Origin of the sequence: Actinomadura rupiterrae (assembly GCF_024172125.1) — a bacterium.
In the GTDB taxonomy this organism is placed as follows: Bacteria; Actinomycetota; Actinomycetes; order Streptosporangiales; family Streptosporangiaceae; genus Spirillospora; species Spirillospora rupiterrae.
In genome coordinates this window covers 286,930-343,506 of the sequence record NZ_JAMZEA010000004.1, presented here as the reverse complement: position 1 = coordinate 343,506, position 56,577 = coordinate 286,930, and the positions used below count along the sequence as shown (strand labels likewise).

Genomic DNA, 56,577 nt, shown 5'->3' with positions numbered 1-56,577 from the left:
CCAAGGTCGGCTCCACCTGCCTGCTCGGCGCGATCACCACGTGCACGCTGGTCTACCTGCTGTCGGAGCGGCTGCTGCGGCCCGCCGCCGCGCTCGTGCTGAAGAGCCGTCCGCGCCGCGACATCCGGCTGCCGGGCGTGACGACGCGGGTCATGCTCGCCTGGGCGCTCGGCACCGCCGTGCCGGTGTTCGGGCTGGTCTGCGTGGCGGTCGCGGCGCTGGTCACCCCCGGCATCCGGACGACGCAGCTCGCGCTGACGATCCTGGCGCTCGGCGCGACCGCGATCGGCGTCGGGACGGGCGTGACGTACATGGCCGTCCGCGCGATCGCCGACCCGATCAAGGCGGTCCGCGGCGGGATGACCCGGATCGCGCTCGGCGACCTGTCCGCCGAGGTGCAGGTGTACGACGCGAGCGAGGTCGGGCAGCTCCAGGCCGGGTTCAACGACATGGTCGCCGGGCTGCGCGAGCACGAGCGGCTGCGCGACCTGTTCGGACGGCACGTCGGCGAGGAGGTCGCGGGCCTGGCGTTCGAGCACGACATCGAGCTCGGCGGCGAGACCCGGGACGTCGCGGTGCTGTTCGTGGACCTCGCCGGCTCCACCCGGCTCGCCGAGACCCGCGCCCCGGACCAGGTCGTCGAGCTGCTCAACGCGTTCTTCGACGTGGTGGTGCGGGTGGTCGCCGCGCACGCGGGCTGGATCAACAAGTTCGAGGGGGACGCCGCGCTGGCGATCTTCGGCGCGCCGTCCGGGCTGGACGACGCCGCCGGGGCCGCCCTCGGCGCCGCCCGCGAGCTGGGCCGGCGGCTCCGCGACGAGGTGCCGGACGTCGTGGCGGGGATCGGTGTCTCGGCCGGTCCGGTCGTCGCCGGGTACATCGGCGCCGAGCAGCGCTTCGAGTACACCGTGATCGGCGACCCGGTGAACGAGGCCGCGCGGCTCAGCGACCTCGCCAAGACCCGGGAGGAGCGCGTCCTGGCGTCCGGGACGGTCGTCGAGCGCGCCGCCGAGACCGAGGCCGCGCAGTGGCGCTACGGCCGGACGGTCACCCTCCGCGGACGCAGCCGGACGACCCGGCTCGCGGTCCCGTGCCCGCCCGTCCAGGCGGCCGAGGCCATCGAGGTCGAGGCCGCCGACGCCGACGAGCGCGACTCGCGCCGGTTCCCGAGGCTGCCGCGGCCGCGCGTCCCGATCCGCCGCCGCCCGGTCGAAGGCGAGCCCGACGCCGCCGGCTGACCGTCTCCGGCTGACCGTCTCCGGCTGACCGCCCCCGGCCATCGGCCTGCGGTCGCCGTCCGAGCGCACCCCGGACGCTTCGTCGGGGCGATGACCGATTGTTTGCGCGGACTTGTCGGCGCGGGACCGCTCCCGTGACCGAAGCTGGACACGTGGAGTGATTACCTCCCCACGGGGGGTCGGTTGACCAGACTGCGGACTTTGCCGATACGCGTGCGCTTGCCGTTGGTCGCCGGGAGTGTGGCGGCGCTGGCCTGCGCGATCGTCGGCGTGCTCGTGGTGACCGGGGTGCGCGGCCGGGTGGACGACTACGACCGGGAGCAGACCACCACCGCCGCGCTGTCCATCGTCCAGATGATCAAACGGGACCGGCTGCCCGGGCAGCTGCCCGTCGTGGACGGCATCGAGGCCGCGCAGGTGCTGGACGCGCACGACCGGGTGGTGTCGGCGACGCCGGGCCTGATCGGGCGGCCCGCGATCGCCTCGTTCGAACCGGACGAGGACATCGTCAGCGCGTCCCGGGTGCTGTGCCCGCCGTCCGGCCTGCACGGCTGCATGGACGTGATCGCGTTCCGGGTGTTCCAGCCGGACGGCGACTGGACGGTCTACGCCGCCGACGAGACGAGCCCCTGGTACGTCAACGGCTCGCTGGTGCTGTTCCTGGTCGCGACGGCCCTGCTGGTGGTGGTCCTTACCGTGCTGCTCACCCGGCGGACCGTGGACCGCACGCTCGCGCCGGTCAACGCGATCCGCTCCGAGCTGGCCGAGATCACCGCGACCGAGTCCGGGCGCCGGGTGCCGGTGCCTCCCGTCCACGACGAGATCCGGCACCTCGCCGAGACCGCCAACGCCACGCTGGACCGGCTGGACGCCGCGCTGGAGCGGCAGCGCCGGTTCACCTCCGACGCGTCCCACGACCTGCGCAGCCCGATCACCGGCGCGCGCACCCAGATCGAGGAGGCCCTGCTGTACCCCGACCAGGCCGACTGGCCGCGCGTCGCGCAGGACGTGCTGGTCTCGCTGGACCGGCTGCACGCGATCGTTGCCGACCTGCTCGCCCTCGCCCGGCTGGACTCCGCGGCCTCCGCGGGCGAGGAGGAGGTGGACCTCGGCCGGCTCGTCTCGTCCGAGCTGGCGAACGCCGTCCAGGAGGCCCGCACGCTGGTGGACCTGGACGAGGGCGTGGTGGTGCGCGGCGACCGGCTCCAGCTCGCGCGGCTGCTGACGAACCTGCTCACCAACGCCGAGCGGCACGCGGTGTCCCGGATCTCGGTGACGGTCGGGACCGACGGGGACGACGCGCTGCTGACCGTCGCCGACGACGGCGCGGGCATCCCGCCGGGCGACCGGGACGCGGTCTTCCAGCGGTTCGTCCGGCTGCGCGAGAGCCGCGAGCGCGACCCGGCGGGCACCGGCCTCGGCCTCCCGATCGCCCGCGAGATCGCGCGCGCCCACGGCGGCACCCTCACGATCGCCGACTCCGACGAAGGCGCCTGCTTCGTCCTCCGCCTCCCCCGGACCCGCCCGGCCCGCTCCTGACGTTCCGGTCCGCCGTATATGCCTCTCGTGGACGCCTCCGGGCGCTCGGGTGTCCTGTGCCGCGTGGTCCCCGCGCGGCGGGGGCGCGCGGGGTGTTTCCGCGAACCGGCCGGCGTGCTCCCGTGCCGCCGTCCGGCGGGGTGATCGCGGTGGGACCGTCAGCAGGTGCCCTGGGACAGGTGCATCCAGCCCGTGTAGGCCGCGTTCTTGGCGCGGAACCGGATGCGCTGGAAGGACCTGGGGTTGATGTAGCCCGGCCCCTGCGCGAGGACGTTCTCGAAGACGTACTCCGACGCCACGAATCCGACGTCTGCGTCGGTGTCGGACATGCGGTGGCGGAGCTCGGGGGCGTCCAGCAGGCGCGCGGCCTGGATGATCGCGGCGCCGTTGACCCCTTCGCGGTCGGGCATGACCGGTCCGATGTGCAGGGACATCCGGATGCGCAGCCGCATCGCCTCGCTGGCGGCGTGGTTGTGGCGGCGCAGGCGGGCGGTGAGCAGCGACAGCATCGGGTCGACGACGCGCGCGGGCGGGGCCTGCGGCGGGACGACGATCAGCATGCCGTCCCCGCGGTCCTCGTGGTAGCAGGCGGCCCAGGGGACGTCCGAGCCCTCCAGCGCGGCGGGTACCGCCTCGTAGAGGACGCGGCGCAGCTCCAGCCGGTCGGTGTCGTTGCGGTGCGGCGCGGAGAAGCCGACCACGTCCACGAACATGATCGAGCAGACCTGCCCGGCCCAGTCGTGCGCCGGCGCGGGCGGACGGCCTGAGAACGGCGCGGGCGACACCGCGACCGGCTCGCCGGGCACGGCCGGACGGAGATCGTCCGGGACGGTCGAGCCGAAGTCACCCGGGATGGCCGGACGGAGATCGCCGGGGACCGCGGGGTGGAGATCGCCGGGGACCGCGGGGTGGAGATCGCCGGGGACCGCGGGGTGGAGATCGCCTCGGACGGCCGGGTGCGGATCGCCGGGGGACGCCGGTCGGGCGTCGCCCGGGACGGCCGAGCGGCCGTCGTCCGGGACCTGGGTGAGGCGCGCGTACATCTGCTGGTCCAGGACGGCCAGGACGCGCGGGTAGGCGGCCAGGAACGCGCCGAAGTCGCCGACCGGCATCCGCAGCACGGTGAGCCGGTCGAGCGCCACGACCGTCGCCGACCGGGTCTTGACCAGCAGCGCGGCGCGCTCGCCGATCAGGTCGCCGGGGCCGCGCACCGCGACGATCCGCTCGACGCCGTTCTGCGCCACCCGGATCGTCACCTTCCCCGACCAGATGACCGCGACGTCCTCGGCCAGGTCGTTCTCGCGCCACAGCACGTGCCCGGCGGGCAGCACCTTCTGCTCGGCCGTGCGCAGGAAGTGGAGCCGCTCGACGGAGGTCAGCGCGGACCAGAAGTCCGCCGAGCCCGTCTGGGCCCAGCCGACCGGCTCCGGCAGCTCGGGCATCTCGAACGGGTTCTGACGGGCCGGAACACCGCCGCCGGATCGTCCCGAAAGCGTGGAGCCGGCCTGGCCCACCGGAATTCCGGGTTCGGCGGGGACGCCGGGCCGGGCCGCCCCCTCGACGGCTCGGCCCGGCGCGCGACCGAATCCCGCCGCCGTGACCGGGGGGCGGTCACGGCGGCCGGGGCCGCCCGGTTCCGGACGGCGGCCGGCCCCGGTGGGCAGCGGCCGGGTCGGCGCGCCCGCCTCGTCGTCCTCGCGGGGCGGCCAGGGCATCGGCTGGGTCGGGGCGAGCAGCTCGTCCTCGGAGCGGTCGCGGCGCCGGTCCGCTTCCCCGCCGCGCCGCCGGTCCGCCTCGCCCTGCCGCCGGTCTGCCTCCCCGCTGCGCCGCCGGTCCGCCTCGCCGTCGTGTCGGTGGGACGCCTCCGAGCTGCGCGGACGAGCGGACTCCGTGCCGTGCGGACGGGCGGACTCCGTGCCATGCGGTCGGGCCCGGTCCGTGCCGTTCGACCGAGCCTGGTCCGTTCCGTTCGGCCGGGTCTGGTCCGTGCCGTGCGGTCGGGCTTGGCCCGTTCCGTTGGGGCGGGGCGGCTCGGGGTTGCGGGGGCGCGGTGGCTGGGGGCCGCGGGAGTTCTGGGCCGGGCGGTCCCGGCGGGTGACCCCGCTCGGAGGGCGGTCGGCCTCGTCGGCGGGCTCGGGTGTGGCGTCGGGGTCGTAGGGGTTGTGCCGTTCGGGGTATTTGGTCATCGGACCCTCGTCCAGGGGAGGGGGCGGGCGAGCCGCCGGGAATCGAAGCTGCTGGAGCGAAGTCCCGGCCCTGTACCGGGGCCTGTGCGGGACCGGTACGGCGTGCCGGGTTCGCGGTGTCGGCCTCCGCGACCTCTCCCGCACCACGGGGGCGGTGCGGGAACGGAAGCCGATCCGGCTCTGGTGGGAACCGGACGAGCGTGCTTTGATTGACAGAGACCGTCATCGTTTCCGCTGGTCAGCGACCTCGCGCCGAGAACGTGCCGGTGCGGGCGGCGATCCCGGCGGGCGACCTGGCGGTCCCCTGCGGAGCCGCCCCCTTCCCGTGCCGACCCGCCTGGCTGGCTACCGGTGGTCGGAACGGATCCGGGGCGGCTCTGTCCGCGTCTGGATAGGCGGTTGGCATCCGTCGTCAGTGCCTCCCGGTCGTCGGCGCGGCGTCCCTCGGTGCGTTCCGGACCCTCCCGGCCGTCCGCAACCCCTCACGCAGGGTGGAGGACGGTCCGGAGCAGGTACTCTCACTGTGATGCAGAGCACTCCGGCGTCTACCGATTTGCTACATTGCATCCTAACATCTGCCTTACCGCAAGGAGGAGGAATGAAACCATGACAGAGCCGGACATGGGGTCGCTTCTCCGGCGGGCCGCCCGGTCGGCCGGGGGTCGAACGCCGCTCGGTGGCGCTCTGCCTCCCGCCGGGTGGACGGGTGGCGTGTCGCTTGACACCGCCCTGGAGCACGGCAAGGTGAATTGTTGCCGGATGCCATGTGGCAGGACGCCATGTGGATCTAACTACACACTGTGAGAACGAGCCGGATAGCGGGTGAAGGCGCCGTTCGTTCGGGGCTCGGTCGCCGGACGCTCCGCCTGCGCCGGTCCGGCCTACCGACGACGAGGATGAGGCTGAGATGGCCACGGACCAGGGTCCTGTAGTCGACAGCGCGTTGCTGCGCAGCGAACTAGTCAGGCTCCGGAAAGAGAAAGGCCTGACCCAGGAGCAGGTGGCGCGCACCTTGGAGTGGTCGCCGTCCAAGCTGATCCGGGTCGAGGGCGGCAAGAGCTCGATCACCCGCACCGATCTGCAGGCGCTGCTGATGACCTACGACGTGACGTCCGAGGGCAGGCAGGAGCGGTTGCAGTCGCTCGCGCGAGGGGCGCGCGAGACGCCGTGGTGGAGCAGGTACCGCGGGCTGGTGAGCGACGAGCTGCTGAGCCTGACGGGCTACACGGCGGGCGCGTCCTTCATCAGGCAGTTCCACAACGCGCTGGTGCCCGGGCTGCTGCAGACCCGCGAGTACGCCGAGGTGATCACCTCGGACCTGACCAGCCAGACGTCCCAGCAGATGGCGATCGAGCTGCGGCTGGAACGGCAGCGCCGACTGGCGGAGCGGCAGGAGCCGCCGCGCCAGTACTACATCCTCGACGAGGCGGTGATCCGGCGGCACGTCGGCGTCACGGTGAACCCCGGCCTGATGCCGGCGCAGCTGCGGGAGATCGCCGACCGGGCCGAGCGCGAGGACCTGCTGACCATCCGGGTCGTCCCGTTCAGCGCCGGTTACCACCAGGGCGTTTACGGCCCGTTCGTGCTGCTGGAGTTCGACGGCGGGCTGTCGGACGTCCTGCAGCTGGAAGGACGTCCCGGAACCGCGGTGACGGTGAGCGGGGGCGATGCGCAGGTCGCCGAGTACCGGGACATATTCGAAAATATGCTCGAAGAAGCCCTGTCCGCGGACGCGTCCATCGAACTCATCCGCCAGGTGGCGGCGGGGATGGACTAGCGAGCCGGCGGGTGGCGCGAGTGAGGGAGGGATAGCCCAAGGCGCATATCTATCGGGCCATTAGGTCATATAGCGCGTCCCGTGATCTTGTGGCGGAGTGTAGGCGGGAATAGGACAAACGTTTACACTCTGGGGTGGAGAGGCCACAAGGTTGTGGTGCATTGTGCCCTACTCGACCCTGGCTCGGTGGGTGTGCCGGTCCGGAAACACGGGCGAGGCGACCCCCGCCAGCAATGTATGGAGGGTTGCTGGATGGTCGTTCGGTCGGACCGGGGGAACGTCCTTGACTGGCGTAAGAGCAGTATCAGCGGTGCCAGCGGCGAGTGCGTCGAGGTGGCGCCCTGGCGTGCGCTGGTGCTCGTGCGTGACTCGCGCGCGCCCGAGCGTGGCGAGATGGAGTTGAGCCGCGAGCGGTGGCACGGACTTCTGACATGTATTCGTGCCGGTCGTTGTGATGTGTTGCCAAGGCTCCGCTGAGTTTCGCTGCGCGGAATTCCGTGTGTGCGAGTGTGGTTTGGGGGCCGCACTCGGACGGAGAGGTGGTCGCCTCATTCCGGCGCGACGTCGCTGGTTACCGTGAGGGGGTGCCCGACACTCCCGCCGAATCCCGCGCGGCGGCCCTTGCGGCTGGTCGCGCTAAGGGCCTCGCGGCCGGTCGCGCGAAGGCTCTTGCCGCCGGTCGCGCCGAGGCCCTCGCCGCCGCGCTGCCGGGGATCGTCCGCGCCGACCTGACGGCGCGGACGGCCTACTCCTCGGACGCGTCGCTCTTCCGGCGCGTCCCGGTGGCGGTGGCCGAGCCGCGCACGGTCGGCGACCTGGACCGGATCCGGCGCGCCGCGGCCGAGGTGGGCGTGCCGGTCACGGTGCGCGGAGGCGGGACGTCCGTCGCGGGCAACGCGATCGGGGACGGCCTCGTCGTGGACGTGTCGCGCCACCTGACCGCGATCAAGGCCGTCGATCCGGACGCGCGGACGGCGGTGGTCGAGCCGGGCGTCGTCCTGGACGAGCTGCGCGCGGCCGCGGCGCCGCACGGGCTCACGTTCGGGCCCGACCCGTCCACGCACTCGCGCTGCACGCTCGGCGGGATGATCGGCAACAACGCCTGCGGCGCACACAGCGTCGTGTACGGGACGACCGCCGCGAACGTCCGCGAACTGCACCTGCTGCTCCCCGACGGGCGCCACGTCACGGCGCGCCGCGGCGGGATCGACGCGCCGGACCTCGACCGCGCGCTCCGGGCGCTCCGCGACGCGCATCTCGCGCCACTGCGCACCGAACTAGGACGCTTCGGACGGCAGGGGTCCGGCTACGGCCTGCATCACCTGCTGCCCGAAAACGGCTTCGACGTGGCGAAGGCACTGGTCGGATCCGAAGGGACGTGCGGGATCGTCACCGAGGCGACCGTCCGGCTCGTGGAGACGCCGAAGGCCCGCGCGCTCGCCGTGCTCGGCTTCCCGGACGTGTTCGAGGCCGCGGCGGCGGCGCCGGCCATCGCCGCGTCCGGGACGGCGCTGACCGTCGAGGGCATGGCGTCCGACCTGCTCGCCGCGCTCCGCACCCGGCCCGGACGGCACGACGCCGGATCCGATCTGCCGCTGGGCGGCGGCTGGCTGTACTGCGAGGTCGGCGGCCCGACCGCCGAGGCGGCCCGCTCGCAAGCGCGGACGCTGGCCGCGGCCGCTCCGCACGCCGTCGTCGTGGACGACCCGGACCGCATGCGCGCCTTGTGGTGGATCCGGGAGGCGGGCGCGGGACTGGTGACGCGCCTGCCGGACGGCGGCGAGGCCTGGCCCGGCTGGGAGGACTCCGCCGTCCCGCCCGACCGGCTCGCCGCCTACCTGCGCGACCTCTACGCCCTGATGAGGGAGCACGGGCTGCGCGGCGTCCCCTTCGGGCACTTCGGCGAAGGGTGCCTGCACGTCCGGCTCGACTTCCCGCTGGCGACGCGTCCGGGGGCCTACCGCGCGTTCCTCACGGACGCGACCGACCTCGTCGTCTCCCACGGCGGCTCGGTGTCGGGCGAGCACGGCGACGGCCGCGCCCGCTCCGAGCTGCTCGAACGCATGTACTCGCCCGAGCTGCGCGCGGCCTTCGCCGCCTTCAAGCACCTCTTCGACCCCACCGACACCTTCAACCCCGGCGTCATCACCAACCCCGACCCCCTCGACCTGGGCCTCCGGCCCGGTCCCGGCTTCAACCACCTCACCCGCCCCCCAAAGCCCACCCCGCAACTCAAATCCACTCCGCAACCCGCGCTCACGTCGGGGCACGCGCCCACAGCGGAGCACGGTTCCGTGCCGGAGCGTGCGCCCTGGCTGGGGCGTTTGCTTGGGGTGGGGCGGGGGCTGCGGGAGCAGGGGGGTGCGGCGGGGGGCGGGTTTGTGCCAGCGCAGGCGCTTTCGCGGGATGAGGGGTCGTTCGCGAAGGCTGTGCAGCGGTGCGTGGGGGTGGGGGCCTGCCGGACGCTGGGGGACGGGACGTCGATGTGTCCGTCGTTCAAGGTCACGCGGGACGAGGTGCATTCGACGCGGGGACGGGCCCGGGTGCTGTCCGAGATGCTGCGCGGGGAGTCGCTGCGGGACGGGTGGCGCTCGTCCGAGGTGCTGGAGGCGCTCGATCTGTGCCTTTCGTGCAAGGCGTGCGCGAGTGACTGCCCGGTCAACGTCGATATGGCCACGTACAAGGCGGAGTTCCTGCACCGCCATTACGCGGGACGCGTGCGTCCGATGGCGCACTACTCGATGGGGTGGCTGCCGGTCTGGTCACGCATTGCGACGGCCGTCCCGGGCGTGGCCGCTGTTGCGAACGCCGCGCTGCGGCGTCCGGTGGTCGCGTCGGTGGTGAAGCGTGCGGCGGGGATCGAACCGCGCCGTGACCTGCCGCCTTTCGCCGTCCGGCCATTGCGGCGCGAGCTGGCCGCGCGAACCGGGCGCCTGGGCGTGCGGCCTGTCGTGTTGTGGCCGGACACCTTTACCGCGTTCCATACGCCCGAAGTCGGGCGCGCCGCTGTTTCGGTCCTGTCGGCGACCGGGTATCGGGCCGTGCTTCCGCCGCGCGCCGTCTGCTGCGGGCTGACCTGGCACTCCACGGGGCAGCTCGGCGTCGCGAAGGCCGTGCTGCGGCGGACCCTGGACGTGCTCGAACCCGCGCTCGACGCGGGCCTGCCGATCGTCGGGCTCGAACCGTCCTGCACGGTCATGCTGCGCACCGAGGCGCCCGAGCTGCTGCCGGACGGCCCGCGCGCGCACCGGCTCGCCGCATCCGTGACCACGCTGGCCGAACTCGTCGCGGACGCCGATCCGTGGCCGTTCCGGACGATCGACCAGGAGGCCGTCGCGCAGGTGCACTGCCATCAGGAAGCGCACGGCTCCTACACCTCTGACCTGCGGATTCTTGAGCGGCTCGGGGTCCGGGCGGACGTCGTCGGGGCCGGGTGCTGCGGCCTCGCGGGCGACTTCGGGTTCGCGCGCGGGCACTGGGACGTGTCGCAGGGCTGCGCCGAACGCGAGCTGTACCCGAAGGCCCGCGACGCGCCGCTCGTGCTCGCCGACGGGTTCTCGTGCCGGGTCCAGATCGTCCAGGGGACGGGCCGCCGCGCCGTCCACCTGGCCGAACTCCTGGCGAGCGCGCTCCGACCGGACGCGGGCTAGCCGGGCGTGCCCTCGCCGGCGACGACCTTGAGCGTGTTCTCCAGGTCGTCGCGGGACGGGACGATGCCGAACTCGGCGAGGGTCTTGGCGAACTCGTCCGGTTCCAGGTCGCGGGTCTCGGACGTGCCGTCCGGCCAGGTGGTGGTCAGCGCGAGGTTGTCCAGCTGGCGGAGCAGGCCGGGGGCGAAGTGCTGCGCGAAGACCCGCCCGACGAACGGCGAGCGCGGATGCGTCGAGACGTAGTGGCTGCCCACGGTGTAGTCGATCGGGAACGCCGGGACCTGCGCGAACACGTGCCGCCGCGCCCAGCCGTCCGGGCCGTGCTGCTCCAGCGTCCAGTGCCGGACGCCGAACTCGTCGTCCGCCAGCCGGACGAGCCGGAACCGCCACCCGTCCTGCTCGGACTCGGTGCCGTCCGCGAACTCCAGCGGTTCGAGCGGGCCGCCGCCGAAGCCGACGTCGCACAGCCACTCGCGGTCGTCGTCCGCGGGCCGGACGATCAGCAGCGCGTGAGTCGCCGGACGGATCGCCCCCTCCGGCGCGCCGACCACGACGCGTCCGACGAGCGCGGTGAAGTCGTACCCGAGCCTCTCCAGCACGGCCGCGAAGAGCGTGACGTGCTCGAAGCAGTAACCGCCGCGGGCGGACCGCACCAGCTTGGCCTGCAAGGACGGCAGGTCCAGCAGGACGGGCCGGCCGAGCACCGGTTCTAGGTTCTCGAACGGGATCGACGTGGTGTGCCCCCGGTGCAGCGCGCGCAGCGTGGCCAGCGTCGGCGCGCGCTCCCCGTCGAACCCGGTCAGGGCGAGGTAGGCGTCGAGGTCCAGCTCGCTTCCGTGCCACAAGTCGTTCATGGACGAACGGTACGACCTCAACCGGACTTCAGGTCAATGTGCTCCATCGGGAGCGGCTCGCGCGGCTGCGCCAGGATCGCGCGCAGCGTCCGCTCCTCCTCGCCGCTCAGCGCCGCGACGAAGCGGGCGAGCACCGCGCGCGGGTCGCTCGCCACCCGCAGCCGGTCGTGCATCTGGTCCGCGACCAGCCGGGACTCGTCCACGGCCAGCTTGTAGAGGAAGTGCCGCCCCTCGCGCATCCGGCTGACCTGGCCCTTGCCCAGCAGCCGGAAGAGGATCGTGTTCACCGTGGTGTAGGCGGGGGCGCCGGGCAGCGCGTCGCGCAGCTCGGCGGTCGCCACCGGCCGTCGCGCCGCGCCCAGCGCCGCGAGCACCTCGGCCTCCAGCTGTCCCAGCCGTCTGCGCGTCACCGGATCCGTCCCCGCTCCGTCCGACGTTTGCATGATGGGGCAATCGTAGTCCGCGCCGTCCGTTCCGGGGCGCCTCGTCCCCGCGGGTTCTCCCGATCGTTCCACGGGATTTCCATCGCACGGTTAGCGATCATGCTCCAGGGTAATGAAGACGTTGCGGAGAGTAATCAATGCTCCGCAAGACGCCCATCGCGCCGGGCCAGACCGACCGGAGCCCGTCACCGACCCCCGGGCTCCGGGACCGACCCGGCGCGGTGGGCGACCCGCGTCCCGCGCCCACCGGCGCCGAGCCCGGGCCGACCCGTGGCCGTCCCACCGACCCGCGACTCCGCCCGCGCGCGCAGCCGGGCGAGCCCGGCTGCGCGCGCATGATTACGAGGCCCCGCCCGCGGGGCCCCGGCCGCGCGAGCCCGGCCGCACGCGCCTTATCGCGCGAGCCCGACCGCGCGAGGGCGGGCCGCCTCAGCGGACCCGGGGGTGGTTAGCGGACGTAGACGGCGGTGCCGACCGGGATCAGGCGGAACAGCAGGTCGGCCGTGTGGTACATCGGGATGCGGGCGCAGCCGTGCGACGCCGGGTAGAGCGGGACGCTCGGGTTGCCGTGCAGGGCGTAGCCGCCGTGGAAGTAGATCGGCTTGTAGAGCAGGCCGAGCGGCGCGTGCCGCCAGCCGTTGATCTTCCGCTGCACGCGGAAGTTCCCGGACGGCGTCCGCGCGTAGCCGCACGAACCGCCCGAGCAGTACCGCTTGCCGGACCCGGTGGACGTGATGGTGATCAGCTTGACCTGGTTGCGCTCGTAGACGACCACGAGCTGGTGCTTCCTGGACACCTCGACGCGGTTCGCGGCGCCGCCCTTGATGATGCGCGGCGGCGCGGCCGGGTGGGTGAGGGCGCGCCACGTCCGCGGGCCGACCGTGCTGGACGGGCTGATGTGGTTGACGCGCTGGAACGCGTACACCGCGAAGCGCAGGTCCTTGCCGTACTTGCCGTCGACCGTGCCGGGGTCGTAGTGCAGGGCGCGCAGCCGCTGCTGCAGGTACTTCACCGTGGCGCCCTTGTCGCCGTAGTGCAGCGTCTTGGCCGCGGCCGTGACGTCCTGCGGGGCGCGGGGCGCGGCGAGCTGCCGGGTCCGGTCCGGTGCGCGGGTCACGGCGGCTTCGGCCGTGCCGGGCAGGACGGTGGAGATCGTCCCGGCGATCGCCAGGGGGACGAGACCAAGCAGGATTCGGCGCATTCAGGTTCTCCTCGGACGCGGGGGGCGCGTACATGTGGGGTGATGGGAGTGGAAGGTGAGCTATGAGCGGATACGTTCAGGCGTACTCCCCTTGAGTAACCCGCTAAACATCGGGGGACAAGGGGGGAGGAGCTACGCAAGCGCATACAAGTTGACGCCCGCTTCCCGGCCCGGGTTCACGGGCAGCCGAGACGGATTCACGTTCGGCAAGGAGAAGGACGTGCGGGCGCGCGCTAGCGGGGTGGGACGAGGAGGTCGAGGTCGGCGCGGGTGACGCGGGCGCGGTCGGCCAGCGCGTCCCGGTCGAGGCCGCCGGCCGCGGCTAGCTCGATCGCGCGCGTCAGCAGCGTGGGACGCTCCAGCGGGCGCGTCCCGCCGGACGGGCCGGGCTCGGCGCGCCGCCAGCCCTGGCGGGACATCGTCGCCATCGCCTCGCGATAGACCTGCTCGGGCATGACACCAAGGGTGCGGGCGCGGTAGAGGAGGGCCGCGATGCTCACGCCCCACTCGGCCTTCAGCGCGGCGAGGCGGTCCCAGTCCGGGACGGCGGGCAGGACGTCCGCGATGGCGGGTCCGGGCATCAGGAACTCGGCGGCGAACCGGTGCGCCTGGTCCTCGACGATCTTGCTGCCGGGCTCGGCGTCCGCATGCATGACCAGGTGGCCCAGCTCGTGCGCCGCGTCGAAGCGGTTCCGCCAGTAGTCGCCCTTGGCGGGGTTGAACAGCACCATCGGATGCGGGTGCGCGCCGATCCCGAACGCGTCCACCCGCTCGGACGACGGCGGCATCACCAGCACCAGGACGCCGTGCCGCTCCAGCAGCCGGACGACGTGCGGCACCGCCCCGGCGGCGCCGGAGGCCATCGCGGCGCGCGCCTCGCGGGCGGCGGCCACCGGCCCGGGCCCGGCGATCTCGTCCGGGGACACGGGATGCTCGGGCAGCGCCGCCGCCGGAAACTCGACCACCTCGGCGAGGACGGCGACCAGGTCGGCGGCGATGCGCCCGTAGGCGAGCGCCTGGTCGCGCTCGACCTGCGTGGTGGAGCGCAGCGACCGGAAGTGCGCGGCGTCCGGCGACACCGGGCCGCGTCCGGGACGGAAGAAGTCGACCGGGACGCCGAGCGCGATCGCGAGCCGGGACAGCGACCGCCCGGACGGCCGGTGCACGCCCGCCTCGTACTGCCCGATCGTCGCCGGGGTCGTGCCGACCGCCTGCGCCAGCTGGTTCTTGCGCAGCCCGCGCAGCCGCCGGGCCAGGGTCAGCCGCTCACCGTCGAACACCACCCGGGGATGCCTGGTGGCGATGCGCTCCTCGTCGTTCACCGTGCCGTTTCATAGCTCGTCTCTTCCCGCGCGCGAAGCCGCATCGGCACATCGGCCTCGTCGTCGCTCCACAGCGGCAGGGTGGGCTCGACGAGCTTACGGCGTGGATCGGCGCCGAGCGACGCGTCGTCGAGCGCGCGCACCCAGTGCCAGGGGGTCCCGCCGTCCTCGTTCCACCGGGGACGGCCCAGGAAGAGCTCCATCTCCAGCGGATCCTCGGTGGCGCTGTGCGCGAGCACGAGCGTCACCATGCCGGGCGTGTCGCGGGGCAGGCCCGGGATCGGCAGGGCGAGCTGCGGGTCGTCCGCGAACTCCTGCCGCGCGACGGCCTGCTTGGTGGCGCTGTCGCGGTCCCAGCGGATCGTCCGGACGGCGCCGAACGGATGCCGCTTGAGCAGCACCCGGAACCGCCCGCAGCGCCAGCCGGGCGAGCCGTTCAGATCGTCCCGCGCGGCGATGCGGCCCGACCCGGCCCCGACCCGCAGCGTGCGGTCGAGCTGCGTCGCGAGCACGTCGAACGACGACACCCCGTACGACCGCTCGGTGAAGCCTCCGGCCCGGTTGAGCGCGCCGAACACCACGAGGGTCGCCTCGCGGTGCGCCTCCCGCGCCGCATGCAGGAACCCGGCCCCGAGCAGCCCGTCCCAAGCGTCCCGTTCCTCCATGGAACCGACGGTACGCCGCACCTCTGACAGTCGGGTCTTGAAAGATGAGAGAAGTTCATGATTGTCTCCGGGCGTACCGACCGGACGTCCCCCGCGGAGCCCCTCATGATCGCTCGTAGGCAGGTCCTCAAGTACGGCGCGGCGGCCGCGGCGGTGGCCGCCTCCGGCGCGGTCCTTCCCGGCCGCGCGCTGGCGGCGGCTCCGGCGGCTCCGGCGGGTGACGCGGTCACCGTCCTGCTCGGCAACGTCTGGCGGGACGGCTTCCAGGGCCTCGGCGTGCACTTCTCGCCCTTCGAGCTGGCGCTGACCGACGCGCAGTGGCGGCGCGTGGACGAGCGGCTCGCCTTCATGCGCCCCTCGCTGCTGCGCGTGATGATCACCCCGGCGTGGTACGTCACCGGCCTGGACGCGCCGTCCGGACGGCCCGTCTACGACTGGGACTCCGACCAGATGCGGCAGCTCTACGGCATGCTCGACCGCGCCGAGCGGCTCGGCGCGAGCGTGGTGATCGGCGACTGGGTCCCGGGCATCGGCAAGTTCGACGTTCCGGGCGACGATCCGAGGTACGCGACGGCGGTGGCCGATCTCGTCGAGCACCTTTTGGACGTCCGTAAGTACACCTGCCTCGCGCTCTACAACTTCCACAACGAGCCGAACCTGTGGTTCCCGGACTACGGCGACTTCGACCCCTGGAAGAGGACGCTGGAGAACGTGCAGGGCGAGCTGTCCCGGCGCGGCCTGCTCGACCGGATCTCCGTCGTCGGGCCCGACGCGACCGAGGCGGACGACTTCCTCTCCAAGACCGCCGACACCGCCACCGGCCACGACGAGAGCTGGGTGGTGAAGACGGTCGACACGTCCAGGGGCCGGGTCGGCGCCTACGACGTCCACAAGTACGAGTACGAGTACAACGTCGAGTACGGCGACCTGGAGAACCGGCTCTGGTGGCAGCGCCAGTACATCGACAACGGCGACACCGCTGCCAAGCCCTTCCTGGTCACCGAGGCGGGTATCGACAAGGGCCTGGTCTCGCCGGACACCCAGAAGTTGCGCTACGACTTCAAGTACGGCGTCCAGATGGCCGACTACGCCGTCCAGGTCATGCGGGCCGGCGCCCAGGGCGTCCTGGCCTGGGACCTGGACGACGCGCAGCACACCGGCGGCGAGTACGGCTCCAAGAACCTCAAGGGCTGGGGCTTCTGGAACTCGCTCGGCGGCCAGGACGGCTACCCGGCGAGCGACGCCGACCTGCGGCCCTGGTACTACACGTGGTCCCTGCTGAGCCGCTGCTTCCCGAAGGGATCGCGGATCCTCGCCGTCCCGGGCACGGGCATCACCGGGGTTCGCGCGACGGCCGCGCTGCTGCCCGGCGGGGACCTCTCGATCGCCGTCGTCAACGACACCGACCAGGCGCACACGGTCAGGCTGAACGTCCCTGGCGTCACGTCCTCGCTGCTGGAGTACCGCTACTTCGCCGACGACCGCCCGGCGGACGCGCAGGGCTTCCCCACGCCCAAGCGCCAGGCGTCCGGGCCGTCCTTCACGGCCGACCTGCCCGGCCGCGGCGTCGTCATCTGGACCACGCTCGGGCTCCGGCCGCTGCCGGACGTCCCGAAGACGACGACCTTTTCGGACGACCTGAATGACCTGTCGCACGTCCACGCGCACAGCTCCGGGCTGGCTCTGGACAAGGACAACTCCGCGATGTTCTCCGGCGACCCGTCCCGGCTCAAGCGCACGGGCTGGGCGCCCGGCTGGGTCGTCTACAAGCGCCCTGGCCTCACGTCGTTCGTGCTGACGTCCTACGCGTCCGGGCTCATGGGCAAGGTGACGGCGCAGGTCTCCCCGGACGGCACGACCTGGACGGACATCGCCCTGGCCTCGTCGCCGGAGTACAAGGTGGACGCGAAGCTCGGCTGGAAGTGCCACCTGCTGACCCCGGCCGCGCCGCTGCCCGCGAACGCCGCCTACCTGAAGATCCAGCTGGCAGACGACCCGCTCGTCTTCACCCCGCAACTGTCCCGCGTCCAGCTCACCAGCCGCGCCTGAAACGGAACCGCGGCGGCGTCCGGAGCGGGCTCACCGCGCGGTCCGGACGCCGCCTCATGTCGTCAGCTCAAGCCATACGCCTTCCTGTAGGCGAGCGCGTAAGCGAGCTTCCCCGGCTTGGACGCGCCGGGTCCGGCGGCCGGACGGGTCACTCGACGGTGCGCAAGATCTGCTCCATACGGGTGACGTGCTGGCGGAGCTCGCTCAGCTCGGCGTGGAGCTTGGTCTCCAGCTCCTGGGAGCGCTGGACCAGGTCCCTCAGATCCCGCTCGCGCGCCGCCGAGACGCGGGCGGCGACGATGCGGGCGCTGACGGCCAGGACGCCGATCACCAGGAAGGTCATCAGGGCCAGGAAGACGAGGACGAAGGTGATCTGGCCCCAGTCGCTCCAGTGGCCGCTCGCAGCCGTCATTTCTTCTCCTTGGTGTCGGTGCCGAGAGTGGGGACCGCGGCGGCGATCGACGCAGCCGACAGGACTATCTCGAACGAGGTGAGTTCGAGGTATTTCATGGCCTTGCCGTCCTTGGAGAGTTCCAGGGTCGCGCGAATGATGCCCGCCTCTTCGAGGCGCTGCGCGTGGATGTGCAGCAGCGGCCGGCTCATCTGGAGCTCGCGGGCGAGCTGGCTGACGTAGTTCCGCTTCCCGGCGAGTGCGGCGACGATCCGCAGCCGGTGCGGGTTGGCCAGGGCGGCGAGCGCGGCCAGCAGTTCGTCCCCCGTCGGCGGGGTGCTGCTCATGTGGCTTCCCTTGGGGCTGATGGGGTGAGGACGGCTCCGATGAGGGTAGTGGAGGTGCTCTTGTATCGCCGGAATGTCATGTGTTAGGAATAGTTTACATGTGTCGCTTCACCCTACGAGCACGGCGGTCCGGCGGTCCGGGAAAGGGTCGTGTCATGCAGCGATTAATGGGCGCCACCCGGCGCGCCCGGGTTCTCGGAATCGGTGCGCAGGCCGGTACGCACGCCGGTGCGCCTGCCGGGGCGGGACCCGGGGAGGACGACGGCACGGCCGTCGTGCTGACCGAGGTCTGGCGGCGGTACGGCGACGGCCCCGGGGCGGTGGCCGCCCTGCGCGGCATCACCGTCGGGCTGCCGCGCGGCCGGCTGACCTGCGTCATGGGTCCCTCCGGGTCCGGCAAGAGCACGCTGCTGCAGTGCGCGGCGGGGCTCGACCGGCCGACGTCCGGCAGCGTCCAGGTCGGCGGGGTCGAGCTGACCGCGCGGACCGAGGAGGAGCTGACGGTGCTGCGCCGCGAGCGGCTCGGCTTCGTGTTCCAGGCGTTCAACCTGGTGCCGTTCCTCACCGCCGAGCAGAACGTCGGGCTGCCGCTGCGGCTCGCCGGGACGCGCGTGGACCGGGCCCGGGTGCGCACCACCCTCGCCTCGGTCGGGCTCGCCGACCGGGCCGGGCACCGCCCCGCCGAGCTGTCCGGCGGCCAGCAGCAGCGGGTCGCGATCGCGCGGGCGCTGGTCACGGCCCCGGAGGTGGTGTTCGCGGACGAGCCGACCGGCGCGCTGGACACCGGCAGTGCCCGCGAGGTGCTGTCGCTGCTGCGCCGGTCGGTGGACGCGCTCGGCCAGACCGTGGTGATGGTGACGCACGACCCGGTCGCCGCGTCCTACGCCGACACGGTGCTGTTCCTCGCGGACGGCCTGATCGTGGACGCCCTGGACCGTCCCGACGCGGCGGCCGTCGCCGCCCGGATGACCCGCCTGGAGCGGTCATGATGCGGCTCGCGCTCAGCTCGCTGCGGCACCGCAAGGCCGCGTTCGCGGGCGCGTTCATCGCGCTGTGGGCGGCGGCCGCGCTGGTCACGGCGTGCGGCGTGCTGCTCCAGACGGGGGTGGCGAGCACGCCCCGTCCGCAGCGGTACGCGGGCGCGCCGATCGTCGTGACGGGGGACCAGAGCGTCCATGCCGTCCAGTACCACAAGGGGCACGCGCGGCACCGGTCGCGCGCGATCGACCAGCGGGCCTGGCTGCCGGAGAGCGCGGTCGCGAAGGCCGCCGCCGCGCCGGGCGTCAAGCAGGTCGCGCCCGAGGTGAGCTTCCCCGCCGATCTCGTGTCGGCGTCGGGACGCCCGCTCGCCTCGACCCCCTCGCTCGGGTACGGCTGGGACTCGGCCGCGCTCACCCCGATGCGGATCGCCTCCGGCCGCGCGCCCACCGCGCCGGACGAGATCGTCCTGGACGCGTCGACGGCCTCGCACGCCGGCGTCCGCCCGGATGACAAGGTCCTCGTCCAGTCGGTCGGGGCGCCGGCCCGGTACACCGTGAGCGGCGTGACCGACCGCGGCCTGCGCGGCCAGGCGCTGCTGTACTTCTCCGGTCCCGAGGCGCGGCGGCTCGCCGGGCATCCGGGCCAGGTCGCGGCGATCGGCGTCAGCCCCGTGTCGGCACTCCAGTCGGTGCGGGACGCGCTGCACGGCGTCCCCTACACGATCCGCACCGGGGACGCGCGCGGCGAGTCGGAGTTCCCGGCCGCGTCCGGCTACCGCGTGATGCTGATCAGCATGGGCGCGACGGTCGGCGGCGTCTCGCTCGGCATCGCCGTGCTGGTCGTCGCCGGGACGTTCACGCTGTCGATCCAGCAGCGGCTCCGCGAGTTCGCGCTGCTGCGCGCGGTCGCCGCGTCGCCGAAGCAGATCCGCCGGCTGCTGAGCCGCGAGGTGCTGCTGCTGTCCGCGGTCGCCGCCACGCTCGGCGCGCTCAGCGGGTTCGGGCTGGTCGCGCTGATGCGGCGGATCTTCGTCGCGGCCGGGGCGATGCCCGCGACGCTGCCGCTCTCGCTCGGCCCGTTCCCCGCCTTCGTCGCGGTGGCGGTCACGATGGGCGCGGCGTGGGCGGCGGCGCAAACGACCGCGTGGCACGTCAACCGCGTCCGTCCGGTGGAGGCGCTCGGCGAGGCGGTCCGCCCGTCCCGGGGGACGGCTTCGTGGGCCCGGGTCGTCGGCGCGGTCTGCCTGGTCGCGTTCGCGGGGGTGCTGGTCGTCCTCGGGCTGCTGCACAACCAGAAGGCCGACCTGCCGATCGCGTTCGGCGGCGTGGTCGTCGCGGCCGCCGCGGTCGCGGTGTTCGGCGCGCCGCTCGCCCGCGGGACGGTCGTCCTCACCCGGCTCACCGCCCGCTGGTCCGGCGTCGGCGGCTACCTCGCCGCCGAGAGCAACCGCGCTGACCACCGGCGGCTCGCCGCCGTGATCGCGCCGCTCAGCCTCGCCGTCGCGATCACCTGCACGGTCGTGTTCGTGTACTCCACGCTGTCCGGCGCCGCGCACGACCAGGCGCGCAGCGGGACGGTCGGCGACCACGTGGTCACCGGCCCGCTGGGCGTGCCCGCCGACGCGACCGCCGCGCTCCGCCGCACGCCCGGCGTGCGGGCGGCTACCGAGGTCGTCCACAGCACCGTCTACCTCGGCCGCGACCGCTACCGCGCCTCCGGCGTCACCCCCGAGCAGGTGACGCGCACGCTCGACCCGGACGTGCACGGCGGCTCCCTCTCCGCGCTCGCCCCGGGCACGGCCGGCGTGAGCCGCGACGCCGCAGGGCTCATGGACGCCAAGCTCGGCGGCACCCTCGACCTCCGCCTCGGGGACGGCACGGAGGCGAAGGTCCGCGTCGTCGCCCTCTACGACCGCGGGCTCGGCTTCGGCGACGTCCTGCTCCCGCACGACCAGGTCGCCGCGCATGTCGACGACCCGCGCGCGGCCGAGGTCGTGGTCAGCGGCGGCTCCCAGGCCGACGTGGACGCCGCGCTGCGCGCCTTCCCCGGCCTGACCGCCGGCTCCCCGGCATCTCCGCACTCGTCCGGCCCGGACGGCGGCGGCTCGATCGTCAACCTCGTCATCATGGCGCTCGTCGTCGCGTTCACCGCGATCGCCGTGGTGAACACCCTCGCCATGGCGACCAGCGGACGCCGCCGCGAGCTGGCGCTGCTCCGCCTCGTCGGCACCGAACGGCGGCAGGTCCGCGCGATGCTGCGCTGGGAGACGCTGGCGGTGACGGTGATCGCGGTCGCCCTCGGCTCGCTGATCGCACTGGTCACGCTGACCGCGTTCAGCGTCGGCGTCGCCGGGACGCCGCTCCCGCACATCCAGCCGGTCGGCTACGTCCTGATCGTCCTGGCCGCCGCGGGCCTGGCCTGGGCCGCCACCGCCCTCCCCGGCCGAGGCGCCCTGCGCACCCCGCCCATCGAAGGCATAGCCCTCCGCGAGTAACCCCAGGCCGCCCGCCCACTGCTCAGCGGGCGGGCGGCCCGCCGTTCAGTGGCGACCGGGCCGCCTGCCGTTCAGTGGCGACCGGGCGCCTCGGTGCCGCTACAGGGGGATCGGGTTAGTGGTGGCCGTGGTAGCGGTCCCAGAGGGCCTGCATGTGGCCGGTGTAGACGACGATGTTGCCGTCGTTCTGGACGGCGAGCCAGGTGTTCTTGTGCCACGTGTGGGTGGACCAGATCGCCTTGCCGCCCGCGCGGACGACCAGGTTCCCGTCCGTCTGCATCGTCGTCGCGGCGTTCTTGTGGCCGGCCGTGCCGGTGTGCCAGCGGAGCTTGCCGTTGTAGTACAGCGCCAGGTCGCCGCTCGGCTCCTGCCGCAGCTGCCACAGGCGGTTCTGCGAGACGACCTTCTGGTACGGGTACAGCGTCACGCCGTTGGACAGCGTGCTGATCCACTGGTAGCTCGACCACAGGGCCGTCCGCGACTTGTAGACCACGGCGTTGCCGTCGTTCTGCAGGTACAGGTACGCGCCCTTGTGCCCGGCGGTGTGGCTGCTGAAGTACCGGTGGCTCCCCTTGCCGACGACCAGGTCGCCGTCGGTGCGCATCGTCGCGGACGAGCCCTTGACCCAGGTGTGCGAGCTCCAGATCGAGCTGGACCCCCGGTAGACGACCAGGTTGCCGTCGGACTGCATGACCAGCTTGTAGCGGCCGTTGGCCGAACGCAGCGACTGGCCGGCCTTGAGGGTCTGGCCGGACTTCAGCACCGAGCGCGCGGCGGCGGCCTCGGTGCGCGGCTGCGCCGGGGCGGCGGCGAACGCCGGGACGGTGGCGGCGGTGGCGGCGGTGGCCGCCAGCGCGGCCGCGGCGAGCGCGGTCAGCTTGATCTTCATATGGTGAACCTCGGAACCCTTCTGCCTCTCACATCGCCGGTGGCGAGCTCATGTCGCCGCAGGCGAGACGGACGACGTAGGAGCCTAGAGAGGAGGGGCCGGGTGGGGTTTGCGCGGGATGCGGGTTTGCTGTGCATTGCGTGCGCCGACGTCCGGAGAACGCGCGTGGACGTTCGGAGGAAGGGTGTCGGCGCGGTCTTGTACCGTTCAGCACGTGCGCAACTCGGCAGATGAGGCGCCGAAGGGACGGCACGGCGGCCCCGCCGCGACCGACTCGGCGGCGGACAGGGTCGACTGGTTCACCGAAACCGTGTCCCGCGCGTTGATGCCGTCGGAGTTCCGTCCCCTGGACTCCGACCGGTTCCATGCCGAAGGCGCCCTGCTGGACCTCGGGTCCACGCAGGTGTCGAGGTTCACCTACTCGCCGCTGCGCTCGCGCCGGACGCCCCGCCTGATCCGCGCGGGAGACCCGGAGCAGTACCAGATGGGCCTGGTCCTCAAGGGAACCGCGTGGTTCGCCCAGGATGGCTCGGAGGCCGCCCTCCAGGCCCGGGACCTTGCGGTGTGGGATACGTCCCGTCCCTACGAATCCGGCTCGGGACTGGACGGACGCAACGTCGAGGTCGTCGTCCTGCAGATTCCCAAGGCCGTGATGCCGCTGCCGTCCCAGCAGCTCGACCGGCTTCTCGCCCGGCGCGTCCGCGCGGACCAGGGCTTGACGGCCGTCCTGTCGGACTTCCTGCTCTCGCTCGCCGCGCACGGCCCCGACACGCCCCCGTCCAGCCTGGCCGCGCTGGGGAACATGGCGGTGGAACTCGCCGCCGCGAGCCTCTCGCAGCAGCTCGGGAACGAGCGGGAAACCCCGGCCGAGGTCCGCGCCCACGCGCTCCTTCGCCGAATCAACACGTTCATCGACCAGAACCTCGGCGACCCCGAGCTGACGCCGCGGCTGATCGCCGAGCGGCACCACATCTCGCTGCGGACGCTCTACACCCTGTTCGAGGACGAGCCCGAAGGAGTCGCGGCGTCCATCCGGCGGCGCCGCCTCGAACGCTGCCGCGCCGACCTCGCCGCCCCGGAACTCCGGCACCGTCCCGTCCAGGCCATCGCCGCGCGCTGGGGCTTCACCAGCGCCGCGGCGTTCAGCCGGACGTTCCGCGCCGCCTACGGCCTCACCCCTGTCGAGTACCGCAGGGAACGCGGCTGACCACGCACTCCGCAGCCGCGGTGCGGGGGCTGCGGAGTGGCGTCAGAACCTGCTTGCCGGAGTCAGGACGTGCTCAGAAGTGCAGCATCCACTGGAACGAGTTCTGCGCGTTGCTCACGCGCAGGTGGTGACGCGTGCCGTAGTGGAGCGGGTAGTTCCAGTTGTACTCTTCGACGTCGAACGAGCCGTCCGCGTAGACCTTGTTGACGTACGCGACGTGCCCGACCTTGTGGACGTCGTTGACGGCGATCGCGCCGACCTTCGGCGTCCGGTCGACCCTGACGCCGACGCGGCGCGCGGCGTTGTCCCACATGCCGGCGTTGCCCCAGGTCGTCTTCCAGTGGTTGTTGAAGTTGCGGACGCCGAGGCGGCTCGCGATGCGCCAGGCCGCGAACGCCGTGCAGTTGTTCTGCGCGAAGCCGCGCGCGTTGTGGTCGTAGTCGTTGCGCGGCGTCTGCGCGCCGCCGCCACCGCCCGAGCCGAGGAACAGGTGCGAGGCGTTCTGGTTCTTCAGACCGGCGTTCAGGTTGCCCTTCGCGCCCGGCTTGAAGTCCTGGTAACGGCCGCCGTAGTTGCTGTTGAAGTAGATGCGGACCGTCTTCTTGCTGCGGTTCCACGCCGAGGCGGCGGAGTTCTTGACGCACTTGCCCTTGCCCGCGCCGGCGCTCTTGAAGTCGTAGCAGCCGGGCTGCTTGGCCCCGTAGTTGCTGACCGAACCGGTGAAGTCCGACAGCGAACCCTTCTCGCCGCTGTTGAAGTACAGGCAGAACTCGCCGTTGTCGCACTTCCCGTCGCGCGCGGCCGCGGACGCCGGGCCCGCCGTGGCGAGAATGCCCCCGCCGAGTGCCGCCACGGCCGTGGCGGCCGTCAGAGCCTTGCTGAGCACGTTCATGCTTTCCCCTTCATTTCCGTAGAGCCGGGATCGCCGGCTCGGGCACTCCTCCCCGGAGCGCCAGGGAACCTCGGACCGTCGCCGGTTCGGCGGGGCGCCGTTCATGCGCGAGCGAGCCGTCCTTCCGCTGCTCGCCGGTCCGCTCGGCGCACGGACGCCGGCAGCGCGGGACGGTGCTTTCGCAACCGTCCTGGCGGCCGGGGGCAGGCGATGGGCCAAGGCGGAGATCATGGTGGCGGGTGAGGCGGGCGTCCCACAAGAGTTCGGTGTTGTCAGCCTGTAAGCCGTCCTTGCCGGGCGCCGGAGCCGCCGGTCACCGGTGGTCCAGGACCTCGGAAAGGCTGCCGATCAGACGCGTCGCCCCGGCGTCGCGGAGCCGATCGGCGGGGGTCAGCGCGGTGAACCCGAGCACGTCCATCCCCGCCGCACAGGCCGCGCGCACCCCGTTAGGACTGTCCTCAACGACCAGGCACTCGCTGGGCTGCACGCCGAACGCCTTCGCGGCATGCAGGAACAAGTCAGGCGCTGGCTTGCCGACGCCGCCGACGTCCTGCGCACTGAACACCTGCTCCGGACGAAGATGGCCACGCAGCCCCGTCCGCTCAAGCGTCAGATCAATCCAGGACCGATCGGACGACGAGGCCAAGCAGTAGGGGATACCTCTGTCGTTCAGCTCGGCCAGCAGCTTGGCGGCTCCCTCGGTGGCTTCAAGTTCCCGCTGGAAAGCCTCAAAGACCCGCTCATGCCAGAGGGCTACGAACCCGTCGGGCAAAGTGCCACCGCCGTACTTGTCCGCGATCACCTCATGGACGTTGCGGGCGGCCGTCCCGAGGAAGTGATGGACGGACTCCTCGACCGTCATCGGATAGCCCAGCTCGGTCAGATACCCGGCCAGCACCCTGTGCGAAATCCGCTCGCTGTCAACGAGCACCCCGTCGTTATCGAAGATCACCAGCTTGCGCGACATGCGTTCTCCAGGCGTCGTTCAGACCAGCACGGACCGGTAGTGGGTGGTGATGCGTCCCGTGTCGTCCAGGACGTGAAAGGCGATCGCAGGCGGCTGGTCGAGATGCACGTAATCCTCGGGGTGTGCGCGCTGTTCCCAGGGCAGTCGGAGCGTGGAGACCACGCCAGGCGCGACCAGTAGGGGCCGTCCGGCGAACGTCGTAGCCGCGGCGGTGTGCGCATGTCCGCACAGGAAGCCGACCACGTTGTTATGGCTGTCGGCGATTTCGGCTAGCCGCTTGGTGCGGAACTGCCGGATGCCGTCGATGAACGGCTCGTGCAGCAACGTCGGCGGATGATGGAAACCGACCAGGACGGGCGCGGTTTCCGGGGTCTCCTTGAGCACTTGCGACAGCCAGTCGAGCGTCTCGTCCTCCAGCACCCCGTCGTCCGCGCCCGGTATCGAGGAGTCGCAGAGCGCGATCACCGCGCCGCCGACGTCCCGCACATGGTTGACCGGCTCCTTGGAGGACAGATCCTTGAGGGACGGCTCCTTCGAGGGCGGCTCCCTCAACAGGAACTCCCGGAACGCGGCGCGCTCGTCGTGGTTGCCGGGGCAGACCATGACGGGATGCCGCGAGGCGAACAGCAGTTCGCGGGCCAGTTCGTACTCCTCCGGGCGTCCGTGATCGGCGATGTCCCCGGTGACCAATACGGCGTCCAGATCGGCGTTCAGCCCGTCCAGGTACGCCATCACGGCCCGAGTGCGCTCGGCGCTGCGCTGCGTGCCATCGACATGGACGTCACTCACATGGGCGATCACGGTCAAAGTTCCGCTCCCTCCGGTGGCCGGTGATCGTGAGCCTAAAGTCCGACTGGTCCAGAAATAAGATCCAGTTCCATGACACGTTCTTGGTCCAGTTCGGGGCTCGACCTGCATCTCGACCTGGGCACCACCGGCAAGCGCCGCGCGGGCCTGGAAGCCGCCCTGCGCGCCGCGATCCAGGACGGACGCCTCCCCGCCGGAACCCTCCTGCCGTCCACCCGGGGCCTGGCACAGGACCTCGGCCTCTCCCGAGGCACCGTCACCGCCGCCTACGACCAGCTCACCGAGGAAGGCTTCCTCATCACCCGCCGAGGAGCAGGCACGACAGTCGCAGGGCATACTTCACCGGCGTCCGAGTCGGAACCGCCCTCGCCCGACGTTCCGCGTCCCCGCCACGACCTCCGCCCAGGACGCCCTGACCTCACCACTTTCCCCACGAGCGCCTGGCTCGCCGCAACGCGCCGCGTCCTGACCGGCGCCCGTCCCGAGGTCTTCGCCGCCGGTGACCCGCAAGGACGCCTCGAACTGCGCCAGGCCCTCGCCGACTACCTGGGCCGCACCCGCGGTGCAGTCGCCACCCCCGACCGCATCGTCATCACGTCCGGCTACTACCAGGGCGTCCGCCTGCTGAGCAGCGTCTTGGCCGCCGCCGGAACCACGACCGCCGCCGTTGAGGACCCAGGCCACAACATCTTCCGAGGAGCCGTCCAACGCGGCGGCATCACCACCACCCCACTCCCGGTGGACGAGCAAGGCGCCCGCGTAGACCTGATTCCATCGAACGCCGACGCGGTCTTCCTCACGCCGTCCCACCAGTACCCGACCGGCGTCCCACTCCACCCGGCCCGCCGTCAGGCGGTATGCGCATGGGCGCGAACCACCGGCGGCGTCATCGTCGAGGACGACTACGACGGCGAATTCCGTTACGAACGCCAACCGGTCGGAGCCCTCCAAGGCATGTCCCCCGACCACGTCGTCTACTGCGGCACAGCGTCCAAAACCCTAGGCCCAGCCCTACGCCTAGCCTGGATGGTCCTCCCACGCCACCTGGTCCCGGACGTCGTCCAAGCCAAACAAGACGCCGACCTGTACACCGAAACCCTGAGCCAACTGGTTTTGGCCGACCTCATAGCCCGCCATACCTACGATCGCCACATCCGCTCGGCCCGCCTCCGGTACCGCCGCCGCCGAGCCCTCCTCCTAGACCGAGCCGCCGCCGTCCCCGGCCTCACTACCCTTGGCGTCCCCGCCGGCCTGCACGCCCTCCTCCTTCTTCCGAGGAACGGCCCAACCGAACCCGAAGCCCTAGCCCGCTGCGCAGCAAACGGCGTAGCCCTCAGAGGCCTATCCGAACTCCACCACAATCCCCAGGACCAGCCCGGCGGCCTCCTAGTCGGCTTCGCCGCCCCCTCAGAACCCGACTACCTCCCAGCCCTAGAAGCCCTCCTCACCGCCCTCCACCCCTGACAGCGGCGCGCCGGCTTCCGCAGGGACTTCATCCGTTGGTGTACCAGCCGGTCCCTTCCTCGCTACGACGGAGCAGACCCTCGGATGCCAGGTCCTCCAACGCCGTCGCCAGCTGCGGCACTGTCAGCTCGTCATGCCCAACCGATTCGGCGAACATCCAGACTCGCCAGGCGTTGAAACGCAGCAGAGGGCCGTTCGCGTCGATATCCACGTCGACCTCCGCCCCGTCCGGAAGGGTGATCAGGCAGCCGATACCGTGCACCGAGTAGTGCGTGCCATCGGGAAGCCGGTGCTCGCGCGGCGCTTGCCGCCTGATGACGGCCGTGACGAGAGCAGCCACACCATCGATGGCGGGAGCCGTCTGCGGGACCACTGCCGCCTCCGCGACGCGCAAGCACCGGAGGTATTCCAGCACCACCCCCTTCGCGTCCCGCGAGGGCGGCGGGTCCAGCTCCGGCCCGTTCACGAGGCCTCTTGTTCGGCGAGGTACTCGTCGAGGAGGTCGAAGAGGACGGCGATGACGTGTTCCTCCTTGCCGGGAGGCAACTCCCAGTGATCCCAGCCGTCCGGGAGGGCGATGTGGTGCACTTGCCCTGACCAGCCGTGATTGCAGTCTCTCCCACGGCGGGCGACGAGCCATTCCCTCCAGCCCTGGAGACCAGGCCCACCATGCCGCAGTGCGTGCTGGTCGTAACCGTCCAAGAAAGCCTCCAGGCCCGCCAACCGGCCGCCTACCACGAACATTCCCAGCCGACTCCTGACGAGGGCGAAGTACTCGCGTTCGCTCATCTCCCTCAGTTCCTCGATCACCGGTCAATGCTCCCACCTGTACACCTGCCGAACGAGGTGCGCACCGGCACCCCCGCCGCCTGGCGGGCGGCTACGACGTCATTACCCCGGATGGGTGTAATCCCCAGTCCCAGAAGGGAACTGAGCAGGGACAGGGCGCGAGGTCCGCGTGGCCACGCGTAGGGATCCCGTCGGGCGCGGCCCGGCCTTTGGGAGGCGTCCGATGCCGGAGTACAACGACCTGCGTGCGCTGTTCATCAACTGCACGCTCAAGCCCTCGCCCGAGACCAGCAACACCCAGGGCCTCATCGAGGCGAGCGCCCACATCATGAAGAAACAAGGCGTCCACGTCGACCAGATCCGCGCCGTCGACCACGACATCGCTACCGGCGTCTGGCCCGACATGACCGAACACGGCTGGCCATCGGACGAGTGGCCCCGCCTCCAGGACCGCGTCATGGCCGCCGACATCCTCGTCCTGGCAGGCCCGATCTGGCTCGGCGACAACAGCTCAGTGAACCTTTTCCAGCAGCCTCTTCAAGGCTGCTGATCACAGCATGATCGCGGGCGGCGTGGCTGGCCGTGGACGTGAAGAAACCCCTGGTAGGAGAGGGGTCTCTGACCTCCGCCCCCCACAACCAGAGGTTTCACGTGCTTTTCTATCGTGCTTCGCTGCCGTTGTCGCGTTCGACTCTGAACTACCTGACCGGTCTCGTCCGGCGGGAGCGGACGAAGCTGAAGAGCAAGGGCCGGGCTTTGAACGCGGGGCAGCAGGCGCTGATGACGCTCGCATACTTGAAGAAGGGCGATACGTTCGCGCAGCTCGCGGCAGGTTTCGGGGTCGGGACGACGACCGCGTGGAGGTATGTGAACGAGGTCGTGGCTTGGCTGTCGGCCCGCTCACCCAAGCTCGGCACCACACTCGCCAGGGCGAAGAAAGACGGGCTGGGACATCTGATCCTGGACGGCACTCTCATCGCGACCGACCGCCTCCGCGCCGACCGGCTCTTCTACTCGGGCAAGCATCACAAGCACGGCGTGAACCTGCAGGTAATTGCCGGCCCGTACGGGCAGATCGTGTGGGTGTCGGGTGCGGTACCCGGCTCGATCCACGACCTGAAAGCGGCCCGGAACTGGGGAATCATCCGCGCCCTGGCAGCGTGCGGGCTGCCGGTCCTGGCCGACAAGGGCTACGTCGGCGCCGGTCCCGCGATCATCGTTCCTTACAAGGGCAGGAACAAGCCCGCCTCCCAGAAACAAGCCAACCGGGCCCACGCCAAGCTCCGCGGACCAGGTGAACGCGGAAACGCCCAGCTCAAGTCATGGAAGATCCTCACCAAGCTCCGCTGCTGCCCCTACCGCGCCGGCCACCTCGCCAAGGCCATCAGCGTCCTACAAAACCGCGAGGCCGCCCTCGCCCCGTGATGGAAAAGGCTCAGTGATGAAGCGCGTCATCGAACGCCTCTACGCCAACTCCTCCATCCTCAACGACAAGGGCCAATACGCCTACTACGGCCGCGTCGGCGGCTGCCTCATCACCGGCAACGAGGACGGCATCAAACACTGCGCCATGAACGTCCTCTACAGCCTCCAACACCTGGGCTACACGATCCCTCCCCAGTCAGACGCAGGCTGGATCGGCGAAGCCGGCCCCGGCCCGTCCTACCTCGACCCCGGCTCCGGCGGCCCGCAGAACGACTTCACCAACCGCAACACCACCTTCATGACCTGGAACCTCCTCCACCTGGCCCGCATCCTCAAAGACGCCGGCGGCATCCCCGCCCACGGCAACCAACGCTCCGAATGGGACGCCGGCTGCCGCTTCGACTACGAAAACCCCGACTACCGCTAATCCGCCGCCAGCCCCTTCGGATGGGACGACAGCAGGGGGAGAGCAGGCGAGCCGATCCTGCTGGTCGCGTACGAACATCGTGTGTTAGAAGGAATCCCCGACCCCGGGAGGGTTCACGTGCGGCTCCGGCTCGACGGTCTGTACGCCCAACAAGGCGAGACGTACACGTCGTTCCTGCGCTTCTTCCCCACAGGCGAGGGCATGGCCGTCTCCGTCGAGCATGAACTCCCCTTGGAGGAAACCGTCCTTTCGGTGGCCGCCTGGCTGCTCCCTAGCCATCCCAGCGCATCCCGTGGGCCGTACTCGGTGGAGGGCAACGTCCTGTCGTTCGAGGCGACGTCCGAGGCAGGGCTGGTCGAATTCCTCGGCGTCATCGCACCCCACGGCATGGAGCTCTGCCTGCACTCACACAGCCACATCAACGGCCACCGTGCCTACCGCGTCTACCGCTACCACCCCCTCCCCGCCTCATCGCACCACCAACGGGACAACGCTCCAGGTCAGGCGAGGAGCAACGTGCCGCCGAGGCGCAACCAAGACCCCTCCCGCTCCGGCCCCAGCGCAGCTCAGCGGGAGTGACCGGCAAGATCAGATCCCCCAGTGCAGTGGTTGCCTGTGCACCGGGGGCGAGATGCTCAGGTTCGTCGATACTGTCCAGATTTGCCGGAAGGATGGCAAGATCGACGTGTGGGCAACTATGAGCGGAAGTTCGGAGAGAAGCCGGAGCACTGGGAAGGCAGGACTTACGGCAGTCGCGTAGAGATCCAGGAGGCTGGACTCCACGCGCATGAGCGGAACGGCATCTCCGGCACCGCAGCCGAGGGGGCCGACGCAATCGTTGTCAGCGGCGGCTACACGGATGACGAGGACCGCGGCGACGAACTGCTTTATACCGGGGAGGGCGGCCGAGACCCCAATACTGGTAAGCAGGTCAAGGATCAGAGCGAGAAGTCGCAGGGAAACGCTGGTCTGATCACCAGTGAGATAGAGGGCTTGCCCGTCCGGGTCTTCTACGGCTCAGAAGCAACATCGGAGAAGGCGCCCAAGCAGGGGTACGTGTATGACGGACTGTATCGGGTCGTTGATCACTGGTTCGCGCCCAGTAAAGACGACCCGGCACTTCGGGTCCTGATCTTTCACTTGGTCAAGATCGGAAGTGCGGCCGACGTTGAGGTGAGCGAAGAATTTCCCTCCAGGGTGACCGAATCGGACACTCAAGCCGACGTGGAACCTGGTGAGGAGGAGATCGCCCCTGGTCCCGTCGGTCGTACTCTCGCGCAAACCGAACGCTTGAACCGGCGTCGAGAGATCGTTCGCGAGGTCAAGGCGTGGTACGGCGGGAGCTGTCAGGTCTGTGGCCAGACCGTTGATCTCCCCAATGGACGACCATACTCCGAAGGTGCCCATATTAAGGGCCTTGGCAAGAAGCATAATGGTCCGGACGTACCCGCCAACTTGTTGTGCTTGTGTCCAAATGACCATATTCGGTTTGACTATGGCGCGATTTATCTGACGGATGAGCTTCAGGTCGTAAATAAGCTGACTGGTGAGATCGTTGGCGACCTGCGCATTCATCGCAAGCATAAGATTGAATTGGAGTACGTAAGATATCACCGCGCGCTTTGGGCGGCGGAGCCATAGTTCGACAATTCGTCAGCAGCGTGCTGCCCGGCATCCTTTGACGATGCGTCAAGCGCTGGAGAGCGCGGCCCAAACGTCAGCCCTGTCTGCGGGCCAAACGCTGGGGCTGGGGCGAGGAACCTGCGGTGGGACGTGAGCTCCGAAGGACAGTGACGGGTGTGGGGGAACCATGCCTCAAGCAAGCGGACGAGCGCGTCCGCGACGTCCGGCCAAATCAGGGCGCACTCCGGGGAGAAGAACCAGAATTCCCGGTGGAGTCTCCGTGCAGCAGCGACTGTACGTCGGTGGCAGCTGACCGAGTTACTCGGGCAGTTCCGCAGGACGCCGGGCTGACGATCCAGCAGGCGGTCAGCGCTGGTGTGAGCCGGGGGATGGTGATCAGTCTCCTGCGGAGGCTCGGTGGGCGGTTTGGATGAGGTGGGTGAGGCCGCCTCGCGGGAGCCATGTGGCTCGGCCTGGAGGTAGGGGGGCGGGGTAGTGGGGTGGGAAGAGTTGGCCTTCGGAACGGTCGCCGGACATCTGTAGGGCGCTGGCGCCGCTCTCGCGGACGGCTTGGAGCACGGGTTCGTACAGGCCGCGGCTTGCGCCGGCGATGCGGCGGGTGATGACGAAGTGGAGGCCGATATCGCGGCCGCTGGGGACGAGCGGCAGGAAAGGGGCCAAGGGCTGCTGTCCGGCGGTGGTGAGGAGGTCGTAGTCGTCTGCGAGCACCACGACGCGCGGGGTGTTCTTTGCTTCGCCGCTGAGGCGTGTTTCGAGTTCCTGTGCCACGGCGTTCGCGAGGCCGGCGGCTAGGCGGGGGTTGCCGGCGTAGCCGCCGAGGTACGGCTCGGGGATCACTTCGTGGAGCGTCCTGCGGGGGTCCATGACGGCGAACACCAGCTCCTCGGCGGAGTAGCGGGCGATCAGGCCGTCAGCGATCAGGTGGAGCAGGTTGGTCTTGCCGCAGCCTTCGTCGCCGAGGACGAGGAGGTTCTGGTCGTCGCCGAACAGGTCGAGCAGCACCGGCTCCAGCGTCCGTTCGTCCACGCCGATCGGGACGGCGTCCGGGACGGTGGCGAGCGTGGGGAGTGCGTCGGCGGCCAGCAGGTGCGGCAGGACCCGGACGGGTGGGGCGGTGGGGCCCTTCCACGCCTGCCCCAGGGAGGACGCCGTCGCCTCCACGATCTCGCCGAGATCGGACGCCTCCGAACGCGAGTCGAGGCGGGGCAGTGCGGAGTGGCCGAACAGTTTGGCGTCGGTGAGAGCACGTCCGGCCTGCTGGGCGGAGATGGTCTCGGCGAGCTTCCGGTCGATCGCCGAGTCGGCGGCGTCGTTGATCCGCAGCTCGACGCGCTGGCCGAAGTTGGACTGCATCGCGATGCGGACGTCGTGCCATCGCAGCATCCCGGCGATCACGTGGATGCCGTAGCCGCCGCCACGCTGGAGCAGGTCGGAGACGTCGTCGTCGATGTCCTCGAAGTCGGTGCGCAGCGCGCCGAACCCGTCGACGAGGAGGACGACGTCAGCGCAGGGGAGTTCGGGGACGCGCCCCTCGGCGTGGAGCCGGCGGAGCCGGGCGACCGAGTCGATCCCGTGCTTGCGGAAGACCTCCTGGCGGAGTTCGAGCATGCCGCGGACTTCTTCGACGGTCCGGCGGACCCGCTCGGTGTCGGTACGTCCGGCGACACCTCCGACGTTGGGCAGGGACGCGAGGGCGTGCAGCCCGCCGCCGACCAGGTCCAGGGCGTACACCGACACCTGCTCGGGAGAGTGCGTCAGGGCCAGAGACATCACCAGCGTGCGCAGCAGCGTCGTCTTGCCGGTTTGCGGTCCGCCGATCACGGCGATGTGCCCGCCGGAAACGGTCAGGTCGAGGTCCCAGCGGTACTGGTGCTGCCGTCGCGGATCGTCCAGCAGGCCGACAGGAACGTGCATCGGACGGATCTGGGCGGGTGCCTTCAACCCGTCCGCGGCCGCCTGGGGCGGTCCGATGATCCGGTCCAGCGTGACGGCGGCGGGAAGCGGGGGCAGCCAGATGTTCTGGACGCGCCTGCCGACGAGTTGGCGGACGAACACGTCCAGCAGAGTCGGTCCGGCGCTCCGTTCGGGCATCGCGCCCTCGGCCCGCAGCACTGGTTCGGTGCCACCGTCCGCCAGGCTGTACGCGGGGTAGGGCTGAACGGACGGACGGTCGGCTTCATCAGGCTCTTCGTCGATCGGACGCCGATACGGGCCGGAGACGAAGCCGCCCTTGAAGCGTTGGTAGAGGCTGGTGTCCACCTTCAGGTAGCCGAAGCCCGGCAGGGCGGGGAGGTGGAAGGCATCGCGCGTGTCCAGGACGGTTCGCGACTCCTCCTCAGAGAACGTCCGCAAGCCGATCCGGTACGAGAGGTACGTCTCCAAGCCGCGCAGCTTGCCGCTCTCGATGCGCTGGCTGGACAGCAGGAGGTGGACGCCGATGCTGCGCCCGATCCGTCCGATCGACAGGAACAGCTCGATGAAATCGGGTCGTGCCGTCAGCAGCTCGCCGAACTCGTCGATGATGACCAGCAGGTGCGGCAATGGCGGCAGGTCGGGGCGATGGTGGGTGCGCTGGTAGTTGTAGTCGCCGATGCTCGCGATGTTCCCCGCGTCCCGCAGTGCCTGCTGGCGCCGCTGCACCTCGCCGGACAGGCTCGTGTACGCGCGCTCGATCAGCCCCGCGTCATCCTCCAGGTTGGTGATGACCCCGGCGACGTGGGGCAGCGAAGCGAACGGTGCGAACGTCGCTCCGCCCTTGTAGTCGACCAGCACCATGCTGACCTGCTCGGGCGAGTGCGTCACGGCCAGCGACAACACCAGCGTCCGTAGCAACTCGCTCTTGCCCGAGCCCGTCGCGCCCACGCACAACCCGTGCGGTCCCATGCCCAGCTGGGCGGCTTCCTTCAAGTCGAGGATGACCGGTTGCCCGCCATCGTCGAGACCGATCGGGACGCGCAGGAACGCACGCTCGCCACGCGGTGCCCACAGCTTGTGCAAGGGGAGTCGTTCCGCGTCGTCCACGCCCAGCAACTTGGTGATGTCCAGCGAGCCGCTCTGGCGGGTGGTCTCCTCCACAGACTCGGCCGACAGCCGCAGGGGCGCGAGCATTCGCGCCAGCCCGGTCAGCGTCGCCGCCGGAACCTGGTCGAGTTCGCCCTCGAAGCGGCCGCCGGTCCGCAGGTCCTCCAGCAGGACGCGCGTTCCCTGGACGGTGATGCGGACACTGACGTCGCCGGGCTCATGCCGCTGGTCGGCCAGCAGGTGAACGACCGTGACGCCCAGCCCGGCCGGTGGGATGGTGTCGTCCGGGCGGACGAGTTCGGTCGCGACCGTCCCGTGCGAGTCGAACACCAGCACCAGCCGACGCAGGAGCCGATACGCCTCCTTCTGGCCGAGGCCGCGCCGGATCTCGGTCGCGAAGTCGGTGCGCTCCTTCAACTCGTCCGCCATCGTCCAGCTGAGCCGATGCGCGGACGGGGAGATCAGCCGGGCGTGCACCGGGCCGTCCCTGCGTCCCTGGTCCAGAGTGTGCGGCAACCACTTCACCCATTCCCAGTCGGCCAGGCCATTCGGCGCGTGAACCACGCCGACCGCGACGTCCTCGGGCGCGTGGAAGGCCGTGAGCTGCGCGAGTATCGCCCGGATGACCGCGAGAACGTCCTCGCGAGCACCCACGACGCTCACGTTGCCCGCCATGTCCAGCGGTACGGCGAGCGGCATGTCCGGTGCGGTTGCGAACCGGCGCAGCGCCGCCTTCGCCTCCGCCAACATGAACGAGTCGGCAGGACTCAGCGCATTGGGCTGATCACCGAGCTCCAGGGGAAACCCAGGCATTTCCCCGGTGCCGATGCGCACCCGCAGGAAGTCGGGACTCTGCCGCCGACGCTCCCACAAACGCATCGGATCGCGGACGATGTCGTAGAGCGCCTCTGGCGGCGGATCGAGCGTTCGCGCCTGGCTCCGCGCAGCCTGCTCAGCCTCCGCGAGCTGCGCGCGGACCTCCTCCAGGTACTCCAGGTATCGCTCACGCTGGGCCTTCCGCTGCCGCGACACCTGCCCCCGCCGCGACATCAGCAACGCCGCGCCCGCCAGCACCGCGACGACCAGCATCACGGCCCCGAGCGCCATGAACGCCGGATTCCGCAGCACCGTCATGATCGACAGCGAGACCATCATGCCGATCATCGGCAGCACGGCGAACAGTTGCGTCCCCGCCCCACCGGACTCCGGCAACTGCGGCGGCGCCTCGATCCTCCGCCGCTCCGGCTCGCCCAGCGGCACCACGACCCGCGCCGGCCTATGCACCACCCGAGTCGTCACGCCCCACCCCCCACTGGACGCCCTGAAGCCGCGGTCACGCGGTCAGCGGGTACTGCCGATGCTCCACGACGACCGTGCCGGCCAAGATCTCGCCCAGATCGGTCTTCGGCAGCACGGCCCCGAGTCCACCGACCAGAAGGCCCAACGACAAGGCGAGCACGAGATAGTTGATCAACAGGGCTACCAACCGCTTCTCCCGAGGGACCGCCTCGGCAATTCCGCAGACAGCCCGTAAGAAACAAAGCCACCCGGCCGCCAGGGGAACGTGGCAGCAGGCTGGACCATGTGCCCTGGAGGCGGACCGTCAGGGGCCCGCCCGACAAAGAGCCGCCCAATGAAACCGCCTCGCCCACAATGCGAAGGGTTCTCCTGCATGGCCGCCTCACCTACGTCTTGAACGGGATATCGAACATGGGGCTACCGGGACCGGGACTGGACGGATGTGCTATTTGGTGTTCCTGTGGGGGTATTTAGCGGGAAGTTGTCCCTGTCTTATCCCAGTCGCACGGTGTGCGGCTGGCCATCGTCGACAACAAGGACCCGGCCGGTGTCATCCATCTTGCTTCCGATGTCTCCACTCGCAACGGCCTTCCATGGCACGTCCCCGAGCCTCAGCTTCAGAGATAGGACCGAGCTGAACGCCAGGATTGGCTTACTCCTACTCTCTGGCTCCTCATGAGGAGACTTCGACAGGTAGAGAGGGGCTTGACTCTTGGAACCCGCGTGGATGAACGCCGGAAGCTTCTCGGTATCGCCCCTCACGATGGTTCGGAGGATGCTGATGCTGGTGAGATCGAGGTCGCGCAATGGCAGGAGAGGGCCGGTCTCGTCCACCCACAGGACGAGATCCTCGGTTTCGGTCGGCAGCTGTGAGAGATCGTCGACGCTGACGCTCTCCCAGCCGGCGACTTGAGCCGTGAGCGCCCAGTCGTTTGACGTCCTGCCAGAGGTGGAGGCCCAGATCCATCGGGTGTCCCCGGACTGGACGTATGCGAATCCGCCGTCGCTGCGTTTGGGAACCGTCAAGTCGGCATCGACGATATCCGTGATGACCTGAAGCCTTCTCTGCCAGGAGCGTCGAAGGGTGTTCCGGTACTCGCGTGAACTCTCCGAGACATCGCGATTGCGTACGCTCTGGGGTACGCGGCGCTCGTACACCTCTAGAAGGTGGCGACTATCCGGGGCCGGCGAGAAGCCGATGCCCCGGTCGCCGGGGTAAGGGGATCGGTGATCGAATCCGTCCGGATAGATATCGACGGGAATCCCGTCCGGAAACGCCTCGCAGTAGGCCAGCTGCTCCCCGTCCGGAGTCTCTTCATCATACTCAGGGTTCGTGGTGAGCCGGAGGCGGACGCATGCCTCGCAGACGGTCCATTTCTTGACCTCTTGCATGGTCACCTCCCCTTGAAGTATTTGTCCATGATACTACCGATGGCCGACGCGATGGGGCGAGGGTTGGTGGAGAGCTTCCATTCGGCGAACCCCTCGGCCAGCATTTCACTTGGTTTGGTGGCCGCGTATTTGGAGAGTCCGGCGCGAACCGCTTCGCGTCCACCCGGAATTCCTGGCGAGAGAGTGTCAGGGTCTACTGGAATTCCTAGCCTCCGGAGTTCTCCAGCGAGTTCGTTCCGGAATTGTGGATTGGCGAGCAATTGTTTGCCGATCTGATGTCCGAATTCATGGTAGATCGTCCCTTCGGCCGTGCCACTCCCGGGGACCTGCCATCCGCGCGCCGCGTCTTCGTTCGCTCTCTGCACGGTAGCGCCGCGATCGGCGAAGAATTCTTGGTTGAGGTATATCCCCTTCGGTGGCGTGACCAGGTCCCGAAAGACCTCGCCGTCATGGATGGAATACCCGAGGGCGCGAGCCGCCCGCGGGTTGGTCTGCATCATCTCGTCGAGACTCTGCACCTTCACCTGGTCCATGCCATCGAACACGCCCGGGTACTCGCGTCCCAGCCTCTCGAGCGCTTCGTTGATCTTCGCTGCGTTGGCCGGGTCGATCGGGTGAGTCGAGTAGTCCACGTGCACGCCATGACGCTCTGCCAGCGCCCGGATCTGATCCTGGAGTCGGTGGAGCTCGGCCAGCTGCTCTGGAGAGTAGGCAGGCTCCGGATGTGCGGGATCGACGGGACCACTGCTGTGCGAACTCTCTGGCCCATGGTGTCCAGTCTCATGTCCGCCCGTCGACGGGCCGTCCTGGGGGCCGTGATTCCGGGGCGGCCCACCGCGTGAGGGGTCGGTCTCGTGACCCGTACCGGCGTGGTCAGGTCGCTCCTGACCGCTGTGTGACGAGGGATGCCGGTCGCGTGCTGAGGAGGGACGGTCGCTGTCCGCACTGGGATGCTCGGCCCTGCGGTCACTGGTCAGGGCGTCCTGGTCTGCCGGTCCCTTGGCGCCGCCACGCACTGGGTCATGTCCGTCTGCGCCACTGCCGCCTCGCGAATGTGCGTTAGGCGGCGAGTCGCGATTGTGTGTGGTTCTGTTTTCGGGAGGCCGGCCGTCGTTGACGGAGCCAGGATCGTGCCCTGGGCGTGCCCCAGCCGGAACCATTTCGCGGTTAGGCCTGCGACCGTCCACATGTTCTAGATGGTGATGACCGTTGGCGGGGCTTGTCTCGTCTGGGTGGGGCTGGCCGTTGCGGGCTGATGGAGAGTACTCGTGGGGGGTTTTCGCGTCTACGCCGATCTTGGGTTTGGTGCCGTTCGGGCCGTCGATCTCGCCGAGGGCGTGGAAGTCGCCGGGGCCGGCGTGCGGGGCTGTGTTCGGGGTGGGGGCGTCGACTTCGGGGAGGTCGGCGTCCAGACGGGGGCGGGAGAGGCCCAGGTCGCCGTTCCTCAGGTTGCGGGCGATGCCGAGCGCGCCGCCTGCGCCTTTGCTCAGGGCGTTGAAGGGGTCGAGGGCTCGGCCTCCTCGGGCCGCCCATTCGACGCCGCGTCCCACCGCGCCGGCGGCTGGTGCGCCGGTCTTCTTGAGGGACAGCATCATCAGGAGGTTGCCAAACACCCGGCCGCCGGCTCGGGAGGGGTCGCGCTTCCATTCGTCCCAGGCGAGGAAGCCCTTGGCCGCATCTTTGTTGGTCTTCCAGAAGAAGTGGCGGACCTGAGGAACGGCCAGAAGCACCCACGCACCGGGGATGCTGACCACAAGGCTGGCGAGGGCCATCTTCCCCATGCCTTCCCAGGACTCCGTGAGGTTGTTCCACCCCTTGAGGCCGGTAAGGCTGGCGATGTTGCCCCAGGTGACGTCCCAAATGCCCAGGCCGAACGACTTCACGCCGTGCCAGACGTCCATGTACAGCGGCTCGTCGGCCTTCTCGGGCGTTCCCCACAGCGGGACGCCCGGCTGGTTGTCGCCCGGTCTGCACAGCCGCAGTTCGTGGCCGCCATAGACGGCGTAAATTCGGCCGGCGCAGCGTTCCTCGGCGGCGGCCAGGGCGATCGCCTGGGTGCGGACCTCGGATTCGAGGCGGTTGTTCTCCTTGACCAGGTCCGGATGCTTGTCGAGGTCGGCGCCGATCGGGTCGGCCTTGGCGCAGAAGGCGTTGGCCTCGCTGAAGAGGGTGAGCAGGCGGGCCTTGATCGGCTGGATCTCGGCCGCGTAGGCGTCGAGCGCGTCGGCGACCTTCCAGAGTTGGTCGCCGAACTGGGCGCTCTCGGTCTGGACGGGCAAGGTCGCCTGGCGGAGGCGGTCGCCCTCGGGGGCGGTGTAGACGGCCGGGTTGAGGCCGTGGACCCAGGCGGAATTGACGTGCTCACCGGTGGTCTTGACGCCCTGCGCCGTCTTGTGGAGCTTGGCCGCCTCCCGTTGCACGCCCTCGGGATCGAGGGACTGCGCCAGCATGCCGATGTTGCTGGGGATGATCACTTCTCGCCTCCGCGCAGATCCTCGACACGAGGCGCGGCGATCGCGTTGCGCTGGGCGCGCGCGGCCATCTCCTCGTCGGCGCGCAGGTAGGCGTTGGTCGCCAGGGCGGCTCCGCGGACGCAGTTGGAGGTCCGTTTGAAGATCAGCGGGATCGTGTTGCGATGGTGGTCGCTGAATCCCGCGAGCGCCGCCTTCACGCGGTCGCTTCCGGATGCGTACCCGGCGTCGTAGAGCGCCTCGCCGCAGGTCCGGGCGTAGCCCTCCATCGGCTGGATGGCGGTGATCGTCTTGGACAGCGCGCTCCGCACGCCGAGCGGCTCGATGTTCCAGCCCGGTATCGCCATGGCCCCTCGTCCTCGGCAAGATCCCCTGTTTCAGTGGATGAGAGTAAAGGGGGGCAAGTGTGGCAGTAAAGACCTATTCGGCTGTCCGGGCGCCGTTGTGGTTACGTATCTGCTGGTGAGGTGCCGGATGGCCTGCTGCGGAACTTGACGGGACGGAACCAGACCGGTGGGAAGTGCGTCGAAGGAGTGGGCGAATTGTGTTGAATCTGCCCGATGAGCAGGGGCAATGCCTCGTCTATCGATCGGACCCGCGTCCTCGGAACGGAAGGAACCGTGCCCCGGTGAGCAACGACGTGATCGCGCTGCTGAGGGAGGCGCCGGACGAGGAGGCGATCGTTGCCGCGCTGGCGGCCGTCGGCCCGGACGTCGAGATCACCGTCCTCGAAGAAGGCGGGGCGATCGAGGTGCGGGAGCCCGGCCGGGACGAGATCCTCATCCTGGTGGAGGCGCCGATCCAGGTCCGGGTCGACGGGGAGCTCGAACGCCTGCTGGGGCCCGAAGTGGCGCACGTGGAGCCGCCGGTGTGGTGGGTGGAGGTGCACGGGAACGACCGGGTGGTGAACTCGGACATCGCCGCGATGAGGTTCGCCGGCGAACTGTCGCTGCGAGCCGGAGGGTCCATCTGGCCCGAGGATCCGGCGTTCATTGACCGGGCGGGATTCGGGAGCCTTGATGCGTGAGCACCCCGCACTCGGCCTCATCACCGAGCAGACCGGAATGCTGTCGATGAACCGGCCGATCGTCTCGCTCTCGGTGCAGGTCGCCGAGGCCTTGCGCTTCTGTGCCGAAACGGAGCGGGAGCTGGTGATCCTCGGTCGCAGCACCGGACGGCTGACCTACCCGCTCCGCCGGATGATCAGGCCGGGCGTCCGATGGGCGGTCAAGGGCACGGACGGTGTCTACTTCGACGGCCTGTCCGGCGCGCCCCTGGTCTGGGACGGCTCGGTGCTCGCGCCCGCTGCGGATGCCACCGAGCCGCACCCTCGGTTCGGTGCCGTCCAGGAACCGGAAGCCCTCCACGTGCTGGTGACGGCGGTGGTCCGGCATCGTCCGGTGGACCGGCTCGTCGTCGGCGGGACGGCCGAACGGCTGTGCCATGAGCTGACGGGGCGCGCCCCGGCGGGCTGGGGGACCTGCGAACCCGCTGCCAATCCGTGGAGCGCCGAGGACGTCACTCGGATCAGTCGCGGAAGGGCGCCTGAGCGCACCTGGCTCGTGTTCGTAGGGGACCCGGGGGCGGAGCGGAGCGCACTCGGGACGATCGAAGTCGACCGCACGGTCTCAGGAGTGCAGGAGACGGTGAACCTCGCTGTTGCGTGGGGGACGGACCGGCCGTTGCCCGATCTGGGCGGTCTCGCAGAAGGCGCGGCACACAGGTTCCGGCTCGCTTACCTGGCCGTCCAGGCCATCCCGGGACGGGCCGACCTCACGACCGAGGCGCGGTTCGCCGGGTTGCCGGCCCCGGTGGGCATCGCGCTCGGTCCGGAGGCTCCGCGGATCGATCCGCCCATCCGGGACGTGACCGTACGTTCGTTCGGCCCCAGAGGCGCCTGGTACGAGATGGGCGACGGCCGGGACGTGGCCGACTGGGCGAAATTCCAGTCCGTGCTGGAACGGCTGGAGGCAGGACGAGCACCGTGACCTGTTGGGACATGCATCGTGACCGTAGTCAGAATCATCGCAAGAATTGGGTCTTGCGGTGAATACGGGGGGTTGTGGAATCATGGGCCGGGTTGATCACGATGGGGAAATCCGCGCGCGGGCACGGACCGGCGAGCGAGTGAGGTGACACGTGGGGCGTTGGAATTACGGCCAGGAGACCCTGATCACGCTGGCCAAAGGCACCGGGGGTTCGACACAGGAACTGGCCGCCCTGGTGAAGCAGCTGATCGTGGCCGCCGAGCCGCTGGTCGGCAAGTTCGACGGCGCGGGCAAGGCCGCCTTCGACTCGTTCAAGGCGCGGTCCGACGAGATCACCGCCGACCTGACCACCGGGCTGCACTCGGTCAACCGCGGGCAGGTCGGGATGGAGACCGCGTTCGTGACCGGTGACCAGCAGATGGCCGCGGACGCGCACCGCAGCATGGGCGCCGCCGACTTCGACGGGGCCAAGTTCCGTACCGGAGCCTGAGCGAGGGGAGAACGACCCATGGGAGCAGGCGGACGTCGCGCCTACGACACCGGCGCCTCGCACGAGGCGCAGGCGAACATCCACGCGATCATCTCGCGCCTGGAAGCGCTGATCGGCCAGCACGACGGTGACGTCAAGACCGCTCTGGCCGATTTCGAGGCCACCAACGTCTCGGCGGAGTACGCGGCCAAGGAGCACCGCTGGCACCAGGCGGCGCACGAGACCCGCGAGATCATCCGGCTCGTCAAGCAGACCCTGGCGTCCAACGACCACACCGCCCAGCAGGCCCTGGGCAAGGCGGGCGCCGCGGTGGCGGCCATCTGAGCGTTCTTCGACAAGGGGAGGGTCGCATGTCGCGGCTCCTCCCCTTGACCGCGTTCTCGGGAAGGTGACGGTGGCTCGCGACTACGACACCCAGCTGCTGGAGTCGGTGGCGGTTCGCCGCCGGCGGCTCCGCGACGCGGTGATGTTCGGCCCCGAGCGCGCGCGCCGCACCTTCGACGAGAGCCTTGTCAAGGTCGTCGCAGGACTGTGCGTCGCGGCAGTACTCTGCGCCGGGCTGGTGGGCTGGTCGTTCCTGCGTTCCAAGCTCGCCTCGCAGAAGAAGCAACAGCAGCAGGCCGAGCAGGCGCAGTCGGCTCCGCCGGACGACGGCTCCACGCCCGTTCCCGCCGGATGGGTCGGGGCGCAGGTCACCTTCCGCATGCTCCAGAGCGCCCTCACCAAGGCGCACGTTCCGCGCAGCCTGTACGTCCTGCCGGGGCAGCCGAGACCGCCGGTGAGCCGCGTGTCCAGCTACTACGTCGTCAGCCGCGTCCAGAACGGGTTCTCTGGGGGCGTGGTCGAATTCGACCAGGGACGAATCGGCGCGGAACTCCCCAGCGAGGACGAGGCATGCCGCTGGCTCTACGGAGAACTCGCCGTCCGGGAGAGCGCGCCGTCCGTCCTCACGCCGCAGACGGAGGCTCAGGCGCTCCGCGACGGGCAACGTCTCGCGGATGCGGCACGCGGGAAGATCAACGCGGTCGCCGTCGGCGCGACCGGCTACCTGCTACCGCAAGGCACGCTGGTCGACGCCTTCGGGCAGGAGAGCGGGTCGGTGCTGTTCCCTTACGGCATCCCGTTCGCGCAGCGCGGGTTGCCCGCCTCCTCGCGGATCACGGTCAACGCATCGGCGCCGTCCGGCTATTTGCGGTTCCGGGTCGTGAAGCCGTTCCAGGCGACGGCATCGTTGTCCGGACCGAGCGCCGGCAGCGCCGGCGGCGGAGTCCGGTTCACGATCACGGCCGGGCTGTTCCCCCGCCCGCCCGCTCTGCCCACCATCCGCTGGCTGCTGCGCAATGGATACCTTGAGCGCGTCTCTGCGTCCTACATCCCGAAATGACGGAAGGCGGAGTGAAACCGTGTGGAGCCGCGTGACCCTGGTCGGGGAGCGCCGGCGGGTCGACGCCGTCCTTCCTTCGCGGGAGCCGGTCGGCGCGCTGATGCCCGACATCCTCGATCTGCTCGGCGACCAGGTCAGGCAACCGGCGCAGCTGCGTCATCTGGTGACGGCTTCGGGCGAGGTCCTGCTGGGGGACGCCACGCTCGCCGAGCATGGCGTCCGCGACGGGGCGGTGCTGCGCCTGGTGCGTTCGGACGAGCCGCTTCCCGCTCCGGTGGTGCACGAGGTTCCCGACGCCGTGGACGGGGCGCTCGACGCGCACGCACTCCGGTGGAGCCCCCATGCCGCCAGGTGGACCGCGATCATCTCGTTCGCCCTGGCCGTGCTGTTCGCGGGCATCGTCCTCAACTCGTCCCATGGCGGTGTCCTAGTCGATTTCGGAACCCTTGCCGTTGGAGTGGCCGCTCTCATCGGTGGCCTCGGTGTCGGGCTCTTTCGGAAGGCTCCGCTGGGAACTGCGCTCTCCCTCGGCGGGGGTGCGCTCCTGGCGGTGGGCGCTTGGGAGACGGCCGTCGATCGCGGCTGGCCCGATTGGAGCCGCGCAGCCGGGTTGGTGCTGGTCATCGGCCTGACCCTGGTCGCGTTGTGCTGGTCGTCCCCGCTCGGACGAGGCGGTGTGATCGGTGGGGCGGTCGTCCTGTTCCTGGGCGTGGTAGGGACGGTCTGCGAAGCGACCGGCCTGGCCCCCGCGCAGACCGGCGCGGTGCTGGCGATCGTGTGCGCGGTGCTGCTCAGCACCATGTTGCGCGGCGCCCTGGCGCTGTCGGGGCTCACCACCCTCGACGACCAGCGAACCGGGGGAGCGCCCGTCCCGCGTGCGGACGTGTTGACCGCCCTCGCAGCCGCGCACCGAAGCCTCCTGATCGCCACCCTCGCGGTGGCGGTAGCCGCCGGGGCCGCCGGTGCGATGGTGATCGGAGCATTCGACGCATGGTCGGCGGCCACGGGAACGCTGCTGGCGGTCATAGTCGCGAGCAGGGCCAGGGTGTTCCCGCTCGTCCCGCAAAAGGGCGCTCTCTGGCTCGCGGCGATCGTGGCCTACGCGGCGGTGGCCCTCGGGTGGTCGAGGCAGGTCTCTTGGGGAGTCTTCGCCGGTACCGGCATGCTGCTTTTGCCGGCCGTCCTGCCGGTGGTGGTGCTCACCGTGACGCCACCGGAGCACGTGCGGGCGCGGCTCCGCCGGATCACCAACCGGGTCGAGGCCGCGGCGATGATCACACTCGTTCCCGTGGCGCTGGGTACCTTCGGGGTGTTCACCCGCCTGCTGCACACCTTCTGAGAGGAACCGTCGGTGCCTGACCTCGGTCGGGACGATCCGCGCCACCCGCCGCGAGCCCTGCCCGCCCATCCCGCGATCGACGATCTGAGCATCGGACGACCCCACGGGGACCCGGTCTGGCGACGTGTCGGTCGCGGCGCCGTCCGCCCGTTCGTCCCGGCGGACGAGGCCCGCGCGAAGGCCGAACTGGCGGCGAGCATCCAGCGCCCCGTCACGACCGGGCGCAGGATCGCCGTGCTCGGCATGCGCGGAGGCGCGGGTAAGAGCACCATCGCCGCGCTGCTCGCGACCGTGTTCGCCCATTACCGGCACGACCGCGTCCTCGCACTCGATGTCGATCCCGACCTCGGCTCGCTGCCGCTGCGCCTGGGCATCACGCGCAGTCGCGCGCTGGCCGACCTCGCCGGGACCGCAGGCGGCTTCCAGACCTTCGCGGACGTCGAGTCTCATCTCATCCGCGCCACCGAACGCCTCTGGGCTCTGCCCGGAAACCGCGGCCAGATCGGGGACAGCCCTCTCGACGCCACGATCTACCGGGACACCGCCCTGCCCTTGACCAGGTTCTTCGGGATCACCCTCATCGACTGCGGTTCCGGCGTCACCCGGCCACTGCCGCGAGCCGTACTGGAGGGCGTGCATGCACAGGTGCTCGTCGCCCCCGCCACTGTGGAAGGAGCTCGCAGTGTCGGACGCGCCCTCGACTGGATGGGGTCCAACGGCCTGCGCGGCCACGTCCCGCGGACCGTCGCGGTCTTCACCGTCAAGAGCCCCCATACCCGTCGCACCCTCGATATCGACGGCACTTCCGCCATCCTCGCCGAAGCCGGGGTCAGCTGCCTGAAACTCGACTACGACCGCCACGTGGCCAGCGGAGCCCCCATCTCCCCGCCCCGCCTCGCCGAGGCCACCAGCACCACCGCCGTCCGCCTGGCCGCCCTCGCTTTGGATCGTGCTCTTCAGCCCACCCAGGGATAGGACGGGGGGCGCGCGGAATAGGTGCGGCCTGAGCGGCAGAACTGTCCGCGCAGCGCGCGCTGGGGCGTTGAAGGCCGTCTTGCGCGGTCACTCTCGACGCGCCATCCAACCATCGAGAGCGCGGAGGCGATGCCGACAGAAGTGTCGGCCGCGGCGCCGCCCGTCCCCGCACCCGATCTATCACGTCGCCGCTCTCAGCAACCGCAACCCGCGCCACCGGCACGCTTCGATCGGAGACCGGCGCGGTCGGTTACTTGGGAAAGGCGCTTGGTGAGCTGGGTGCGGGCCTGGTCTGGGTTGCCGTGTGTGACGGCGATCAGGGCGATGGCGGCGGTGATGATGACGTCGGATGGTTCGTCTTGGACGTCTCCCGAGGCGTTGGTGGTGAGTCGGGGCCTGCCACGTATCTCTGGGGCGCTGGGTGCGGAAGGCGGGATTGTTGGCATGCCTAGGGGTTCTAGCTATAGCCTAGGAGCCCTAGGTTGTGAGGAGGGGTTTTGGGGCGGGCTGGGTTGTCGGCGGAGGTTGTGACGGTTGCGGGGGCTGAGGTGGCGGATGAGGTGGGGTTCGAGGGGGTGAGCATGTCGCGGGTGGCTCGGCGGCTTGGGGTGAAGGACGCCAGCCTGTACTCGCACGTGCGCAGTTTGGAGGACTTGCGCGGGCGGATCGCGTTGCTGGCGGCGGACGAGAAGACCGTCCGGATTGCGGACGCGACCGCCGGGCGGGCGGGGAAGGATGCGCTGGTCGCGTACGCGAATGCGTGGCGGGAGTACGCCCACCAGCATCCGGGGCGGTACATGGCGACGCAGACGCCGATCCAGATCGATCCCGAGTTGGCCGCGAAGGCGGCCGGGCCGCGAAGGGCTGTTGAGCTTACTTACGGGATGTTGCGCGGTTATGGATTGGCCGAGCCTGATCTGACTGACGCGGTTCGGTTGCTGCGCAGCACTTTCCATGGGTTCGTCGCGTTGGAGGCGGCGGGAGGATTCCAGCACCAGCGTTCGCCCGAGGACTCGTGGGTTCGCGCCCTTGATGCGTTGCACACGCTTTTGGAGCACTGGCCATCGGCCCGAGAAGGAGATTGATGATGACTGGACAGGTCGTAAGCAGTCTGCGTGTGGATGGCGCGACGCTGCATTACCAGGTGCGCGGTGAGGGGCCGTTGCTGCTGCTCATCCCTGGGGGGACGGGTGGTGCGGCCTCGTTCGATGGTGTTGTTGAGGGCTTGGCCGCTGAGTACACGGTTGCGACGTATGATCCGCGCGGGATGGGTCGAAGTGCATTGGACGATTCTGAGGCCGAGCAAACTGTGGCTCAGCATGCTGACGATGCGTTTCGGCTGCTGGAGCTTTTGTCGCCGGACGAGCCTGCCAGGGTTTTCGGGGCCAGTTCCGGTGGGATTGCCGCGCTGCATCTGCTCACTGTGCATTCCGAGCGGCTCGAACGAGTTGTGGTGCACGAGCCGCCTGTGGTGGAGGTTCTGCCGGACGCCGCTGAACACCGCGCGCTGATTGCACGCGTGCAAGCGACGTTCCAATCTGAGGGGCTTATGCCGGCGATGGCGGTGTTCGCTGCGGGGCTTGCGAAGGATGGAGGCGTCCAGGAGCCGCCGGCCGAGGTGGAGATTCCGCCGGAAGCGGCGGCGCGGGCCGAGCAGACGATGGCCGACCTGCCGTACTTCGTCGGACGCATCGTGCCCAGCTTCATGTCCTACGTCCCGGACATCGAGCGGTTGGAGGCTCTGTCAGACCGGCTCGTGCTCGCCGGAGGCGAGGATTCGCGGGGCGAGTTGCCCTACCGTCCGGCCAGTTTCCTCGCCGAGCGCTTCGGCACCGAGCTCCTGCATTTCCCCGGCGGGCACGTTGGCCTGACCACGCATACCGAGGCGTTCGGCGAACAGATTCGGAAGGCATTCCGCGTCTGATCGAAGTCGGCCGTGCTTGAGGGGCCGGGTTAGAACCAGCCTGGCATGTAGGGGCGGCCGTCTGGGTAGAAGCCGCTGGCCACCGCGTCCGCTCGGGACTTTCCGCCGCGGTGTCCGGCCTTGGCGGCTCGGCGAAAGTATTCCTCGGCCCCGGTCATGTCGTTCTTGTGTTCGCAGCGCACGCCGAGGTTGAAAAGGGATTTAGCATCGCCTGTGGCCGCGCCCTTCTCCCAGTATTCGTCGGCCTCGTCCCGGCGTTTGAGGGAGTAGAGCAGGTTGCCGAGACTGCACATGGCGCGCGCGTCGCCGTGCTCCACTCCGCGGCGTAGCCACGTTTCGGCCTCGTCCGTCCGGTCCAATTCGCCGAGTGCGACTCCGAGGTTGTTCATGGAGTCCACATGGCCAGCCTCGGCGGCGAGCTGGAACTGTTCCACTGCCCGTGGGAGGTCCCGCCGCTGGACGTACAGCAGACCGAGGTTGTACCGGGCGTCCATATCGCCCGCTTTGGCCGCCGCTTCGTACCAGGTCACGGCCTCGTCGAAGCGTCCCTGACCGGACGTGAGGATGCCGAGATTCGTCATCGCGACCTCGTCCCCGGATTCGGCCGCCGCACGCCACCAGCGCTCGGCCTCCGCCTCGTCCCCCCGCTGGACGACCAGGCGGCCGAGATTGACCATGGCGCCGGCGTGGCCCTTTTCGGCGGCGGCCCGGTAATGCTCCTCGGCCTCCCGCTTCTTCCCCTCGCGGGCCAGCGATTTCGCGGTCTGGAACTCGGCTTCGAGCACGTCCTGGTCCACGTCGATCCTCTCCATGCGCATCGTCATGATCAGACCACGAACGACCAGCGGCGGTTCCGACCGTCCGCGACGATCTGGCGCAGATCCGGCAAGACAGGCGCGCCGCGCGGCGGCTCAGGCGCTGGTGTCGAAGGCGCCGGCGAGTTTGGCGCCGAACAGCATGTCGCCGGAGAGCTTGACCTTCTGGTTCATGAAGGCCGAGACGCCGTCGACGGTGCCAGCGCAGAGCTGCAGCAGGACCGGTACCGCCATGGTCAGGGTCGTGCGCGGCTTTTCGGCCCCACCGGAACCGGCCACCGCGGTGCCGTCGGCGATGTGCAGGATGTAGACGTGCTGGTCGTCGCCGTCGGTGATGTGCCATTCCACGACACCGCTGTCGCCGATCTTCTCCGGGACGAACCGGGTGGGCATCAGGGTGAAGACCTGGTTCAGCATCGCCTTGGGACCGGCCTTGGCGACGAACGCCTTGACCGTCGTGTCGTTCCCGGCGAGGGCGAGCAGCTCCTTCAGTTCCCCCGGCGTGGAGATGTTCTCGGCGATCCGGCGCAGGGTGCCGCTGTCGGCCTTGTCGATGAAGAGCTCGACCATCTCGTTCTGGTCGTCGGCCAGCGCGACGAGCGCGGCCAGGTCGGCGGGGGTGCTGATGTGCTCGGCGAGCCGGGCGAGGTCGGCGGGTTCGGCCTCGTCCAGCAACTCGGCCACGTCCGTCCCGCGGAGCCGGTCGAGCAGGCTGGGCAGGTCGTCGATCTCGCGCAGAGCGGACAGGTCGGCCATGGGACGCTCCTCTTCTAACGCTGCCGTGAATCTATGGCACAGTCTCCTATGGGCCACAGTTTGTGGGAGCAGTAGAACAGGGGTCAATGGCGTCCGGTGATAAAAAGGGCGACCATGGCGACCTACCGCGTCGACGACCTGGCGCATGCCGCGGGCACGACCGCCCGCCACGTGCGGGTCTTCCGGGAGCGCGGCGTCCTGCACCCGCCGCGCCGCGAGGGACGGATCGCCGTCTACGACGAAACCCACCTGGCCCGGCTGCGCCTGATCGGCCAGTTGCAGGAGCGCGGCCACACCATCGCCACCATCGCCGAACTCCTCACCGCCTGGGAGAAGGGGCACGACTTGGCCGACGTCCTCGGCGTCGAGAAGGCCCTGACCGACCCCTGGACGACCGAGCCACCCGAACGCATCAGCGCCGCCGAACTGTCCGGGATGTTCTTCCCCCGCCACACGCCCGACGACCTGAGCGCGCTACCTCCGGCCTACCTCCGGGACGTCACCGAGCGTGCTGAACAACTCGGCTTCATCCGGCGCGACGGCGACGGTTTCGTCGTCCCCAACCCCACCTTGCTCCAGGTCGGCGCCGAACTCATCGCGGCCGGCGTCCCCCTGACGACCGTCTTCGACATCGCCGCCGAGACCGACGCCGCCTGCCAGGACATCGCCGAACGCTTCGTCCAGCTGGCCGTAGACCGCGGCAACCTCGAAGACCCGGCCCACTACACCGACCGCCAGGACCTCCCGCGCGTCGCCGACCTGATCCAGCGCCTGCGCCCCCTCAGCGAAAAAGCCGTCACAGCCCTCCTCGCCCGCGCCATGGAAGCCGAAATCCAAGCCCGAACCAGCGCCCAACTAACCCAAATAGCCGACCGCACCACCCCCTGACCAGCCCGGACGAAAAATGGCAGGGGGTGCTGATTTGCGACTGGAGGGCTAACCGGCCTCGGTCTCGTCGTCCTCCACTTCCTGAAGCTGTCCCAGGAATTCCTCGGTGATCGGACGATCCCAGGAGGCGATCACGATGGTGTACTCGTCTCGCCATCTGAACTGGGCGGTCATGAACGGGCTCTCCGGCCACGTGGTCCGGCGGACCATAACGGGAAGCCCGCTGACGAGGACTTCCCGTTCGGTCCGGACACCGGGGGACGAAGGAAGCGCCCGACCGCTGAGCCCGGCCAAAAGGCTGGCCGTGTTCCGCTCCTGGACAGGCTCATGCGAGCTCGTCCGAACGGCTTCAACGATCATTACGGGTTCGTCGTCCGCCAGCTGGTAGGTGTGGGCGATGGACCCAACGCGGTGCTCCCGAGGGCCGAACGATCCGCTGCTCATCACGATGCGACTGCTGCCCGGCCATGACGCGGGCGCGAGAATCCGCCGGTCGGTCAGCTGGGCGGACAGTCGGGAGAAGCGCCGATAAGCGAAGGGGTGAAGCAGCCATCCGAGCGTCCAGCTTGGTTTCCTCATGCTCGTCCCTGCCCTGGGATCTGTGAATCCACGGGCGAACGACCAGGCGCCCGTCCAGCGAGCATGCCAGATGATCAGGGGCCCGCCGAATGCCTCCACGACCCCGACTGCACGGTGGATCCGGAGGCGTTCACTGAGGAACTCATCAAGCTTGAACGCAAGAAGCGCGGCCTCGCCTGACCTGCCCCGCACTGAGGGGGGCCGACGTTGTGGTGTACCCCCTAGGGGGTACACAGACCATGGGTCCATACACCGACGCGCGGGGCATCCCCGGTCAGCTCGTGATCAGCGGCTGGTTCGACCTCGTCTAACTTCCTCTCGGGGCTCACGCAGTCAAGCGACAGCTGCATTATCCGCCCGAACGCGTCGGAGGGGCATCGCTCTTCGAGAAGCAGGGCGGTCAGGATCGCAGGGGCCAGGATCTGATGTCTCTCTGGCCCTTGAACCAGACGGTTTGAGTCTGACCGACGGTGCGGATGCGGAACTCTTCCTGCGGAGAGCTGCCCGCGTCACGCCAGGAGCCGATCGCTATCTCGCCCTCATCCCAGAGGCGGACGGGGCCAGGCTGACGGACGGTCCACCCGCCGGAGGGTCCGGGGGCGAGGGAAATGACGGAACCGTTGGCGGTGTCGAAGTAGTAGTCGATGAGTGGTCCGCCGTCGATGTTGATCGTGTGGTCATGTGCGGAGTCCGGTGGCGAGCATGTGCCGCTCGATCATGATGGCGGCGGCGGTGTCCTCCTCGCCAAGCCGGAGGAGGGTCTCGGCGAGCGCACTCATCGCCTTGATCCGCACGGACACGGCACCGGCCTGTTCAGCCAGTCCCAGCGCCCGCCGCAGGCTGTCCAAGGCGTCGTCGTGGTCAAGGCGCGCGCTCGCTTCACCGCGCGCCACCAGTGCGCGGGCTTGGGAGGTCTGGTCGAGAGGCGCGTGCGCGAGGATCAGTTCGTAGCCGCGTTCGGCGGCGGCGATCGCGTGCTGGGTGTGGGTGTCCTGATAAGGGGCGAGGTGGCTGGGGTGGTCGGCTGCCAGGTGTGCGGTGGCGAGGTCGATCAGGGTGAGGCCGAGGCTTCGCTTGCCCTGGTCGGAGTGGATCTGCTCGAAGGCGGACCGGGCCTGTTCGAACATCTCCAGCGCCTCCTCGATGTGCCCTTGGGCGAGGTGGACGTGGCCGATGCGGCGGCGTGACTCGGCCTGCCGGAAAGGGTTGCCTAGCAGTGCCCACTGGTCGGCGGCGCGGGTGAGGTAGTCGATGGCACGGTTGTGGTTGCCGGTGCGGCGGGCCCAGACCCCGAGGCGGTCCAGGGCCCGGGCGGCGGCTTCGGTGTCGTCGAGGAGTTCGGCGGCTTGGAGCGCGGCCTGGTCGCCGGTGAACCAGCGTTGCGGGTCGATCAGGTGGTGCAGTGCGAGCGGCCATCCGGTCGTGGCCAGCGCGATGACCAGGTGGAAGGCGCCGCGGTCTTCGGCGGTCTGGAGGCAGCCGGTGATCAGGTCGTGCTGGTCGGCCAGCCAGTCCAGCGCGGCGGGGGTGGTGAGTTCGGGCCGGTCGGGGCTGCTGCGGTTGGCGGCAAGGACATGTTGGGAGGTGCTGCGGTAGGGGGTGGCGCAGGCGGCGGCCCATTGGGCGGCGGGGCGGATCCAGTCCAGCAGCCGGTCCAGGGCCTGTTCCTGCTGGTCGATCGGCTCGTCCTGGTCGCGGGCCTCGGCTGCGGCCGGCTTGAGAGCGTCGGGGATCTGCCAGCGAATCGGGGTGGGGCCGTCCTGGCGGGTCGCTTGGATCAGGCGTGCGGTGTGGAGCGCTGCCAGCAGATCGCGGGCTTGTGTTGGGCTGGTGTCCAGGAGCGTGGCGGCTGCCTCGGTGTCGAAGTCGCTGGCGGGGATGAGCGTCAGCAGCCGCCATGCGCGGGCGAGGGGGCCGCTGAGGGAGTCATAGGCGCGGCTCACAGGGCACTCCAGGACGTTGGGGGGCCGGTTGTCGGGGGTGGTGGATGCGGTGTTGGCGGCGGTCAGATGCAGCGCTAATGGGAGGCCGCCGCACGCTTTTGCCATCTCGGTGAGCATCGTGCCGTCTTCGGGCTGGGGTGGTTGTCCCGCGCGGGTCAGTGCGTCGCGCAGCAGCTCGATGGCGTCGGCGAGCGACAGCGGCGGCAGGTCGAAACGCCGGGCGCCAGCGCCGGTCAGGTCCAGGAGCGGACGGCGGCTGGTGACGATGGTGGCCCCGGCGGTGGAGGGGCGCAGCGCAGTGACCTGCTCGGCGCTGGACGCGCCGTCGATCAGGACCGCGACCGCACGCTGCGCGGTGACGGTATGCCACAGCGCCCGGTTTTCGGCGTCGTCGTCGGGGACCAGGTCACGGTGCACGCCCAGTGCACGCAACCACCCTGAGCGGATCCCGAGGAGCGAGCTTGTGGACCAGGCGAGGTCGGCGTACAGCTGCCCACCACCGGTCCCGGCGAGGATGTGGGAGGCCAGCAGGGTCTTGCCGATACCGGCCGGGCCGGTGAGGACCAGCAGTGACCGCACCTCCCGCAGATGCCTGGTCATGATGGCGCGTATGTCGTTGCGGTCGACCAGCGGCGCGACCGGTGGGATCTGCCGAGGCATGGCGGGGATTCCGGCGGGTGCGCCGAGGTTGAGGTGGCCTTGGATGGTGGAGATCTGGACGATCGTTGTGGCGAGGTCTGCCGAGGCGATGTTGTGAGGATTCGAGTCGACCATGGCGTGAATTCGGGCCGGTTTCGTCAGGGATTCGTCCGGGAGAGGGGAGGGGAGCCGGTCCGGGACGTTGACGCCGATCAAAGCGTCCCGGACCGGCTCCCGGGGAGGGGTCAGGCCACCGACTCATGGGGGGATGTCGGGGTGGCCTGGCCGGTGGTTTCTGCTCGGCCGTGCCATGCAGGTGGGCGAGGGTGGTACAGACCGCAGGGCGGCGTCCAACTCTTGGGGGGTGCCGACAACCACCACGTGGCCGCCTTCGCACAGTGCGATCCAGGCGCGTGCGAACGGCTGGTAGACGATCCCCCAACCAGGATGCGCCGCGCGCAGCCGCGACAGCTCGCAGACGGCGAGCTGCTCAAGCGCCGGGTCGTCGGGGAGGGTGCCAGGCCAGGCCGCCCGCGCTCGGAACGGGCGCAGCAGCTCACCGATGCGATGCAGGATGACACTGCCGCTGTTGAGGCCGGTGGCCTCCGCGGGGCGGGGCTGGGCCTGGCCAAGCACTCCCCCGACCCCGGCTGCAGGCGCGCTAGCGGCCGGGCTCGAAGGAAACGCACCGAGAGGGGTGCGCGGGGCGGTCTGGAGCGCGGCGAGCGCAGGCGTGGGGTGCTCGAACCGCTCCGGCCCGCCGGGGGTAGAGGGCTGCAGCGACGGCCGCGCCGTTGCGGCCACCGCGACCGCGTCCGCCAAACCATTGCCCGCCGGGATCTGCTGCGCCCACACCCCAGCACGCGCCGCACTCTCGGGCACGGCACCAAGCCCGCCGCCGGAGGTGGCGGCGGACGCCCGCGGGCCGAGACGACGCTGAGGCCAGCGTCCGGACCCGGCGCTCACGACGCCAGCCTTTCCTCAAGCTGCTCGCAAGCGGCCACGTAATCGCCGAACCGGGCCAGCGGGGCGACGTCGGAGCCGGTGCCGGTGCCGGTGCCGGTGCCGGTGTAGAACCATGCGGCACCGTCGGCGAGGTCCAGACCACCGGTCACCACAATCCGCGCGGAACCATCAGGGCACGCGACCGTGAGGGCGGGCCTCACAGGATCGAACTCGGTTCTCAGGCCGTGGGAGGCCAGATGCATCCCCAGCCGGGACAGATGCCTGATGGTCGTGCCCCGGTCGGCGATGAGCGGCCTGGCCGCCCCGGCGCCCAGTGCTCCGGGCGGGCCGGCCGTGCGGTCGGAGTCGGCGTTGCCGAGGCCGCGGCGATGCTGCTCCTGCCGCAGGGCCTCACCGGGACGACGGCGCGGGAGATCGACGCTCACCAGGAGCACCCCCCATCAACCACCCTGGCCTCGGTCGGCTCTCCCGGGTGCGGCTGTTCGGGGTCGTCGGGGCGGGCGATCGGACGGGCCTGGTGCGACACCGCGCGCGCCAGCCAGGACGCCGCCCGCACCGGATCGCCGTACGGAAGCGGACGGCCCACCTGCTCCGGGGACGTTCCGGGACCAGGACGGGCGCCGGGGCGGCGCAGCCAGAACACCGGCTGCGCATCCCGCAACCCGACCTCGCAGACGATCTCGCAGTCCAGCGCCTTGTCGAAGGTGGAGGTGACGGCCAGCAGCGGCCCGGCCGGGGAGTTGTGCAGCGTGCCTACCACGCCGACCTGCTCCAGTTCGACGGTGAGCTTCTGGAGCCAGTCGTAGGGCGTGCGCGTCGGCGCTCCGCATGCCGCCGATGCTGACTCCAAGTCGGCGGAGGGGGCGCCTTCGAGCGCTGAGCAGGGCAGGGAAGACTGCTTAATGATCGGATTCATTGGGGTTCCACTCGTGACCGCTGCTGATCCGGTGTGGTTATCGAAGGGTGATCCTTTTGCGGATCTTCTGGAGCGCTGTCCATCTGTCAGTGACCGGTGCGACCGGCACCGAGTTTGCGGCGCAGGTGCCGTCTGGGGTGCCGGTGAAGTACCACAGGCGGTGATCGTCGGCGGGGTTCTCGATGCAGATGACGGTGCAGGCCAGATCGCGCTGGCTCGGCCACCACGCGGTGATGGCGGTCAAGGCGAGCACCGGCCCGTGCTGCTCGACCTCGATCGAGTGGCTGTCCAGATCTCCGGCCAGTTGGACCAGGCTGGTGTCGGCGTTCGGCCAGAAGGGCCAGTCGCGGCCATTGCAGGCCGGGACAGGGACGGAGAGCATGGCTACTGCGCCTCGTCGGCGGTCTCGCTGTCGTGCGCGTACTCGGGCAGTGGCGTGGGCCGGATTCGCTCGTCGTCCGGCGTGACCGTCTCGTCACCCTCGTTCACGATCTGCTGGGGGTGGGTTCCGTTCTGCTTGCGCCGAGGGTCGGCTGACATGGCATCTCGTCTCGTGTCAGGTTGGTTGTGTCCGGTGACACAAGACGATGCTCCTGGCGACTGATCGATACCACGGCGGCGCCGCATGAGAATCCGGTGCCCGTCATGCAGTGCTGCATAAGTAGTGCTCACCAACCGTTCCGCAGGTCATGATGGGCACCATGGGAACGGCCCCCCAAGCCCCGAAATGCGCACAGTGTGACGCCTTGTTGAGCCGATATAGCGACTCCCACCTGTGCAGCAGTTGCTCAGCCTCCGGAACGAAAGCTCCACTGGATCTGCCCGTGGAGTTCTGGTTTGCGCCCGAGATCGCCGCAGCGCTGGAGGTCTGGGACTGGCAGAAGGTCCTGCGGGCTGTGTGGAAGGCAACGGGCATGACGCAGGAAGCGCTTGCCCAACAGACCGGTATCCACCAGGGGTCGATCTCCCGCCTCATGGCCGGCAAGTCCGGAGGCCAGCGGATCGAGACCGCGGTGAGCATCCTCGACGGACTCGGCATACCACGCATCCTCGCGGGACTCGCGCCCCAGGGACTGCACCATCTCGCGCGGAACGCCTCCGTCTCTCCTGGAGCCTTCGATGACCTCCTCGCCCCTGAAACCCC

General features: G+C 70.1%; 54 protein-coding genes (2 of these 54 cut by a window edge). 26 read left to right on the top strand and 28 right to left on the bottom strand.

All coding sequences use genetic code 11. The annotated features are described in order from the left end of the window. Positions 1–1,238 carry the 3' portion of an adenylate/guanylate cyclase domain-containing protein gene (locus FHU30_RS14565; protein ID WP_253876040.1) on the top strand. 451 nt of this gene lie to the left of the window's left edge, so the window shows 1,238 of its 1,689 coding nt (coding positions 452–1,689); its start codon lies off the left edge, out of view; its stop codon occupies positions 1,236–1,238. 213 nt (positions 1,239–1,451) lie between these two features. Further along, positions 1,452–2,777, top strand: coding sequence for a sensor histidine kinase (locus FHU30_RS14560; protein ID WP_253876036.1), 1,326 nt, complete (start codon positions 1,452–1,454; stop codon positions 2,775–2,777). 158 nt (positions 2,778–2,935) lie between these two features. Here the strand turns inward: FHU30_RS14560 and FHU30_RS14555 are convergent, their stop codons facing one another. Beyond that, positions 2,936–4,963: a cyclic nucleotide-binding domain-containing protein gene (locus FHU30_RS14555; RefSeq protein ID WP_253876032.1), complete on the bottom strand. Its 2,028-nt coding sequence runs from the start codon at positions 4,961–4,963 to the stop codon at positions 2,936–2,938. Between the two features lie 907 nt (positions 4,964–5,870). Between FHU30_RS14555 and FHU30_RS14550 the strand changes: the two genes are divergently transcribed. The 3 genes from FHU30_RS14550 (at position 5,871) to FHU30_RS14540 (ending at position 10,390) form a co-directional block, all read left to right on the top strand. Further along, on the top strand, positions 5,871–6,740 hold the full coding sequence (locus FHU30_RS14550; RefSeq protein WP_253876029.1) for a helix-turn-helix domain-containing protein: 870 nt from the start codon (positions 5,871–5,873) through the stop codon (positions 6,738–6,740). A gap of 237 nt (positions 6,741–6,977) precedes the next feature. Next, positions 6,978–7,217, top strand: coding sequence for a DUF397 domain-containing protein (locus tag FHU30_RS14545; RefSeq protein WP_308211316.1), 240 nt, complete (start codon positions 6,978–6,980; stop codon positions 7,215–7,217). Positions 7,218–7,324: 107 nt separating this feature from the next. Then, positions 7,325–10,390: an FAD-binding and (Fe-S)-binding domain-containing protein gene (locus FHU30_RS14540; RefSeq protein WP_253876024.1), complete on the top strand. Its 3,066-nt coding sequence runs from the start codon at positions 7,325–7,327 to the stop codon at positions 10,388–10,390. Here FHU30_RS14540 and FHU30_RS14535 read toward each other — a convergent pair. From FHU30_RS14535 to FHU30_RS14515, 5 genes are all read right to left on the bottom strand, one after another. Continuing rightward, positions 10,387–11,244 (bottom strand): arylamine N-acetyltransferase family protein, encoded by an 858-nt coding sequence (locus tag FHU30_RS14535; protein WP_253876022.1) that lies wholly within the window; start codon positions 11,242–11,244, stop codon positions 10,387–10,389. The genes FHU30_RS14540 and FHU30_RS14535 overlap by 4 nt on opposite strands. Before the next feature lie 17 nt (positions 11,245–11,261). Next, positions 11,262–11,654 carry a BlaI/MecI/CopY family transcriptional regulator gene (locus FHU30_RS14530; RefSeq protein ID WP_253876019.1) on the bottom strand — a complete coding sequence of 131 codons (393 nt, stop codon included), beginning with the start codon at positions 11,652–11,654 and terminating at the stop codon, positions 11,262–11,264. 481 nt (positions 11,655–12,135) lie between these two features. Further along, positions 12,136–12,888, bottom strand: coding sequence for a L,D-transpeptidase family protein (locus tag FHU30_RS14525; protein WP_253876016.1), 753 nt, complete (start codon positions 12,886–12,888; stop codon positions 12,136–12,138). A 233-nt stretch (positions 12,889–13,121) separates the two neighbouring features. Further along, positions 13,122–14,210 carry an XRE family transcriptional regulator gene (locus FHU30_RS14520; protein ID WP_253876014.1) on the bottom strand — a complete coding sequence of 363 codons (1,089 nt, stop codon included), beginning with the start codon at positions 14,208–14,210 and terminating at the stop codon, positions 13,122–13,124. Further along, positions 14,207–14,875 carry a hypothetical protein gene (locus FHU30_RS14515; protein WP_253876012.1) on the bottom strand — a complete coding sequence of 223 codons (669 nt, stop codon included), beginning with the start codon at positions 14,873–14,875 and terminating at the stop codon, positions 14,207–14,209. Before FHU30_RS14515 ends, FHU30_RS14520 begins: the two co-directional genes overlap by 4 nt. Positions 14,876–14,980: 105 nt before the next feature. Here FHU30_RS14515 and FHU30_RS14510 point away from each other — a divergent pair, with 105 nt between their 5' ends. After that, on the top strand, positions 14,981–16,924 hold the full coding sequence (locus tag FHU30_RS14510; RefSeq protein ID WP_253876011.1) for a glycoside hydrolase: 1,944 nt from the start codon (positions 14,981–14,983) through the stop codon (positions 16,922–16,924). Between the two features lie 148 nt (positions 16,925–17,072). Here FHU30_RS14510 and FHU30_RS14505 read toward each other — a convergent pair whose 3' ends face one another. Next, positions 17,073–17,336 (bottom strand): hypothetical protein, encoded by a 264-nt coding sequence (locus FHU30_RS14505; protein WP_253876009.1) that lies wholly within the window; start codon positions 17,334–17,336, stop codon positions 17,073–17,075. Then, complete coding sequence (locus tag FHU30_RS14500; protein WP_253876008.1) at positions 17,333–17,662, bottom strand: ArsR/SmtB family transcription factor; 330 nt, start codon at positions 17,660–17,662, stop codon at positions 17,333–17,335. Before FHU30_RS14500 ends, FHU30_RS14505 begins: the two co-directional genes overlap by 4 nt. 167 nt (positions 17,663–17,829) lie before the next feature. Here FHU30_RS14500 and FHU30_RS14495 point away from each other — a divergent pair, with 167 nt between their 5' ends. Continuing rightward, positions 17,830–18,651 carry an ABC transporter ATP-binding protein gene (locus tag FHU30_RS14495; RefSeq protein ID WP_253876006.1) on the top strand — a complete coding sequence of 274 codons (822 nt, stop codon included), beginning with the start codon at positions 17,830–17,832 and terminating at the stop codon, positions 18,649–18,651. Further along, the gene (locus FHU30_RS14490; RefSeq protein WP_253876003.1) at positions 18,648–21,137 is read left to right on the top strand and encodes an ABC transporter permease; all 2,490 of its coding nucleotides are present in this window, start codon (positions 18,648–18,650) and stop codon (positions 21,135–21,137) included. The genes FHU30_RS14495 and FHU30_RS14490 overlap by 4 nt, the downstream gene beginning before the upstream one ends. Before the next feature lie 115 nt (positions 21,138–21,252). Here the strand turns inward: FHU30_RS14490 and FHU30_RS14485 are convergent, their stop codons facing one another. Then, positions 21,253–22,026, bottom strand: coding sequence for a hypothetical protein (locus FHU30_RS14485; RefSeq protein ID WP_253876001.1), 774 nt, complete (start codon positions 22,024–22,026; stop codon positions 21,253–21,255). 214 nt (positions 22,027–22,240) lie between these two features. On the opposite strand from FHU30_RS14485, the gene FHU30_RS14480 reads away from it, so the two are divergent. Continuing rightward, positions 22,241–23,233 (top strand): AraC-like ligand-binding domain-containing protein, encoded by a 993-nt coding sequence (locus FHU30_RS14480; protein ID WP_253875999.1) that lies wholly within the window; start codon positions 22,241–22,243, stop codon positions 23,231–23,233. A gap of 73 nt (positions 23,234–23,306) precedes the next feature. On the opposite strand, the gene FHU30_RS14475 is transcribed toward FHU30_RS14480, so the two are convergent. The 3 genes from FHU30_RS14475 to FHU30_RS14465 form a co-directional block, all read right to left on the bottom strand. After that, entirely contained in the window at positions 23,307–24,125 is an 819-nt protein-coding gene (locus FHU30_RS14475) for a CHAP domain-containing protein (protein ID WP_253875996.1), read from the bottom strand. 313 nt (positions 24,126–24,438) lie between these two features. Further along, entirely contained in the window at positions 24,439–25,092 is a 654-nt protein-coding gene (locus FHU30_RS14470; RefSeq protein WP_253875993.1) for an HAD family hydrolase, read from the bottom strand. Between the two features lie 18 nt (positions 25,093–25,110). After that, positions 25,111–25,893, bottom strand: coding sequence for a metallophosphoesterase (locus tag FHU30_RS14465; RefSeq protein ID WP_308211315.1), 783 nt, complete (start codon positions 25,891–25,893; stop codon positions 25,111–25,113). Positions 25,894–25,971: 78 nt separating this feature from the next. On the opposite strand from FHU30_RS14465, the gene pdxR reads away from it, so the two are divergent. After that, positions 25,972–27,363 (top strand): MocR-like pyridoxine biosynthesis transcription factor PdxR, encoded by a 1,392-nt coding sequence (pdxR, locus tag FHU30_RS14460; RefSeq protein ID WP_253875988.1) that lies wholly within the window; start codon positions 25,972–25,974, stop codon positions 27,361–27,363. Between the two features lie 28 nt (positions 27,364–27,391). Here pdxR and FHU30_RS14455 read toward each other — a convergent pair whose 3' ends face one another. Together FHU30_RS14455 and FHU30_RS14450 are read right to left on the bottom strand one after the other, a co-directional pair. Beyond that, the gene (locus FHU30_RS14455) at positions 27,392–27,829 is read right to left on the bottom strand and encodes a DUF6896 domain-containing protein (RefSeq protein WP_253875985.1); all 438 of its coding nucleotides are present in this window, start codon (positions 27,827–27,829) and stop codon (positions 27,392–27,394) included. Next, positions 27,826–28,173, bottom strand: coding sequence for a hypothetical protein (locus FHU30_RS14450; protein WP_253875982.1), 348 nt, complete (start codon positions 28,171–28,173; stop codon positions 27,826–27,828). The genes FHU30_RS14455 and FHU30_RS14450 overlap by 4 nt, the downstream gene beginning before the upstream one ends. 202 nt (positions 28,174–28,375) lie before the next feature. Between FHU30_RS14450 and FHU30_RS14445 the strand changes: the two genes are divergently transcribed. The 5 genes from FHU30_RS14445 to FHU30_RS14425 all read left to right on the top strand — a co-directional run bounded on the left by FHU30_RS14445 (position 28,376) and on the right by FHU30_RS14425 (position 31,645). Next, entirely contained in the window at positions 28,376–28,702 is a 327-nt protein-coding gene (locus FHU30_RS14445; protein ID WP_253875979.1) for a flavodoxin family protein, read from the top strand. Between the two features lie 101 nt (positions 28,703–28,803). Beyond that, the gene (locus FHU30_RS14440; RefSeq protein ID WP_253874200.1) at positions 28,804–29,577 is read left to right on the top strand and encodes a transposase family protein; all 774 of its coding nucleotides are present in this window, start codon (positions 28,804–28,806) and stop codon (positions 29,575–29,577) included. A 16-nt stretch (positions 29,578–29,593) separates the two neighbouring features. Further along, the gene (locus FHU30_RS14435; protein ID WP_253875976.1) at positions 29,594–30,004 is read left to right on the top strand and encodes a flavodoxin family protein; all 411 of its coding nucleotides are present in this window, start codon (positions 29,594–29,596) and stop codon (positions 30,002–30,004) included. Between the two features lie 81 nt (positions 30,005–30,085). Continuing rightward, entirely contained in the window at positions 30,086–30,583 is a 498-nt protein-coding gene (locus FHU30_RS14430) for a hypothetical protein (RefSeq protein ID WP_253875973.1), read from the top strand. Positions 30,584–30,691: 108 nt separating this feature from the next. Continuing rightward, positions 30,692–31,645 carry a YDG/SRA domain-containing protein gene (locus tag FHU30_RS14425; protein WP_253875971.1) on the top strand — a complete coding sequence of 318 codons (954 nt, stop codon included), beginning with the start codon at positions 30,692–30,694 and terminating at the stop codon, positions 31,643–31,645. A gap of 378 nt (positions 31,646–32,023) precedes the next feature. On the opposite strand, the gene eccCa is transcribed toward FHU30_RS14425, so the two are convergent. The 5 genes from eccCa to FHU30_RS14400 form a co-directional block, all read right to left on the bottom strand. Then, positions 32,024–35,968: a type VII secretion protein EccCa gene (gene eccCa, locus FHU30_RS14420; RefSeq protein WP_253875968.1), complete on the bottom strand. Its 3,945-nt coding sequence runs from the start codon at positions 35,966–35,968 to the stop codon at positions 32,024–32,026. A gap of 34 nt (positions 35,969–36,002) precedes the next feature. After that, complete coding sequence (locus tag FHU30_RS14415; RefSeq protein ID WP_253875965.1) at positions 36,003–36,143, bottom strand: hypothetical protein; 141 nt, start codon at positions 36,141–36,143, stop codon at positions 36,003–36,005. A gap of 317 nt (positions 36,144–36,460) precedes the next feature. After that, positions 36,461–37,360, bottom strand: a complete 900-nt coding sequence (locus tag FHU30_RS14410; protein ID WP_253875962.1) for a hypothetical protein — start codon at positions 37,358–37,360, stop codon at positions 36,461–36,463. A 2-nt stretch (positions 37,361–37,362) separates the two neighbouring features. Then, positions 37,363–39,834 (bottom strand): hypothetical protein, encoded by a 2,472-nt coding sequence (locus FHU30_RS14405; RefSeq protein ID WP_253875960.1) that lies wholly within the window; start codon positions 39,832–39,834, stop codon positions 37,363–37,365. After that, complete coding sequence (locus FHU30_RS14400; protein WP_253875957.1) at positions 39,831–40,178, bottom strand: DUF6507 family protein; 348 nt, start codon at positions 40,176–40,178, stop codon at positions 39,831–39,833. Before FHU30_RS14400 ends, FHU30_RS14405 begins: the two co-directional genes overlap by 4 nt. Before the next feature lie 281 nt (positions 40,179–40,459). Here FHU30_RS14400 and FHU30_RS14395 point away from each other — a divergent pair, with 281 nt between their 5' ends. From FHU30_RS14395 to FHU30_RS14355, 9 genes are all read left to right on the top strand, one after another. Then, a complete protein-coding gene (locus FHU30_RS14395) occupies positions 40,460–40,858 on the top strand; it encodes a hypothetical protein (protein ID WP_253875954.1) in 399 nt (132 codons plus the stop codon). Next, positions 40,851–41,819, top strand: a complete 969-nt coding sequence (locus tag FHU30_RS14390) for a DUF6177 family protein (RefSeq protein WP_253875952.1) — start codon at positions 40,851–40,853, stop codon at positions 41,817–41,819. The genes FHU30_RS14395 and FHU30_RS14390 overlap by 8 nt, the downstream gene beginning before the upstream one ends. Positions 41,820–41,970: 151 nt before the next feature. Continuing rightward, a complete protein-coding gene (locus FHU30_RS14385; RefSeq protein ID WP_253875949.1) occupies positions 41,971–42,309 on the top strand; it encodes a hypothetical protein in 339 nt (112 codons plus the stop codon). An 18-nt stretch (positions 42,310–42,327) separates the two neighbouring features. Next, positions 42,328–42,633 (top strand): pore-forming ESAT-6 family protein, encoded by a 306-nt coding sequence (locus FHU30_RS14380; RefSeq protein WP_253875947.1) that lies wholly within the window; start codon positions 42,328–42,330, stop codon positions 42,631–42,633. A 70-nt stretch (positions 42,634–42,703) separates the two neighbouring features. Continuing rightward, entirely contained in the window at positions 42,704–43,693 is a 990-nt protein-coding gene (locus FHU30_RS14375; RefSeq protein WP_253875944.1) for a TNT domain-containing protein, read from the top strand. Between the two features lie 31 nt (positions 43,694–43,724). Next, on the top strand, positions 43,725–45,032 hold the full coding sequence (gene eccD, locus FHU30_RS14370) for a type VII secretion integral membrane protein EccD (RefSeq protein ID WP_253875941.1): 1,308 nt from the start codon (positions 43,725–43,727) through the stop codon (positions 45,030–45,032). Positions 45,033–45,044: 12 nt separating this feature from the next. Further along, positions 45,045–46,007 (top strand): CpaE/TadZ family protein, encoded by a 963-nt coding sequence (locus tag FHU30_RS14365; RefSeq protein WP_253875938.1) that lies wholly within the window; start codon positions 45,045–45,047, stop codon positions 46,005–46,007. A gap of 497 nt (positions 46,008–46,504) precedes the next feature. Next, a complete protein-coding gene (locus FHU30_RS14360) occupies positions 46,505–47,092 on the top strand; it encodes a TetR/AcrR family transcriptional regulator (RefSeq protein WP_253875936.1) in 588 nt (195 codons plus the stop codon). Continuing rightward, a complete protein-coding gene (locus tag FHU30_RS14355) occupies positions 47,092–47,931 on the top strand; it encodes an alpha/beta fold hydrolase (protein ID WP_253875933.1) in 840 nt (279 codons plus the stop codon). The genes FHU30_RS14360 and FHU30_RS14355 overlap by 1 nt, the downstream gene beginning before the upstream one ends. Positions 47,932–47,960: 29 nt before the next feature. On the opposite strand, the gene FHU30_RS14350 is transcribed toward FHU30_RS14355, so the two are convergent. Then, positions 47,961–48,755 carry a tetratricopeptide repeat protein gene (locus tag FHU30_RS14350; RefSeq protein ID WP_253875931.1) on the bottom strand — a complete coding sequence of 265 codons (795 nt, stop codon included), beginning with the start codon at positions 48,753–48,755 and terminating at the stop codon, positions 47,961–47,963. 87 nt (positions 48,756–48,842) lie between these two features. Continuing rightward, on the bottom strand, positions 48,843–49,502 hold the full coding sequence (locus tag FHU30_RS14345; protein ID WP_253875930.1) for an SCP2 sterol-binding domain-containing protein: 660 nt from the start codon (positions 49,500–49,502) through the stop codon (positions 48,843–48,845). A gap of 114 nt (positions 49,503–49,616) precedes the next feature. On the opposite strand from FHU30_RS14345, the gene FHU30_RS14340 reads away from it, so the two are divergent. Then, positions 49,617–50,390 carry a MerR family transcriptional regulator gene (locus FHU30_RS14340; RefSeq protein ID WP_253875927.1) on the top strand — a complete coding sequence of 258 codons (774 nt, stop codon included), beginning with the start codon at positions 49,617–49,619 and terminating at the stop codon, positions 50,388–50,390. 48 nt (positions 50,391–50,438) lie between these two features. Here the strand turns inward: FHU30_RS14340 and FHU30_RS14335 are convergent, their stop codons facing one another. The 7 genes from FHU30_RS14335 to FHU30_RS14305 all read right to left on the bottom strand — a co-directional run bounded on the left by FHU30_RS14335 (position 50,439) and on the right by FHU30_RS14305 (position 55,973). After that, positions 50,439–50,969, bottom strand: coding sequence for a hypothetical protein (locus tag FHU30_RS14335; RefSeq protein WP_253875925.1), 531 nt, complete (start codon positions 50,967–50,969; stop codon positions 50,439–50,441). A 677-nt stretch (positions 50,970–51,646) separates the two neighbouring features. Next, complete coding sequence (locus FHU30_RS14330) at positions 51,647–53,686, bottom strand: tetratricopeptide repeat protein (RefSeq protein WP_253875922.1); 2,040 nt, start codon at positions 53,684–53,686, stop codon at positions 51,647–51,649. 123 nt (positions 53,687–53,809) lie between these two features. Then, positions 53,810–54,433, bottom strand: coding sequence for a hypothetical protein (locus FHU30_RS14325; RefSeq protein ID WP_253875919.1), 624 nt, complete (start codon positions 54,431–54,433; stop codon positions 53,810–53,812). 80 nt (positions 54,434–54,513) lie between these two features. Beyond that, the gene (locus FHU30_RS14320; protein ID WP_253875917.1) at positions 54,514–54,951 is read right to left on the bottom strand and encodes a hypothetical protein; all 438 of its coding nucleotides are present in this window, start codon (positions 54,949–54,951) and stop codon (positions 54,514–54,516) included. Next, entirely contained in the window at positions 54,939–55,367 is a 429-nt protein-coding gene (locus tag FHU30_RS14315) for a hypothetical protein (protein ID WP_253875914.1), read from the bottom strand. Before FHU30_RS14315 ends, FHU30_RS14320 begins: the two co-directional genes overlap by 13 nt. A gap of 103 nt (positions 55,368–55,470) precedes the next feature. Then, positions 55,471–55,815, bottom strand: a complete 345-nt coding sequence (locus tag FHU30_RS14310) for a hypothetical protein (RefSeq protein ID WP_253875912.1) — start codon at positions 55,813–55,815, stop codon at positions 55,471–55,473. A gap of 2 nt (positions 55,816–55,817) precedes the next feature. Then, a complete protein-coding gene (locus tag FHU30_RS14305; protein WP_253875909.1) occupies positions 55,818–55,973 on the bottom strand; it encodes a hypothetical protein in 156 nt (51 codons plus the stop codon). A 284-nt stretch (positions 55,974–56,257) separates the two neighbouring features. Between FHU30_RS14305 and FHU30_RS14300 the strand changes: the two genes are divergently transcribed. Then, positions 56,258–56,577, top strand: the beginning of a protein-coding gene (locus FHU30_RS14300; protein WP_253875906.1) for a helix-turn-helix domain-containing protein. Its footprint extends 1,048 nt past the window's final position; only the first 320 of its 1,368 coding nucleotides appear in the window; its start codon is at positions 56,258–56,260; its stop codon lies off the right edge, out of view.

What these genes read in the sequence shown, in the direction of transcription:
- FHU30_RS14555 (WP_253876032.1), bottom strand. Translation starts at nt 4,963, where the DNA reads ATGACCAAATACCCCGAACGGCACAACCCCTACGACCCCGACGCCACA.
- FHU30_RS14550 (WP_253876029.1), top strand. Translation starts at nt 5,871, where the DNA reads ATGGCCACGGACCAGGGTCCTGTAGTCGACAGCGCGTTGCTGCGCAGC.
- FHU30_RS14545 (WP_308211316.1), top strand. Translation starts at nt 6,978, where the DNA reads ATGGAGGGTTGCTGGATGGTCGTTCGGTCGGACCGGGGGAACGTCCTT.
- FHU30_RS14535 (WP_253876022.1), bottom strand. Translation starts at nt 11,244, where the DNA reads ATGAACGACTTGTGGCACGGAAGCGAGCTGGACCTCGACGCCTACCTC.
- FHU30_RS14525 (WP_253876016.1), bottom strand. Translation starts at nt 12,888, where the DNA reads ATGCGCCGAATCCTGCTTGGTCTCGTCCCCCTGGCGATCGCCGGGACG.
- FHU30_RS14515 (WP_253876012.1), bottom strand. Translation starts at nt 14,875, where the DNA reads ATGGAGGAACGGGACGCTTGGGACGGGCTGCTCGGGGCCGGGTTCCTG.
- FHU30_RS14510 (WP_253876011.1), top strand. Translation starts at nt 14,981, where the DNA reads ATGATCGCTCGTAGGCAGGTCCTCAAGTACGGCGCGGCGGCCGCGGCG.
- FHU30_RS14505 (WP_253876009.1), bottom strand. Translation starts at nt 17,336, where the DNA reads ATGACGGCTGCGAGCGGCCACTGGAGCGACTGGGGCCAGATCACCTTC.
- FHU30_RS14500 (WP_253876008.1), bottom strand. Translation starts at nt 17,662, where the DNA reads ATGAGCAGCACCCCGCCGACGGGGGACGAACTGCTGGCCGCGCTCGCC.
- FHU30_RS14495 (WP_253876006.1), top strand. Translation starts at nt 17,830, where the DNA reads ATGGGCGCCACCCGGCGCGCCCGGGTTCTCGGAATCGGTGCGCAGGCC.
- FHU30_RS14490 (WP_253876003.1), top strand. Translation starts at nt 18,648, where the DNA reads ATGATGCGGCTCGCGCTCAGCTCGCTGCGGCACCGCAAGGCCGCGTTC.
- FHU30_RS14485 (WP_253876001.1), bottom strand. Translation starts at nt 22,026, where the DNA reads ATGAAGATCAAGCTGACCGCGCTCGCCGCGGCCGCGCTGGCGGCCACC.
- FHU30_RS14475 (WP_253875996.1), bottom strand. Translation starts at nt 24,125, where the DNA reads ATGAACGTGCTCAGCAAGGCTCTGACGGCCGCCACGGCCGTGGCGGCA.
- FHU30_RS14470 (WP_253875993.1), bottom strand. Translation starts at nt 25,092, where the DNA reads ATGTCGCGCAAGCTGGTGATCTTCGATAACGACGGGGTGCTCGTTGAC.
- pdxR (WP_253875988.1), top strand. Translation starts at nt 25,972, where the DNA reads ATGACACGTTCTTGGTCCAGTTCGGGGCTCGACCTGCATCTCGACCTG.
- FHU30_RS14445 (WP_253875979.1), top strand. Translation starts at nt 28,376, where the DNA reads ATGCCGGAGTACAACGACCTGCGTGCGCTGTTCATCAACTGCACGCTC.
- FHU30_RS14435 (WP_253875976.1), top strand. Translation starts at nt 29,594, where the DNA reads ATGAAGCGCGTCATCGAACGCCTCTACGCCAACTCCTCCATCCTCAAC.
- FHU30_RS14410 (WP_253875962.1), bottom strand. Translation starts at nt 37,360, where the DNA reads ATGCAAGAGGTCAAGAAATGGACCGTCTGCGAGGCATGCGTCCGCCTC.
- FHU30_RS14400 (WP_253875957.1), bottom strand. Translation starts at nt 40,178, where the DNA reads ATGGCGATACCGGGCTGGAACATCGAGCCGCTCGGCGTGCGGAGCGCG.
- FHU30_RS14390 (WP_253875952.1), top strand. Translation starts at nt 40,851, where the DNA reads ATGCGTGAGCACCCCGCACTCGGCCTCATCACCGAGCAGACCGGAATG.
- FHU30_RS14380 (WP_253875947.1), top strand. Translation starts at nt 42,328, where the DNA reads ATGGGAGCAGGCGGACGTCGCGCCTACGACACCGGCGCCTCGCACGAG.
- FHU30_RS14355 (WP_253875933.1), top strand. Translation starts at nt 47,092, where the DNA reads ATGATGACTGGACAGGTCGTAAGCAGTCTGCGTGTGGATGGCGCGACG.
- FHU30_RS14350 (WP_253875931.1), bottom strand. Translation starts at nt 48,755, where the DNA reads ATGACGATGCGCATGGAGAGGATCGACGTGGACCAGGACGTGCTCGAA.
- FHU30_RS14345 (WP_253875930.1), bottom strand. Translation starts at nt 49,502, where the DNA reads ATGGCCGACCTGTCCGCTCTGCGCGAGATCGACGACCTGCCCAGCCTG.
- FHU30_RS14340 (WP_253875927.1), top strand. Translation starts at nt 49,617, where the DNA reads ATGGCGACCTACCGCGTCGACGACCTGGCGCATGCCGCGGGCACGACC.
- FHU30_RS14335 (WP_253875925.1), bottom strand. Translation starts at nt 50,969, where the DNA reads ATGAGGAAACCAAGCTGGACGCTCGGATGGCTGCTTCACCCCTTCGCT.
- FHU30_RS14330 (WP_253875922.1), bottom strand. Translation starts at nt 53,686, where the DNA reads ATGGTCGACTCGAATCCTCACAACATCGCCTCGGCAGACCTCGCCACA.
- FHU30_RS14310 (WP_253875912.1), bottom strand. Translation starts at nt 55,815, where the DNA reads ATGCTCTCCGTCCCTGTCCCGGCCTGCAATGGCCGCGACTGGCCCTTC.
- FHU30_RS14305 (WP_253875909.1), bottom strand. Translation starts at nt 55,973, where the DNA reads ATGTCAGCCGACCCTCGGCGCAAGCAGAACGGAACCCACCCCCAGCAG.